A 57,671-nucleotide genomic window follows, 5' to 3' on the forward strand; every position below is an offset into this window, starting at 1 on the left:
ATATCGTCATCCGTATCTTGAAGAACGTGATGTTAAACGCGTGGGTTATATCGTTATTTCAACCGATCGTGGTTTGTGTGGCGGTTTAAATACCAACGAGTTTAAAGCTGTATCTAAAGACGTGAAGAACTGGCAGGAAAAAGATGTTGAAGTATCTTTTGCTGCATTAGGTTCAAAAGCGTGTGCGTTCTTCAGCCGATTCGGTGGTGAAGTGTTGGCGGCAGAGTCTGGTATTGGTGATACACCCAGTGTGAGTGATGTAATTGGCCTGGTACGTGTCATGTTAGATGCTTATGACGAAGGTAAAATTGATCGCTTGTATCTGGTGTTTAACAACTTTGTTAATACCATGTCTCAAGTGCCTAAAATTGAGCAATTATTGCCTCTGCCAAAATCAGATGATGAAAATTTAAAACACCGTTGGGATTACATTTTCGAACCCGATCCAAAACCCATTTTGGATGCTCTAATGGTTCGTTATGTTGAATCTCAGGTTTATCAGGGTGTAGTTGAAAATGCAGCGTCAGAACAAGCTGCACGTATGGTTGCAATGAAAGCCGCTACCGATAATGCGGGCAACCTGATTGATGAACTGCAACTGATTTATAACAAAGCGCGTCAGGCAGCGATTACGCAAGAAATCAGCGAAATCGTTAGCGGTGCCGCTGCGGTGTAGGCAAAGGTTTATAAATTAAGAGGAAAGAACATGAGTCAAGGTAAGGTCGTCCAAATCATTGGCGCCGTTGTGGATATTGAATTTCCACAAGACAAGGTTCCGAGAGTTTATGACGCACTGCGCGTTACAGAAGGCGAACTACAAGGCTTAACCCTTGAAGTTCAGCAGCAATTAGGCGGTGGTGTTGTACGTTCTATCGCACTAGGTACCACAGACGGTTTACGTCGTGGTGTTGCTGTAGACAACACTGGTGAACCCATCACTGTTCCGGTAGGTAAGGCGACTCTGGGTCGTATTATGGACGTGTTGGGTAACCCAATCGATGAAGCGGGTCCAATAGGTGAAGAAGAGCGTATGTCTATTCACCGTGAAGCGCCTTCATATGAAGATCAATCCAGCTCGGTAGAATTGCTGGAAACCGGCATCAAGGTAATCGACTTAGTTTGTCCATTCGCTAAGGGTGGTAAAGTGGGTCTGTTCGGTGGTGCGGGTGTAGGTAAAACCGTAAACATGATGGAACTTATCCGTAACATCGCCATCGAGCACAGTGGTTACTCTGTATTCGCGGGTGTGGGTGAGCGTACTCGTGAAGGTAACGATTTCTATCACGAAATGAACGATTCTAACGTACTGGATAAAGTATCGTTGGTATACGGTCAGATGAACGAGCCACCGGGTAACCGTTTGCGTGTTGCATTAACCGGTTTGACCATGGCGGAAAAATTCCGTGATGAAGGCCGTGACGTTCTGTTCTTTGTAGATAACATCTATCGTTATACCTTAGCAGGTACTGAAGTATCGGCTCTGTTAGGCCGTATGCCATCTGCGGTAGGTTATCAGCCAACTCTGGCTGAAGAAATGGGTGTATTACAAGAGCGTATTACCTCAACAAAGACTGGTTCAATCACATCTATACAAGCGGTATACGTACCTGCGGATGACTTGACTGACCCATCTCCGGCAACCACTTTTGCTCACTTAGACTCAACAGTTACTTTGAGCCGTGATATTGCATCTTTAGGTATTTACCCAGCGGTAGATCCTTTAGCATCTACTTCGCGCCAGCTTGATCCGTTAGTTATTGGTCAGGAACATTATGAAGTCGCACGTGGTGTACAAACGATATTACAACGCTATAAAGAGCTTAAAGATATCATCGCTATCCTGGGTATGGACGAATTATCTGATGAAGATAAATTGGCCGTAACCCGTGCTCGTAAAATTCAGCGTTTCTTGTCACAGCCTTTCTTCGTAGCAGAAGTATTCACCGGTTCTCCTGGTAAATATGTTTCTCTGAAAGACACCATCAGTGGTTTTAAAGGTATCTTAGACGGCGAATACGACGATCTTCCAGAACAAGCCTTCTATATGGTTGGTTCAATTGAAGAAGCCGTAGAAAAAGCCAAAGGTATGTAATCAAACCTTCTGGGGGTTTTTATGGCAGGAATGACAGTACAGCTAGACGTAGTAAGTGCCGAGCAGAAAGTATTTTCTGGGCGCGTAGAAACGATTCAAATCACCGGAAGTGAAGGTGAGCTGGGTATTCACCCAGGTCACGCACCTCTGCTTACTACACTAAAACCGGGAATGGTGCGTTTGGTTAAACAGCACGGCCACGAAGAGTTGATTTATATCGCTGGTGGTGTGCTGGAAGTCCAGCCTGGTAATGTTACTGTACTGGCTGATGTAGCAGTTCGTGCAGAAGAACTGGACGAACAGGCTGCGATCGAAGCCAAGCAACGTGCAGAAGAACATATTGCCAATCCTGGTACTGATTTTGACTATGCTGAAGCAGCAGCTGAACTGGCTGCCGCAGTTGCGCAATTACGTTTGATTAAAAACATGCGTAAGTAAGGTTTAGTTAGATAATTAAAAAACCCGGTTTTTACCGGGTTTTTTATTGCCAAAATAAAATAACTTTCATTTAATCAGCCTTGTTTGATTTTTACTCCGCAAAAAATTTCTGCTTTAAATTAATGACATAGATTAAAAAAATAACTATTTTTATCTATGACGTCGTGTATATAAATCTTTCCGTGACACTATTTAAAAAGTGAAAAACCAATGTTAAACGCATTAACTGTTAAAACCAGACTGGCTGTTATGGCCATCCTGCCTGCTGCTATTTTTATATTGATGTCAGTTATTGTTATTTCCATGCTGACCACCCAGAACCACGGCATACAAAGCCTCTATTCGGATAGGGTGATCCCGCTTAAACAAATTAAATATGTATCAGATAATTATGCGGTCAATATTGTAGATTTGTTGCATAAGTATCGTGCTGGAATGTTAAGTCAATCAGAGGTGTTAAATCGTATTGAGAAAGCGCAGAACAGCGCAGACAAGGAGTGGAACGCTTACCTGTCTACTAAACTAACCCAGCATGAAACTCAGCTTATTCAAAAAGTGAAGCTATATCTGGACCCGGTAGAAAAACTGATAGCAAAATATAAAAAAATGATCAGTGAAGGCACATTGCTTACCTATCCTTCAGGTGAGTTTAACAGGGAAATGTATGGTGCGTTTGATTTACTCAGTGAAAGCTATAACAGCTTGATTGAGTTGCAACAAAGCGAAGCTAAGTTATTCCGTGATCAGTCACGCGATCATTTTGAAGTTACCCAGACAGTTTTGATATCTGCAACCGTTATTGTGCTAATACTGATGTTGGCTATTGCTTATATTATTTACCAGTCAATCCATCGTCCACTGATAAAACTTCAGGGCACAATTGTTGAAATTGAACAAAGTACTAATTTGACTCTGCGTGTTGATGTGGAGGGTAACGATGAATTTTCTACAACCGCTTCTGCATTCAACAGTATGTTGGAGCGTATCCACAAGCTGGTTACTGACGTGTCTCAGGCAACCGTTACTCTGGCATCTGCTGCAGAAGAAATGAACGCTATCAGCACTCAGGTAGCCAGCACGGCTACCGAGCAAGAGCACCAAAATACCATGATCGCTACTGCAATAACTGAAATGAGCGCAGCTATACAGGAGGTAGCAAATAATGCACTGCAAACATCGCAACGGGCGTCTGAAGCAGATAAACAAGCAGAACTGGGACAAACAAAAGTTAAACAGAATATTCAGTCAATCAGTGATTTATCTTCTGTCGTTAACGAAAGCAGTGATGTTATTCAGCAACTAAATAATCAGGCAAATGAAATTAATCAGGTAGTACAATTAATTCAGAGTGTCGCTGAACAAACTAATTTACTTGCACTAAATGCGGCTATTGAAGCAGCACGAGCCGGTGATTCTGGTCGAGGTTTTGCGGTTGTAGCAGATGAAGTAAGACAGCTCGCTCACAATACCCAAAAAGCCACCGAATCAATAAGTGATATGATTGGAAAACTGCAAGTATCAGCCAAACAGTCAGTAGATTCTATGAGCCGCGCTCAGGAGCGTGCTACTGAAAGTGTTGGTCACGCCGAGGATTCGTCAACTGTATTAGCAGATATTATTCGGGCTATGTCTGAAATAGCTGATATGAATGCACAGGTTTCTACTGCAACGGAAGAGCAGACGATGGTGGCCAACGAGATCAGTGAGAATGTTAATGAATTTAGTATTAGTATTGGTAGTGTGACTGAAAGCTCTCAACAGAATGCTCAGGCCAGCAGTGAACTAGCTAACTTAGCAGAGAAACTGCAGCAACAGGTTAGATCATTTGTAATCTGATTATGGTCTAAAAAAACAAGCTTAGTTATTTCTTATTTTTGGGGCTGATAGTTCAGGCAAGGTTTACGGGGCACGCTAATTTTGGCGTTCGCCATTTATTCAAGTAAGTGATCTAAGGTTGTCATGTCCTAAAATACGTTGATATTCAGAGCCCGGTTAATCCGGAATTTTTTATGCCTTAAATTTATCACTGCTGGTTAAATCGAAAACATAGAAACTAAAAAATATTATGTTATAGTCATTTATTGCTTAATATTTGTACATTAACTATTGATTTTGCTGCAGGATATACATCATGTTTCTAAGGGATCTGGGACTCAAAAGTACTTGTCTTGGTTTAATGCTGGTATTAACCACAGCATGTGTTTCTACCGGTGGTGACAGTTCTTCGTCTACATCTTCTAAAACCAATTCAACAAAAATATATAAGGCACAACCTGGATTAAGCGCCCGGGAGCGTTTTGTTAAAGCTTTAGAACATTTGGAAAATGGTGAAGAAGGGCAGGCAAAAGCCGAAATTAATGCATATCTACTTGCAGTACCTAAAAGTACTCGTGCACGTATTTTACTTGATCAGATTGAACAGGACATATCGAATTATTTCCCGAAAGAATCCTTTGACGTAAAGCTTACCTCAGGTGAAAGTTTATCTACGCTCGCTAAAAAATACCTTGGTTCACCATTAAAGTTTTACGCACTCGCCAAATATAACGATATTGATAATGCCAGCAAAGTCAATATTGGCCAGACAATACGTATTCCAAAAACATCGCAGGCAATAGAAGTTAAAGATGGCATTAGTAGTGTCAAAGTCCGCAAACCAAAACCATTTACTGATGTTGTTAAGCAAACCGAAAAAGTTAACAAAGATAAACCTATAGCTAACACGACAGAATCAGATCTAAACACTGCGGAAATTAACTCGGAACTATTAAACCCTGCTGATGAAATCGCTAATGAATTAAGCGAAGAAGATGTGATCGATAAAATTAATCAGGCGTTGGATAGTCGTAATTTTGATGTTGCTTATGACTTGTTAAATCAGCTTAAGGAATTTGGTTCGTTAACATTGATTACCCGGCCACTAGCGGTGCAAACTCTGGAAGGAAAAGCTGATAAAGACAAAGAAACGAATCCGGTTACAGCGGCGAATTTGTTAACTGAGGCAGGTGAGTTAAATAGTGTGGATAACAAATCACTGGCTGCATTTAAGGATTATCGGACGGCACATAATCTTGATGCTGACAACCTTCAAGCGACAGAACAATATGCGATGCTACAAAAGCAGTTAGCTGATAAATACCACAGGGAAGCGTCATCGGCATTCCGTCGTCAGGAATTAGATGATGCTATCGAAAAGTGGAACATTGTTTTGGATGTTGACCCCAATCACCCCAGCGCCAAGCTTTATCGTGAACAGGCACTGGAATTGAAAGCACGCCTGGAAAAAATTAAAAATTAGGCTCAGTGATTTCGGCGGATTTTTAGTAAATTGGACTGAATTTTTTCTGCACGTTTCAGTTGTTGCTGGGCTTTGTAATGTGTGGGGTCTAAATTTATAGCTTGTTTAAAAAAGACAATTGCCTGAGCAATGTTGGATTTAAATAATAATAGACCTTGTTTATATGCATGCTCTGCTTTATCTGATTTTATGCGATTTATTTTGGCTATATTCTGCTTTTTACTCAGTGAAGTCTCAATTAAGAGGCTTTTTTGCAACAGAGTCAGGGCGTTGTCTGTTTGGCCGTTAGCTGCAGCCTGATTTGCCAGTTCTGTAAGTGCAATATAGCTGTTGTCCTGCGCTAACTGACTATCAGGAACTCTTTTGATGTAATCACTTGAAAGTGTCAGCAGTTCTGAGAAGTTCTTTTGTTTAATTGCATTTTTCGCCTTGGTTGCATATTTATTTTGTGCAATAGACTTATTGGCTTTGTTTTGTACCTGATTAAAATATTCTTTTATCGCTTTTGTTTTTTGCCTGGCTGCTGTTAATGACTGTTGCCACTGAATTTGTCTTAGTGCATCCAAAGCCAGATGATTCGAGGGTTCCAATGCCAGTAATTTTAAATAATGAGTTTTATATTTTTCACTAGGGTTAGCCGGTAATCTGGATTTTAAATAGGCCGATTTTTGTTTTATTTTATTGTGCAGGTTTTGCATATTCTGCTGATATTCTGGATTATTGTTATCGAGATGAGTCAGTATCTTCCATTGCAGCCAGGCATCATAAAACCTGCCCTGCTTTTCCAAATCATCAGCCAGAGAAACCCTGTTTAGTTCAGATGTCTGATTGTCTAGTCTGTTACTACTACAAGCCGCAAGAGCAAATACTAATAACAGTAAGCTTAATAAACGCATCATTTTAAATTTTGGTACTCGTAGTGCTTGAGGTTTCGGCTAAACCGTTCTAATGAATCTCCACCATAGATCATGGTGCGATTTAACAAATAGGGAGAGGCAAAATTTGCGTTACCCCCTTTTTTAACGGTAAAGGCCAATTGATAGTGATTTGCCTGTAGCAACTCTATTAACTGTGGACTGGTATTGCCATAGGGGTATGCAAAGAAGCTGGAACGACGACCGATTCGTTTCTCAAAAATATCGTCAGTTTCCACAACTTCACTATGTAGACGTCGTTGATAATGTTGACCTGTTTCACCTTTTGGATCCGGCTGCAGGCTGTCATGTGTTTTTGAATGAGACTGGATATTGACCAAAGGATCTAGCTTGAGCTTTCTAATTTCATCCCAGTCCAGAGCCAGACCTGCTCCGACAAACTCCGGGTAAACAAACAGAGTTGAACTAAATTGGTGTTTTTTAAGAATAGGATAAGCTACATCCAGATAGCTGCGGTACCCATCATCAACAGTAATAACTACGCTTTTTTCTGGTAGTTCTCTTTGCCCTTGCAAAAATTCAAATAGTTGCTGCAAATTAATAACCTGATAGTCATTATCAGCCAAAAAATTCATCTGTTGACTGAATTCTTTCGCCGATACAACCATTTTGCTGATGTCGTTGTGATCTTGAGTAAACTGGTGATAACAGAGGATGGTGATAAGCTGGTAACCATTGCTGAACACGGCCGATGGATAAAAATTTTTTTGTGGAACGGCAATAACACTACCCGATGTTATATCTATGTCCGGATTATACCGTTTAAGCACGGATGCCCATTGTGCGTTGCCCATGTAATCCTGCGCGATGCTCTGCCAACTGGAATGACTACCGGCTTTAACAAAAATAAAATCGTCGTCGCTTTTTACAAACGTTGCACGATTACTGCTGCAGGCTGTTAGTACTAATAAAGCGAAATAACTAGCTACTCTTTTCACCTGACTCCGACTCTTTTTTTGTTATCACTTTGGATTGTTTAGCCTGTTTGGTTACGGCTGTTTTAATTTTTGCCGAACTGGATGCAATGATGGTGGCATCGTTATCTGACTCAGGCGTTGGTTTTACCGGTTTTTTAGATGCTGTCTTAGCGTTTTTATTTTCCGGTGTTTGTTTATTGTCATCGATATTTTTTGTCTCGGTAGGTGATTTTACCAAGCTACTGGCTAACACAGTTTCATCACCCGACAGGCTTTCATCCAACCCGATGGGGTTAGTTGTAATCTCTTCATTCATTGAATCTTCGCTGGAACGGGTATCATCATTGGAGTGCTGACTATCGGGATGTAATACCAGCTGAATTTTGCTTGCCATCATATTAAAGCGGTCAAATAGTTCGCCTATTTCATCATTGCGGGTCAATGATACACGGCTATCGTAATCGCCATCAGCAAAAGCGGATATATTCTGACCCAGAATCTTTAACGGTTTCGCCAGCAATCCACCAAATATAAATAACACTACAGCAACTGAACTGACTGTAATTAATGCGAGCAAAAACATTAACCAGCCGGTAACGCTTTTTACCTCGTCCAGGCTGTCTTGTGACAAGCCCAGTATGATTTGTCCGACGTTGGTGCTCTGAAATAAAATGGGTGCTGATATATTAAATACTGCGCTACCATTTTCGAGCATTAGACTACTGGTGTGGATATTATCTTTGTCACTAATGATTTCTTCTTCTTCAGGTGGCTGATAAGGTTTACCCACCAACCTGGTGTCGCTAGCCCCTCTTACAATACCTTTCCTATCAGTAACAATAAGATAACTAAAGGTATCGCGACTACTTGCTTCACTGATAAAGGTCTCCAGTGTAATCCAGTCTTCGCTTAACAGGGGAATAGCGGTTTCTGTGGCAATAAACTTGGCAAAAGATGAACCGGAATCGACGGCCTGCTGAGTCATGGTTTTGGACTGGATATTAAAAATAACACTTACCGTAATTAACATCAGCACCGATACAATGGCAGCCATGTAAATTGCCCAGCGGATTTTTAATGGCACATATTTTTGTTTGCGTTGTTCCGCTTCCTGTTCACGTAACGAACTTAGTTCTTTGGCGAGGGCTGAGGCAAGTTCTCCGCCTGTTTGGAAACGTTTATTGGGTTTTTTATTCAATAGTTTCAGAATTATCTGGCGCAAACCCGCTGGAATGTTGGGACAAAAATCCTGAATTGGCGCAGGTTGCTTTTGGGTGATCTGTGTCATCAAAGTGCCAATATTTGATGCATCAAAAGCTTTTTTTCCTGTCAGCATCTCATACATGATTGCGCCAACCGAGAATAAGTCAGAACGGCCATCCGCTTCTTCTCCTAAAGCTTGTTCTGGTGACATGTAGCGAGGTGTGCCAAGTACTGAGCCAACCTGGGTTTTTTGCGCTTCTTCAGCTTCGCTTATTCGGGCAATGCCAAAGTCGGCCACTTTTATGGTTTCGCCATCGGGTAAAACGATAATGTTGTCGGGTTTTATATCGCGATGAACAATACCCATTTTATGTGCGTAATCGAGGGATTTGGCCAGTTGAATGCCAATGATCAGGGTTTCTGTAACACTCAGTTTGTGTTTTTCATTTAACGTTTCGCCTAAATCTTTTCCCTCAAGTAATTCCATCATGATGTAGGGCGATTTTTCTATTTTGCCCACATCGAATACAGTCACAATATTAGAATGCGACAACGCGCCTGCAGCTTTGGCTTCGCGCATAAAACGTGATAGATATTCTTCGTCTACACAATGATCATCTTTGAGTATTTTAAATGCGACCGAACGGTCTATTTCAGGATCGTAAGCGCGGTAAACGCTGGCCATCGCTCCTTCACCAATCAACTCTTTGATTTCGTAACGGCCAATGGTTTGATTGAGAATATCAGCCACGCACAGACTCCTTTCTATCGTAACGGCAAATAAAAATTTGCACTTTTGGCTAAAAAATAATCAAATTGAGTCTACCTACAAAAACTGTTTCACGCAAAAACAATTGTTGCCTTAAAAAGAACAATTAAGCTGAATAAGATTGTTGGCGTAATATTCAGTAGGTTTTTGTTAAAACCTAAAATCAGGGAAGCTCAGTATGCTAAACAGCAAGTGGCGTTCGGCAGCACAAACGGATATAGGTACTGTCAGGAAAATTAATGAAGACGCATTGCTAGATGCTTCTTCGGTAGGAATGTGGTGTGTAGCTGATGGCATGGGCGGACATCAAAAAGGTGATGTTGCCAGTCAGATGATTATTGAACATTTGCAACGTTTGGCTAATTCCCAGGAATATCCTTTGGATATTGAGTTGATTAAGCAGCAATTAATCCTGGTAAACAGAAATTTGCAGGAACTGGCAAATGAATTACCTGAATCGACAGTGATAGGCAGTACGGTCGTAGTGTTGCTGTTTGAACATCAGAAAGTTCATTGCATCTGGGCAGGTGATTCTCGTATATATCGTCTGCGTGATAAACAGTTAACCCGTTTAACCCGTGACCATAGTCAGGTAGAGGAATTAGTTGAAGCAGGGTTGCTAAGTGCGGCTGAGGCAGAAACCCATCCCGCAGCCAATGTGATTACCAGAGCTGTAGGTGCACATGAAGAGCTTAATTTGGATGTGGTGACCGCCCCATTGTTACCTGGAGATAGTTTTTTACTGTGTAGCGATGGCTTAAATAAAGTTATGTCTGATAGTGAAATCACCCAGTTTTTAATTAGCAATAGTTTGGATACTTTACCCTCATTACTGATTCAAACGGCGATCGCTCGAAGAGCCAGAGATAATGTGTCTGTTGTTATTGTTGATTACCAGTCTCAAAAATCAGAGGGTGGTAAAAATAATCCTGACTTTTCAATGGATGATACGTTACCGCTAATGCGTTAGCTAAGTTGAATACAATGTACTTCTGCATCCGCTGTTTCCGGATGGTCACCAATAATGATATTGCTGGGAAATCCTTTTACTTTTATGTAATAGGCTTGTTGATCTGACACGGTATTTTTTAACGCACAGGCCACATATTCATCGCCGTTAATTTCCAACTCAATACCATTCATGGGATATTCGTTTACGGTTTTATCCGGAAGTTGTCCACGTTGTCCCACAGCCTGAAACAGGATTTCACCCTGTCCTTTAGGAATACCGAACATCGCACCCTGCCAGTTTGCCGATTGCTGTTCTGGTCCTAATTCGAACCATTGTCCAATGGCGGACTGGGCAATCATATTAACATGTACACCTGTTTCCAGTTGATTTTTAGTATTTGAATATGCCCCCGCTACTACTTTTGCAGCCCAGCCAGGACCGGATGTTAAAACCGTAAAATTATGACAAAGCGGTGGTAATGAAATGGATTGCTGATCCTGTGCGTTAAATACAAATACTGGCAACGCCGGTTTATTGATACTTAAGTTCAGGCTAATCAGTGATAATGCGTAACGAACAGAAGGCTGGGCGAATTGCTCGGGTGTTCCGCCTATTAGCCAAATATCAGGTTCTGCACATAAATGTTCGGCAAGCTCAGTCCAGGCGCATTTTTCCAGATCATCAATAAAAGGAGCACCACTTACTAGCAGTCCAACAGATTGCAAATCACGCAGTGTTTGTTGTAATACAGGATCTTCCTGCTCTGATAACCAGCTTATCCATATTTTTTTAGCAGACATGTGTTTTCCTTTTTAAGTTAGCCTGTTTTAGTAAGTAAATGTTCAATGGTGACAGAAACCTGTAAAAATTGGCCTACAGCAATGTGAGCGTCACCTCTAATCGGGATGACATCTGTGTAGTCAAATCCTCTCGCCAACGAAATATACCTGTCATCTACCCAGCAATTATTAGTTGGATCAATATCACACCATATATTGTCATTTAAATTAACCGATACCCAGGCATGAGAGGCTGGTTGGGTCACAGTACCATCTGATAAGGTTTCGCCTGTATACAGATATCCACTCACGTAATGCGCCTCAACGTTATAGGTACGTAATATCGCGAGCATGACTCTGGCAAAGTCCTGACAAACACCTAATCGAATCTCGAATAGGGTAGTTAAAGAGGTATGTATGTCGGTTGCATGCAGGCAATATTTAAATTCCTGATGAATCCGGCTGCACAGGCGTTCGACTTTGACCTTCACAGGTAGCTCTGCTTGCATAATATCGGCTGCAAACTGTTGGCATAGTTGTTTTATTAGGAGAGTTTCTTTGGCGGGTAATTGGCTTTTCCAATTCTGTTTAGGCGTCGATTTAAAAGAATATTCGCCATAACTTATTGATGTTGCACGTGAAACACTGGTTATTTGCAGCGCGGCTGTTTTGCGTTTTACCGATATTTTTGTGAGATGGTTACCAAAACGGTCTTGTGATGTTGAACAGCTGGCGCTGGGAGGCTGACAGATCAACTTGTGATAATGGCATTGTTGACCGTTGATCTCATATGGGGTTAAACAGGCAACCAGGATTAACCCATCCACATCCTGTTCAAAATCATAGCGAGTGTTGTGTGTTATCTGGTAGTTGCCCACTTGAGCACCCGGTTACCATTAATTTTACCTGCCATCGATATATTCTCCTGTGGGATAAATTAAATCAGGGGTTAGCTCCGAATACCTACTTCCCTAAATACCGTTTTGGCAAACTTTTTGTAGCCAGGCGTACACTTATGCACAACGAACACAATTTGACCATTTTTATCAACAAGATGCAGAACGCCAATGACACCGTGATTGATGGTTTTTGCTATGTCCGGCCATGAATATCGCGATACTTTGTTATGTAGCTGAAGACTGAAACCGTTGTCGTCATGTTCGAGTTTGGCGGGAATATATTTAATTACAGGTAAAAGTACCCAGCACAAATATCCAGCTAAGCCGGCCATAAAAATTATTGGGCAGGCATTGAGCAGGTTTTCAGTTAGCCATATTCTATATGCGCAATAAACCAGCAGAACCGTAAGGCCCGGAACAAAGACGGTTGTTAGCAAATAAAATATAATCTGTAACCAATATGGATTGTAAACCACGATGTTGCCTTCTTTTGCTAGCTCATTACTGTAACTTTCATCTGCGATGGAACAGAGTGAATACCCGCTGGGGAATTGGCATTGCTGCCATTGTGGCCAATCATGCATGTATGATAGACCACATTTTTTCCTTCAACCTTGACCTTCGTGCTGAATTTTGTTGCTTTAGCCGGGCCTTTAATCATATTTGATACCACTCCACCGACGGAACCCGCCTCATCTCCGGATGTCATGCTTACCTGAGTATCTTTGGTAATAACTGCCTGATTCAATATTTTAACTTTTTTACTGCAGGTTCCAGGGTTGGCTTGAGTAAAGCTCGCCATATTGGGGTATGGAATTGGAATGGGCGGCGCCGGTGGCGCAGGTGTTTTACACACATCCGGCATTGCGATACTCATTCCACCACCTTTGGTTGTTATCGGAAACATGACTTTGTCCTATCCAAGATTTATTTTTTCGCCATCTATACGAACTTCCTTATCGGCTTTTTCAATTAGCCTTTGGCCTTTAATATGATATGTACCATCAACCACAGTTCGCATACGACCCGCCTTTATTTGATGTAGATTATCAACCTGACGGTATACATTCGCGGCCTTCTCTATAATTCGTCCGACCGTACTATTAATTTTTCCGAGCAGTAATTTGGTTTTTTCAATGGTAACCCCCAACCGCAGACCCTGATAACTGGTATCCAGTATCTTGATATTCCCCTTTGCAGCCGACAGGTCAAACTGCTGGCTATTCATAGTTATTTCTCCAGCTGCATCAAGATGAATTCCGCCCTGTTCAGAACGGAGTTTCAGATCACCCTGAGCGACCGTTAATATAGTATTTTGTGTACCTGCTTCCTGGCGCAAATGGAAAGATGTTGTTGTTGGAGTTGTGGATGGAAACAAGCCGATAATATAGCCGGACTGGTCATTTTCTCCGGCTACAAGAACTTTATCACCGGATTGAGGTAATGGTTGATTACCCATAGCAAAACTTGTCCATATATCAATGGCGTTATTTTTATGCGGAATTGATACCCGTATCCGACTTGCATCAACCACCTCAGTCACATTGCCAACTCTGACAAAATTCTGCAGGTGATTCAGATTTTCCGGAGCGATTGATGTCAACATAATATCTGCCTTAGTTAGAGTGAATTTGGTGATCGCCAGGTTTCTGCCGCGGCTAAATCTTTGTTTGTTTTTCTGGCATCCTGTAAGTTGGTACCACGCCATTTTGTTCCCTGTTCCTCAACCCGATGTAAATTTATTCCTTTCATATCGGCACCGCTGAAATCGGTATTTAACAAACGGCTTCTGGAGAAATCTGCATATTGACCAACGACGTCACAATATTTGGCGCCTGCACACTCTGCGTCAGTTACCATCGCTTCATTAAGGATAGCATTGCTAAAATTGCATACCGCTAATTGGCTGCCAATAAAACAGGCTGTGGTAAAGTTGCCGTTGTTTAATGCTGCACCAGTCATATTGGCGAGCATAAAGTTGGTCGCTGTTGCACTGACCTGAGTCAGAGTGGCTGATTTGAGGTTCGCGTTAGAAAAATCGCTTCGGTCTAATACGCTGTTATCTAATTGGGCATGTTCCAATGTGCAATCCGAAAAATTACTGTCACTAAAATCACAATTTTGCAAATTATGATGACTTAAATTCATGCCGGCAAAGCTGCATCTTTTATACATCCCGCCAGATAGGTGGATTTGTTCAAGCGCTGCAGAAGAGAAATCGATTGCCTGGCAATGTGCGTGCTGAAAGCTGGTCAGGGTAATTGATGCTGATTCCAGTATAGTGCCGTGCAAAAGTGCACCATTAAACTCGAGGTTGATTAACTTGCTGGTGCTCATATCCGCATCATTCAGTACAGCGGAAGAAAAATCGCTGTCTTGCAGTGTTGTTGATTCAAAACTGGCGTTGGACAGGTCTGTTTTGACAAAAAGACAGTGGGTTAAAACGCCTTCAGAGAAGTCAGCGCTGCTCATATCCAGACTAGAGAAGTTGGTTTTATCTGCTTTAATATTGCACAGCCTGCTTTTTGTGAATGTACTTCCATTAACTACCGTGCGTAGAAATGAGCAATTGTTGAACTCTGCATTGTTACAGTTGGCATCCGTAAGAATAGTGTCGGTTAGATTACTATCTGAAAAATCAGTCGACTGGCAATTACAGTTGGTTAAATCAACGCCGGTCAAGTTGGTCGCGGATAAATCTGCATTTGCCAAATTGGCTCCACGCAAGCGGGTTGACCTCAGATCCAGTCCGGACAAGTCTGAGCCAGACAGATTTGCTCCCGACAGATCGGCATCTAACAGGTCTGCGTGAGTTAAGTTGGCGTCTTTAAGGTCTGCGTTAATCAGTGTAATAGAACGCAATTTCACTTGTTCGAGATCCACTGCCGCCAATAACGTATTATTTAAATTGGCGCCGGCTAAATTTACCCGGTTGAGTGATGAACCAGTTAAATCTGCACCACTTAAGTTTGAGCCTTGCAGATTTGAATCGCTAAAATCAGTGCCCGTAAACCGGCAACCGGTCAGATCCATATTGGCCAGTACCATGCCTCGCATGGCCTTGCCAGAAAAGTCTCCAGTCAATCTGCCAGCGCTGGTTAAATTCATTTCGCTAGTGTCGATATCGACCAAACTGGCGTCGCTGAAATCCGGGTTGTCTGGTGAGACAGAGAGCAGTTTAGTACTGATCAATTTGGCACCGTTAAAACGACAGTCATGCAAATGACAATGCTCAAAGGAATTACCTTGTATTAAGGCTTGAGCAAAACTGGCCTGAGTAAAAGTACTGCGCTGAATAACGCTATTCAGTATATTGGTGTCCTGTAAATTTGCCTTAGTAAAGATTGAATCATTGATTGATCCATTGCTGATTGTTGAGGCACTAAAACAGGCGTTGGAAAAATCCATAAACTCAAAAATAACGTTAGTCAGGTTTGCTCGGCTAAAATTGGCAGAATGTGCACTACAAAGGCTTTCAGTCGACTGATTGATTTGCGGGTTTTCTTTAAGTTGTGCTAATAACCCTTTATTTTCGAGTAGTTTGCGGTTGGATAATAACGCGCCACTAAAATTGGTGTCGCTACAAACAGTATTGTCTAACTGGCAATTAAATATTGAGCTTTCAGCAAAATTGCATCCGCTTAAATTAGCACCACTAAAGTTTACATCAACAAACATTAGTTGAGATAAATCCAGTCCTGCCAGGTTGACGCCAACCAGTTCCAAATTGCATAAAATGTTGTATTGAGGCCGTTTACCACTTTGCAACAGCTTAATGATGGATTCAGTGGTTGCATTCATGTTATTTCACCATGCCCAAGGCGATTTTAGTTTGTTTAATATTGGCGTGGTTAAAGTCAACATTGTCAATATTGGCCTGATAAAACTCCGCACCATATAAATTTGAACGACTTAAGTCTGTTCTTGTTAGTTTGCTTTTTGTGAAGTTGGCCTGAAACAGATTTACGCCTGATAACTTAGTTTCCGTTGCGGTAGACTTGGCAAACTCTGCCAATTTCAAATCACAGTCATTAAATATCGTGCGGGTTAAATCGGTACTGGACAAGTCGGCGGATTGCAGGGGGATTTGTTCGAATATCGCGTCAGTTAAATCGGCGCCATCAAAAATAATAGCGATAGCACTGCCTTTGACGAAGTATGCATTGCTAAAGTTACTTCCTTCCGCCGCCCGGATACCATTCAAACCGCAGTCAAACATGCTTAAACCTTTAGCATCGACATTTTCCATCAGGGCATTGGATAGTTCGCTTTGTTCAAATTTAGCCAGACTAAGGTGGCAATTACTGAAGTTTACTTCGCGTAAATTACAGTGATTAAATGTACTTTCATACAAATTGGAACCTGCGAAACTCGCTGATTTGGCATCAATCTGAATAAACCTGGCCTGAGATAAATCGCTGTCGTCAAATATAGATTCCTGCAGCAGAGTTTTATTGAAATTCGCGCCAGGCAAGTTTGTGGCAGTAAAATCTGCCTGATTTAGTTCGGCTTCGCTTAAATCGACGTTCATCAGGCTTGCTTGCTGGAATTGGGCTGCCACAGCGGAAATTTTAGTAAAATTAGCCTGTTCAGCACTTACTCCAGTTAGTATTGCACCATCGAAAATGGCGCCGACTGCCTGCACATCATTCATTATGCAATCGCTTAAATCCGCATCACTAAAGTCGGATCCGCTGAGATTAGCACCGGTAAGAATTGCATTACTTAAATCAGCATGGCGAAAGTCACGATTTGACAGGTCCTGGTTGGACAGATCCAGCCCTGTTAATTCAGTACCTTTAACATTTGGCTGGGTGACTAAAGATGGTTCTGTGTCGGCTTTTAGATTTACACCTTGTGATGACGCCGAGTGAAATTCCGGCAAATCATATCCCTGATCTTTTAGAAAAGTCAGCATGTCCTGTTTGCTGGATTCAATGAGCTTCGCCCCATCGTCCGGATTGATATGCTGAGCCTGGAAGATTTGCTTGTTCAATTTATCCACATCCGCATCAGGATTAAACAATTCAAGCAGATTATCTGCCAGTCCAAGTTCCTTTAATTGCTGTTTAAGGTGCTCAAAATGTTGCTTGAGTTCAGTGTCGGTGCTTGCTTCAAAGGTTTCTGTTTCAGTAGTTTGAATAACCTCCAGAGGTAAATCTTCACCTTGTGGATCTTCAAATTCTTCGATAGCAAACTCAGCATTTGTGGCATTTTGGTGCTGTTCGAATTCTTGTTGGTAATAGTCGCTGCTACAGCGTTCCCCATCCATGTTCTCAACAAACAAACAGGCATGCTGCAACTCTTCAAATTCATCACTTTGTACACCAACCACACCACGCCAGATCAGATTAATTTGTTGCTTTTCCATATCAACATGTAGGGTGTCGAGGTGCAATGTCACTTCATGGAAAAACCTTTGCTCAGGTGAATATTGGCCTTTGACAAATAAACGAGGCCTTATTGCCGGTAACTTTGAGTTAAAATGCGGGACTTCAGGACGTAAATGTTCAAAATACAGTGATTCGTCACCTGTCAGATAATCAACTTGTTGATCCTGAGGGGCATTGTTGAAATAACGCCAATTGAAGTCATTGGGGAAATAAGGGAAATTTTGTTTAAGCCATTTATCATTGTAAGTGCCACTAAGTGGTGTTTTGTCACCCCAACCATCTTTAAGAGGCCCAAATCCTGCCGGCAACGATTTTTGTGAAGGCGAGGAAAGGTAGGCATCACAATGTTCAATATTGGGGAGGGGGTGCAGGTTTTCCGTTCCTACATCGATTTTATCCAAGCCTTTACCTACAGGGTTCTGTGCGTATTTAAGCCCGCCATATGCATTTTCATACGTGAGTGGGATGGCGGCACAAGGTTGTGCACCAAAAGGTTCAGGTTTTGACGCTCGTCCCCATTGCCAGAATCGGTCGTTAAAAATGGCGAGTGATTTTTTCCAGCTACCAACAGCAAAGGTGACTTTGCAACCGGCTTTGCCGCATTCCGGATAAGCAACCCCGGTTAAGGTTAAGTCTGCTTTAGGTTTAAAAATAACCAGGTCATTGGCGTATTTTAAACTGGCAGTGGGTTTGTCATCGACAAAGGTGTCACCGGTTATGGTTGCATCATCCGAATTCTGGGCATAAACGGCTTTGTTATCCGGCACTAAATCAAAACAACCTTTCACCACCAGAGTTACACTGTGGTTTGGTGGTTGTAACATGCCTGGTATCCATGCCAGTTTTAGGTTTGTCTGGTTAAAGGGTTCCAAATTATTGACCTCAGAGAGAGATTTATTGCCCAAGAAGTAATCAAAACAGTGACGTTGTCCAAAATCGATTCTGCTATCAGGTACTGGTGGTATTTTTATCTTTCATGACGCCGGTAACAGTCAGATTTTTACTGAACTTGGCTTCATCTGCTGTAACTTGCATTTTTCCCCGTGCCTCCAGCTCTATTTTCGATTCATTAACGAATGTCAGGTCACCTTTGCTATATAGGCTGGCATTAGAAGATTTATCAAACTGCAGTATTGCGCCGGCATTCGGTGGAGGCGGAGCTAAGGGAGTTGCCTTCATTTTGCTTTTATCAACGGTTGGTGGAATTTTGTCGTCCATTTTTATTTTGGGATTGGCAGCGATATAAATGCTTTGCTGGGAGCGTATATCCATCCGTTTTTGCGCATTTAAATTGACATACTCAGGATACACTTTACTGACTTTGGCATCTTTCAAGTCGCCCTGATTGGGCGAAAATGAGTTTTTATTTTTAGGTAACTGTCCTGTGGCGAGAGTTTTGCCATTGATAAACACACCTTCACCATTGATAACAATTGAGCTGCCATCACAACTTAATACGATGCTGTCGTTATCCATTGCAATAAAGGATTCCGTACCAGCAGATTTTTTCAGTTCATCTTCTTCATGTTTTATTTTTCTTATTGCATAAGCAATCGAGCCCGCTACTGTGGCTGCTGAAGAAATAGCTGATGCAGTAAGAAGTGATTTATTGATATCGGAATTATTCCAGGTTTTTATTTCGTTAGGCACGCCCGTAATCGTCGTGCCGGCTGCGCCAATTCCGGCTAATATTGTGGCGCCACCTATAGCCTTGTCTATCGCTTTCACTTTACCGTCAAAGTCAGACGCGCGGATTAAGACGTTTTTGGCTTGTTGCACCAAAGCACCGCTGACATTTTTATATTCTTTGGTGCTACCCGAGCTGAATTTTAATCCATAGTTAATACTGACATCTGTACCAAGCGTTAATTTTGTTGAAAGACCCAGTCCATAGGTTAAGTCGTAAGTGGCATTAATATTGGTGGAGCCCGCTAGTTTAATACCCGCGCTGTAGCCACGACTGTAGCTGCCGCTGGAACTTAAATCCTGTTTGAATGAAATACCGCTTGTTTTACTGAAAAAGTCATCGGACGTGCTTTGGGTAATTTTGCCATCGGTAGACATAAAGATACCGCCAGACGCATCGGCATAACTGTAATCTGTTTCCATGGTCTGATCGGTATCCGGCGCTCCCATTCTAAAATAACTATTGTGGTGGTCACTGTTGTAGTCCGTAACACTCATGCTGTACATTTTTTCCCCTGGCCCCACACCACCGCCACCAGCGGCATCATCTCTATCCTCAACACCAATAGCTGAGTGATGTTGCTGTTGAATAAGTTCATTACTGGGGGCCGTATTGAGTGGGCTGGCGGTTTGAAATGCTGCAACTTTGGTGTGTTGCTGTTCAGTACCAGAATTTCCAGAGGTCCCGGGGCTTGATTGACCGTCATCCATAATGCAGGTTATCCCTGCTGCGGTTTTAATAATGTTGCGAGCACTGTTTTTGGCGGTGACTACGCTCTTATTGAGCGGATTGGGTACTACGCCGGTAATGATGGGGCGGTCAGGGTCGCCATCAATACAGGTCCAGATCACTTCTGTACCTTTTAGTAGTGGGAAATGCATGCCGGTGCCTTGTCCGCCATAGGTTTCGGCTTTGCGTACCCAGCGACTGGCTTTGCCTTTACCTTTACCGCTGATATCAAAAGGCATCACCAGTTTATAGCGTCCCTGATCATCGATTTGTGCGCGATTAGAGTCCTGTTCACCGTCAACAATGGCATTGAGAATGCCATATAGTTTTGGTTTCTGTGCGATTTGCTGTGGCCGGAATTCCAGTGTTGCCGGAATCGCTTCAAAATCATTGCTGTAAGCAATCGCGTCACTCTGATTATTGCTGGCGGAAACACCGGGTAACGCCTGTCCCCCGCGATGATGGATATGGGTGATCAGGTATTCCTGATTAAAGTCATTACGAAAATGATCGAGCATTTCGAAAAGTTTGCCGGCTGAGAACATAATGGCATCAGCCTGACCTATACAGGTTCGTTGGCCACACAAGTGTGCTTCGGCTCTTACCTGAGCCAAGGTGTCGCCTTCCTGTGGATTTTTAAAATGATCGCCGTATTCATATAGTCGGCCCAGACCATTTTCATTAATAGAGGCATTCCCTTGCAGAGGAAGATGTGGCTGACGGTAGTTAAAGTCTTTAAGTACAACTTCACAGGCGGTTTGGGTTTGTTTTAGCGAAAATTTATGAATGGCTTCGTCTGCAAAACTCGCCATGCCGGAAGCTGGGACATAGGGTATTTTGTTTTCGGTTAGGACTGGATCAAGCTGATTTTTTTTATCACAAAAAATCATTTTGTCCCGACCTTCAAGATGGTCGAAGTAGTAATAAATACCTTCGTGTTCCATCAGACGTGAAATGAAGTTCAAATCGCTTTCTTTGTATTGCACCAAATATTCTTTTATTGGGTAGCTGTTAGCGAGGCGAAACTCGAGGTCATCTGCGAGCATATTAGTGGAGTAATCGGTGTCTAATATCTCATTCTTAATAATGTCAGGTACTGTAAGCTCTTGATAAATCTGATTTTGGCGACTCAGGTGCATCATGTAGATGCGGGGTACTAATAAAGCATGGTAATAATATTGGTCGAACTGAGCTTCTTCGCCCTGTTCGATGGAAAAAATAACACCATGAATCTCTCTGGTGTTGGTATCTCGTGTCAGGGTCAAAGTGGCATTTTGACCCACGAGTTTCTGTAAATCTAAATCCGGTTCAGCACTTAATAAGCTAATGTTGAATTCGAAAGGTTGGGAAATGGCTTCCACTCCACTAAAGCCAACCACTTTAAATAAGTTGTCAGCAATGGAATCAAATGCGTTTGAGTTAAATTCCGCATTTACACGTTGAGCTTCAGCCATAACCAATATCCTCTGTCATCCATGATGAGAAAACACAAATGCAAGTGTCTTTTCGCACCAGTAACCTTGCCTAATGTATCCGGGCAATTTTGTCTTTTGCTGGTTATTTAACTATTCCAGCTGTCTGTGCCTGAAGTACCCGCGACTTCATGTGTCCAGTTAATCTCTTTATAAGAGAAAGACACTTCTTCCATATGGGTAAAGCTGTTGTTGTTAGGATCAAGGCAGTTAGGCATTTGGGTACGAATACCTGTGATGGTCGCTTCTTTGGCCTCAATAGTGAAATAGTGCTCCTGTTCACCGCTTGGCGCGGTGCGGAACCATTTTAGCACTACACTGTTAAGTTGCTCTCCGGTAGAAAGCGCCTGATAAAGCATGGGTGAACTTTTGTCGAAAATTTTAGTGATGGTGAAACCATCGTGAACGCGTTGGCCTGAAGGCTGACCGCTTTGTGGATCTTTAGGTACGATAATGTCACCACTAAATGCCTGAACCATGATTTCATCTTCATGGGAGGATTTAGATAATGTACCAATACTGTCGGCACTGCATGCACCTGCAGAAATATCGCCCTGTGTGGCACCTTCAATTGTCATATAGGCTGGAACTGGCATGTGTGTTCTCCATTAAATAGTTAAACAAGTAACGTCGAACTAAGCATTTCAAGATACAGGCCAACTGAATAAAATTTATACATTTTTTGTAGTTTATTGATTTGTATAAATATTATTCAGTCAGGTGCTTTCAGATGATGTAATAAAGGTGTGCAAAAAAATGCGCATAGTATAAAAAGTGTACAGATTGTTGCATGGTTTCAATAAAACACAAGATTAACTACTGAGACTATTTTGTGCAGAAAGAGTCGGTTGATTAGCTGATGTAATAGCATAACGCTGCATTTTATCGATTAATGCCCTGCGGGATATGCCAAGACTGCGGGCGGTTTTTGTTTGATTGCCACCATTTTCTTCCAGCCGTCGCCGAATTACTGATGATTCATAGCGGCCGACAACTGATTTTAGATTAGTGCTTTCCCCCAGAGCTAAAGACGTTGTATCGAAGCGATTTTGGGCTTGCAAAATTTCTGCCGGTAAGTGTTCCGGCAAAATAGTGGCATCGTTTTCACACATCAAAACGGTGCGTTCCAGAATGTTTTTTAGCTCGCGTACATTACCCGGATAATGGTAATGGTTGAGTAATTGCAGTGCAGCAGGAGACATTAATGAAATCTTTTTGTCGTATTGTTGTGAATACTGATTGAGAAAGTAGTTAATCAGTGCTGGCAGATCATCTCGTCTTAAGCGCAACGGCGGTAGTTCAATCGGAAATACATTTAAGCGGTAAAACAAATCTTCACGAAATGTACCTTTGTCTATTAACTCGGGCAGGCTGTGATGTGTGGCTGCAATGATGCGTATATCTACTTTAACGCTGCTTAATGCACCTAACGGACGTACTTCTCTTTCCTGAATCACCCGCAATAGTTTTGCCTGTAAATCCATCGGCATATCGCCAATTTCATCCAAAAACAGTGTGCCGCCGTTGGCATATTCAATTAAGCCTTTTTTATCGCGATCAGCCCCGCTAAACGCCCCTTTTTTATAGCCAAATAATTCGCCTTCCAACAAATTGGCCGGTAAGGCGGTACAGTTTTGTGCGACAAACTGCGCACTTTTACGTGCTCCGTTGTAATGAATCGCTTTGGCAATCAGTTCTTTGCCGGTGCCTGTTTCACCATTCAATAATACAGTGGCACTGGTATTTACAACTTTGGACATTAAATCAAATACCGTTTTCATTGATTTACACGTACCAATAATTTCACCAAATTGCGGCGCTTTAATTTGTTTACGCAGTGTCTGGTTTTCTTCGCTTAATTCACGGTTAGTTTTATCCAATAAAGCGATTAAACGATGATTATGTTCAATCAGTTGCATATTGTTGAGGGTAACCGCCGCTTGTGCTGCAAATGCCGAAACCAGGGTTTCCAGTTTGGTTGGAAAGGGTTTGTAATGTTTGCCATTTTTACTGACGTGATTGGTTAATTGCAGCACGCCTATGGTTTCTTCCAGATGGTTACGAAATGGCACTGCCAATAGCGAACTGGTCTTATACTGGTTGATTTTGTCGTAATCGTAATACGGAGTTAAATCAAAACCACTGAACTGGTAAATATCGGCAATATTCATCACTTTTCCGGTGAAAGCGCAATAACAAGTGATGTCCTGCATATTGCGTTTGCCTTGTTTAAACAGTTCTATTGCTTTGATCCCCTGTATTTCACTTGCGATATGGGTGTTTTGACTAATCGGCTGATGCAAATAGCGTTTGGTTTTATCCAGAATAAAAATACGCCCGACCTCGGCTGAGGTTAGCCTGCGTGCTACATCGACAATACTGTGTAATAACGCATGACTATCCCGCTCGGTATTGAGCAAGGTCGTCAGGCGCAGCAGTTCTTCCATTATCTGCGTTGAGGAATGCTGTTCCGATAGCATAATTGAGTCCGTTTTTAACTAAATTGATAGGTAAATAATCCATCTTTACCTATATCGATATTCAGTTTTTGAGGTTGGGAGTCGTCGTGCATCATTTGCAATATATGCGTGGATATTTCGGGCAATAAGGTGCGGTTAATAATGTGATCAATATTACGTGCACCCGTTTCCACTTCCTTGCAGCGTTCAGCAATTTGGGCGACCACTGCATCGCTGTATTCGAGTACAATATCCTGACTGGCTTGCAAGCGTTTAACCACCTTATTGAGTTTAAGAACTACAATATCTTTAAGAATATCGCCGACTAATGGATAAAAGGGCACAATTTGCATACGTGCGAGTAATGCCGGTTTAAAGTGATTACTCAAAATAGGACGAATGGCGCTGGTGATAACATCAACAGGCGGACGTTCATCACCTGCGCCCATCTGGGTTATGACATCTGTGGCCAGATTACTGGTCAGAATCACGATAGTATTTCTGAAATCCACTAAACGGCCTTCGCTATCAGATAACATGCCTTTATCAAATACCTGATAGAACAGATTCATCACTTCCAAATCGGCCTTTTCAACTTCATCGAGTAATACAACGGAATAAGGACGTTGTCTGACAGCTTCGGTTAACATGCCTCCTTCACCATAACCCACATAACCAGGAGGTGAGCCAATCAGGCGCGATACGCTGTGTTTTTCCTGAAATTCAGACATATTAATGGTCGTCATAAAGCGCTCGCCACCAAATAACTCATCAGCAATGGCCAGCGCCATTTCGGTTTTGCCTACCCCACTTGGGCCCACAAACAAGAATACCCCTAATGGTGTATCGGGGTTTTGTAATCCTGCTTTGGCAGAGCGAACCCCTTCATCCAGTGAGGTGATGGCGTGGTTCTGACCTTTGACTCTGGTACCCATATTGGTGGCGAATTCAAGAATGCGTTTTGATTCGTCACGTACCATGTTGCCCAGTGGCACACCTGTCCAGTCCGATATAACCTGCGCCACTGTTTCCGGGCTGGTTTCGTAATGTACCAGTTTGGTTCCGGCCTGCAGTGTTTCCAGTTCTTGAACGCAGTCATCAAGTTGTTGTTGTAATTGCGATGAATCCTGCTGTTCCGCTTTAGCCTGTTTTACCTGATCGCGTAACTCGAGTACTTTTAACGCCAGTTGTTGTTCCTGTTGCCATTTTTCCAGCGTGATTTGCAGCTGTTGCTCAATGCCGTTAATCACTTCATCCAGCTCGTTTATCTGTCCGTCGTCTGTGATAACGGCACTGGCAATATCGCGTGTGATGGCATCTTTCTGACGATTAAACATGGCGATTTGTTGTTGCATATCTTCGATTGCCGCCGGTTTGGATGACAAGCTGAGTTTTACCCTGGCGCTGGCGGTGTCGAGAACATCAACGGCTTTATCCGGTAACTGGCGACCGGTGATATAACGTTCTGCCATAAAGGCAGCAGATTCTATGGCATCATCACGTACATAAACACCGTGTGCTTTTTCGTAAATATCTTTCAGTCCACGTAAGATGGTAATGGCCTGTTCGGCGGAAGGCTCATCCAGTTTTATATTCTGGAAACGTCGCGCCAGCGCAGGATCTTTATCTATGTATTTTTTATATTCAGAAAAGGTGGTGGCAGCGATGGTTCGCATTTCACCACGTGCCAGTGCCGGTTTTAAAATATTGGCAGCATCGCCGGTGCCTGCTGCACCGCCAGCGCCAATTAAGGTATGTACCTCATCGATAAATAAGATAATCGGTTTAGGGGAAGATTTTACTTCATCCATGACTTGTTTAAGGCGATTTTCGAATTCACCTTTTACGCTGGCGCCGGCCTGTAGTAATTGTAAATCGAGTGCAACCAGTTCCACTTCCTTTAAAAAGTCCGGTACATCACCATTGGCAATTTTAAGTGCCAGACCTTCAACCACCGCACTTTTACCTACCCCTGCTTCACCAACAACAATGGGATTGTTTTTACGTCTGCGACCCAGAATATCAATCATCTGGCGTATTTCATTGTCGCGACAAAAAATGGGATCAATTTCGTTATTTCTGGCAGCTTCTGTCAGGTTGTGAGCAAAACGTGCAAGTGCAGAATCTGCATTGTCAGTGGGAGAGCCTCCATTGCCTGCCGGTGCTGAAGAACTGTGTAACTGGCTGCTGGTTTCACTTGATCCGGCAACAATATCGTTAAAATGTAATCTGAGTTCGTCAGCGGATATTTTATCCAGTAAATCCATATACTGACCAAAACCATAGCGTCGACTATTTGCTAACAAGGTTGTGATCAGCATGCCTGATCGTATATTAGCGAATCCAAATTCGATCGAACCTAATAACCAGGCCTCCTGAATCCATTCCACTAGTAATGGAGAAAATACCGGTTTGCCCGGATTTCCACCTTTAATCTCTTCCACTGCACGATTAATTTCGCGCTGTATGTGCGACAAATTAATGCCGAAATAATTAAGTATCTGCTGGAAATCTTTACTGGGATCTTCAAGTAGTACCAGCAGCATATGATCAATGGTCACTTCATAATGCCCGCGGGAAACGCAGACACCTGCCGCCGCCTCCAGCGAACGCTCCGTATAACTGCTGAGTTTTTTTATAAGAGGTTTGAGATCGACGTTTAACATAAAGCTTCCTTTTTGCTTAAATCGTAGTGTGGCCAAGGATGACGGATTTGGTTTGGTGATTATGTTTACCCAGCCAGCTGGACCATCCCAGTCGACAGGGGGAGTTGTTCTTCAATGTTAAATCTGGTGTGTCCTGCTCGCGGAGTTTTAAGCCAATATCAAATGCCAGCGGGTCGCGCAGTAAATAGCGGATTAGCGCGATTAATTGCTCATATTCACCGTTGCCCGGTAAAAACTGATTAAATCGCGCAAAACTGAGTGGGCCGATCCATAACCTGAACTTACCGGACAGATTTTCAACCTGGGCACCTATGGTAATATCTTCACCCAGAGTACTCTGCTGTTTTCCTAAACAAACTTGCTGTTTTTCGGATATGTTTACTTTACGTGGTATAAATTCCTGCACTTCAACCGGTATGCGGCCAAAGTAATGTGAAATAATACGACTGACCATGGCACCTGAGCGGTTTTGAGTTGCCAGCAACCCCATATTGGCTAGAAGTCGGTTTAATCTTGTAAGTGGCGGTGAATCAAGCTGTGTGACGTTTTTCAGGCCAATCAAAGCAAATAACCAGTTAGACACCGGATCGGTTAAACCACTTTTGATGTGCTCAAACAGTAAATATTTAGCCTGAATACGGTAGTGCAGCGAAATAATGCGATGATGAAAGACATCGAGAAAATCGCGTCGGTTACTCTCGTTATCTGCATGCTGAATAATCGCTTCGGTGTAAAAAGCCGGTAGTGGTGATGTTGCGCCATACAAGCCTAAAAAGTTGATATCCATGCGATAGATAACATCACCATGCTGGCGTGAAATCGCTTTTAATTGTTTTATATCTGCACTGGCAAAGCCCAGACTGGCATAAGGTCTGAAACGAATTGATTCGTTGTTACAAGGGCCATAACGCCCAACAGACATTGTGTCCTGTTGCGCATTTGCCTGTTCAAGCAGTTTTACTGCCTGATAAAAGCTAAATCGCTGCGGATGCTGCAGCAAATAGCTGATTACAGGATATTTTGCAGGCCCATCTTGAGCGGCCATGTGTAAGTCTCTCCTTTTTCTTCACCGACGACTGTTAACTGATGGAATGAATTAATACTGGTATACAAACTAAAAAATTTATCCAGCACACTGGCGAACAGGTACATATCTCCCTCTGAGGTGAAATGACTTTCTTTGATTAATATGTGAATACTGAGACCACGAATGGGGTGTCCCTTGATCAATCTGTCTTCGGTCGTTACATCAATATTGCTGATACCTTGTAGCTTAAGTTGTAACTGACGTTCTGCCTGACGGTCTGACATGGCTTTAAAATCATAGGCAGCAATTAAATTTCGTAACATTTGAATGTTGGTCAGACTGCTGTAATTGAGCGACATGTTAGAAATAAGTTGCCATTGCAAGTCTTCATCAAGTGGTGGATAGACGGTCGCGCTGGTCGAGGTGATATTGCTGAAGGTAACAAATTCCGGCGAACTGGCGGTGGGTATTTTGATATCTCCAACTTTAAGCTTTTCCGGTAAATGGCGGTTGGTGCAGGTTAGTTCTACCGATACAATTTCCCTGTTTAATTGATCATGGCGTGTTTTTTGCCCACCAAAAGCAATATAGGTTTCTACTCTGCGATCACTTGCACCGCTTTTTAAACGTTTGTGGTAATGGCCGATACTATCTACCTGGCTTTCTTCATGTTCAAACGTGTGCACGGGTGTATATACCCGTGACTGGGCAACACCCTGTACCTTACTTTCAACTTTATCGATTGAATACACATCAAAGTGAGTGGAATTGCGTCCATTGGGACGGATCCGGTATTCCATGCTGGTATGGTCAATTCGAATGGGATCGGCGTCTCGCTTGAATACATTGATTACTGGTGTGGTATGTAAACGAAAATTGTTTTTACTGATGCGAACGTGCTCATCAATAAAGCGTTCAAATACAAATTGCAGACTGAAGCTATTGCCGTTGCCAGCTTGTTTTAACGTGCCAAGCTTGCCGATATCCAGATACAAGAACTTGTCCTGTAAAATAAAATAGTCCTGCAATAGTCGATAACCAGGAAATACCTGCTCTGAATAATCCATTAGTGATTCATTCAAGGCAAAACCCACGGGAGTAACAGCAGTTGTGCCTATATTGATACCATCATTCAGAGGATTATCGCCTGAGGCGGATACTATTAATTTGCTCAAATAGCGTCGGATCCACAAATAAAGGGTTTGGGTTATCACGGGGTCGCCATGTAAAAACAGGCGAATATTATCCAGATTTATTTGGGCTAAAGAGGTGCCTGAGTGAAGTTGAAAATCGAGTGTCAGATAGGAGTTTTTGGCGTCGTGTTTGATACTTGCCTGGGTAATCTCGAGCGGGCTGATGTCCACATCGTAACAAGTACGAAAACGGCAGCTTGTGCCTTCAACGGGTATGCTATCCAACTCTGTTCCCTGCTTGATTTGTCGTGATTCGGTTAAGGCGTTAGCGACAGGTTTAAATTCAACAATCGACATACTGGGAATGGGACGTAAATAATGAGGCCACATCATTTCTATCATGCTGTGGGTCAGTTCAGGCAACTGATCATTCAGCTTTTGGCTTAAGCGTGAGGTTAAAAAAGAAAAACCTTCCAGCAGACGCTCCACATCCGGATCACTGCCACGTTCGGCTAGAAAGGGGGCCAGTTGAGGGTTGGCCTCGCTAAACTCCTTACCCAGATCGCGTAAATAAGACAGTTCTTCCTGAAAGTACTTATTAAAACTCACATCAATTCCTTATTTTCACCGAACCACTGTCTCCAACCACAGTCTCAAAGGCGATGGGCAGGGTCTCGTCTTCCAGTTGAAGCTCGGCTTTAATTTGAAAAAATAGTTCCAGTGGATGGTTGGGATCGGCAATATGAGTGACGGATACTCTTTTTAGCCGCGGCTCATACTGGCGGATTGCATCCCTGATCACGTTGCGTATGACTTTAATTGCATTGGGAAAGTCACGGATAATGTCATTAAAATCTGGCATGCCATAGTCATCCAGCGTCATTACACTCCCCTGACGAACATTAAACATATTCGACAAGTGTCTGGTAATAGAATCCGATACTTTGCCAGGGTCTACATTCAGACTGCGACTATCCTGTGGTTGGGGATCGTCTATGCGCTCAAGCAGACTTTTTTCGAAAATCATCGTGTTGGTGCCTTTTATTCATATCAAAACAGTTGTTGGGGCTTAAACCAGTCCATGTTTTGCCCCAACAAAAGGCAGGAGTTATGATTTATCGAGTTTGCCAACCAGTGACAGATCGAAACTGGCACCCATATATTTAAAGTGAGGGCGTACTGACATTGAGACCCTGTACCAACCGGGATCACCATCCACGTCAGACACTTCAATACTGGCAGCACGTAGCGGTCGGCGTCCGCGAACCTCAGCGGAAGGATTATCCTGATCGGATACAAACTGTTTGATCCAGGTATTCAGTTCGCGATTCAAATCGCTTTTTTCTTTCCAGCTACCAATTTGTTCGCGCTGTAATACTTTGATGTAGTGTGCGAGACGACAAGTGACAAACAGATACGGTAACTGCCCACCCAGTTTGTAGTTGGTCTCTGCGGCCTTCCCTTCTGCACTGTTTCCAAAGAATTTGGGTTTCTGGCAGGAGTTGGCGGAGAAGAAAGAGGCATTATCTGTACCTTTACGCATGGTCAGGGAAATAAAGCCTTGTTCTGCAAGCTCATATTCACGTCTGTCAGATACCAATACCTCTGTGGGGATTTTAGTTTCAATATCTCCCATGGATTCAAAGGTATGAAGTGGTAAATCATCCACAGAGCCACCGCTTTGCGGACCAATAATGTTCGGACACCAGCGGTACTTGGCAAAGCTGTCTGCCAGCCGTGTGGCAAATGCAAAAGAGGTATTGCCCCAAAGATAATCGTTGTGGCTGTCCTTAACGTTTTCTTCATAGTTGAAGGCTTTGACCGGGCTGCTGTTTTCACCATAAGGTAATCGCAGTAAGAAACGCGGACAGGTCAGGCCGACATAACGGGAGTCTTCGCTTTCACGGAAACCACGCCATTTTGCATATTGTGGACCTTCAAACAGGCTATCTAAGTCCTTAAGACCGGGTAAATCCTGATAATCATCAATACCAAAAAATTCTGCACCTGCAGCGGCAATGAAAGGGGCATGCGCCATTGCAGCAACACTGGCTGTGTATTGCAGTAGTTTGACGTCCTGAGCACCCGGACCAAAATCATAGTTGGCGATCATGGCTCCAATCGGGTTACCACCGAACTGACCATATTCGGCAATATAACAGTGCTGATAGAGACCTGATTTAACCACTTCGGGACTGTCTTCGAAATCCTCCAGCAACTCGTCTTTGCTGACACTAAGCAATTCAAGTTTAATGTTTTCACGGAAGTTGGTTTTATCCACAACATATTTAAGTCCGCGCCAGGCCGATTCCAGTTTTTGCACGTCTTTGTGGTGCAGTATCTGATCTACCTGAACACTGAGCTTTTCGTCTATGCTGGCAATCATTTGATCGACAATCGCCTTGTTTACTTTTTCGCCCTGATTGCGTGGTGATAACATTTCGGAGATCAGGGCTTCTACACCACGTTTGGCAACCGAATAACCTTCATCGGAAGGTTTCATTCTGGTTTCCGTCATGATTTGACTTAGCAATCCGGACTCAACTTCGGTTGCTTCTGTTCCTTCTACGCTTTGTTCTAATTCAGACATGGTTATCTCCAAAATATCATCAAGCGGCGCCCATCCTGCTTAGGCATCCGTGTCTGTGTTATTAAGTTTGAGTTCGGCCAGCAGTTTGTTACGGGCTTCTTCATCAGTGAGGGCTTCTTCAAGCTTTTTGCGAAAGGCGGGCACATTGCCAAGTGGGCCCTTTAAAGCGGTGAGGGCTTCACGCATTTCAAGCATTTGGTTCAGTTCGGGAACCTGACGCACAACGTTTTCCGGCTCAAAATCCTTAAGGTTTTTAAACTTAAGGTTTAACGCCATTTCGGCATCGTCTTCACCGGTAAGTTTGTTATCAACCAGTACATCCAGTGAAAGGTTTTGCCCTTCCATTACTTTGTTGAAATTGTCTTTATCAACACTAATCGGTGTGCGTTCTTCCACCGGCGTGTCGTCATTCCTGAGGGTATAATCACCCATCATCAGGAGTTTGAGAGGTAATTCAACTTCTTCCTGCGCGTCGCCAGTCGCTGGTGAATACTTAATATTGACTCTCTCTTTCGGGGCAACGGATCCTTCTTTCGCCATTTCTTTATCCTTTATGGTTAAAAAACAAACAACACTTTACACCTCTTTGACTGCAGGTCAATTATTGACCAGTTTTGGATCTCAGCCGTTTTGCATTAAGGCGGTACTGATATCCAACCGGTAAATTACCGACTCAAGTTCTTCAATGCGCGCCTGCCGTTCCGGCGTCATTTTATTTTTAAAATTCTTGTGCAAATAACAGGCTTTCAGACTACGTGCCACACCTACCGAGGCAGCGCTTTCCCATTCTGTCAGATGATTAGTTTGCAATTGCTGCCACAGGTACTCCAATTGTGGCGCAGCTAAATGACTTTGCTCACATTTTTCCAAAAATTGTGCGGTTGTGAGTTGCCACATAAAACGGTCTCGTTCGTCTCTGGCTTGTTGTTTCGCCGACTCAAACAGTTGCAATCCCTCTGCAATTTTTCCTTTTGCAGCTAACGGCATGGCCTGTTGCAAGGTTGTATCCCAGGGATTGGTTGTTTGTTGATTGCTCGTATTGGAATTTGCGCCGCCGGACTGGTTGTCCTGCAGCCAAAGTTTGGTCATATCATTGACAAAAGGCGTACCTGTATTAAATTTGAGTTCAGTGATTTGCGGGAAACGGTTAACAAACATCAGTGTGTTTTGCAGTACCGCTTGTTGCGCTTCTGTATGACCTAACCCCTCTAGTGCGGTTGCAGCATATCTGTGAGCATCAAGCCAGAACATGCTGTCGCAAAATGCATTTTCTGCCGCATTTAACAGGTCATTAAATGCACCATTTTCCAAAAGATTTTGCAGCAGTTTTTGTCTTTCCTGTTCAATTTCAGGGAGTTGTGTCATGCCTTTATCGTTAGGCGGTAACCGTTCTATCTGCAACCAGATAGCGGTTCTGAGTAAGCTATAGGCATTTGCATCAGCCGGATTCTGCTGGCGTTTAAACTGCGCCACTTTGCGTGATACATCGATAATGGATTTTACGGCGAGTTTGATATCTTTATCGTCGGCAATTTCCACCGGTGCTGTTGCTGCTGCAATTGAAGGTGCTGCCGGTGTGGCAGGTTTTGTCGCTGCTTGTTCATTTTTTGCTGCCGTTTGCTGCTCACTAACGGGGGCTTGTTGCTGTGCTTTTTTATCGGCTTGTGCTTTAAGATGATCATGCCAGTTACGCACTGCACGTTTAAATGCACCAATAGACGGGCCGTTATCCTGCATCTTTTCATCACAGCAGGTCTGAATCCGGTTAATACTGTTCAGGCAACTGGCAAGTGTATCCAGCTCACTGGCTTTGGGATCCTGCGCGGTAATCAGGGGCTCAGTTTTTTCTGCTAACCAGCTAATGGCATTGGCGCGGGCTTTGACCCGTCTGACGGGCGGAAACATATTCTCATAAAAGGTTTCGAGCATATCTGCCACTATGTTAAGCCCGCCCTCTAAACCTTTTAATCCTTGTTTTTGATATAAGGCATGGCACAGATAACATGCGGCTACAATATCTTTACTGCGGTTGATAATAATGGTGGAAGATAAATCAACAACAGTTTGCCAGTTAATAGGTTCAGCTGACGATACTGCTTCGAGTTTTCCCAGTTCATTAAGCATGCTTTCGTAATCGTCATCGTATTTTGCTTCTTCACCGGCGGGGAATTGTTCCGAGATTGGCGTTTTTCCGGCATTACGTAATTGTTCATCCATTACAGCCATTCTCCATTTAACATTGCGTGATAATCACCGATGACAGGCATTCCCTGAAAGCTAATAAAGGTAGGGGAAATGGTTTCTGTTCCTGCTGTCCACCAGTGAGTCGGGTGAGTTAATTTATTTTGAATCACTTCTTGCGCAGCTAAGGCATAACCGGCATCCAGCAGCGCTTTGCTGGCAATACCATTATGCTGCCAACCGATACGATGCTCTTTGGCAGGCAGCAATTTTGCGTTTTCGATTTGCGGAGATGGTACTTGTTGCAGCTGCTGGTCAAACTGTTCAAGTGTGGTGTCGGGTGAAAGCGTACTGAGCGCCAAATCTTCGAGTTGTTCAAACCAGTTATCCGCACTCGTGGCGAAATGCAATAACTGTGTTTCTGGGGCGAATTCCATACCCAGCATCAAAGGAAAGTGGCGGCCAACACTATCCACACTGGGTAGCATCACACCACAAAAGGCATTATCACTGACAATGTCAGGACTAATACAAAATCGCCAGATTGGGCTGACCAAATATTGGTTTAACCATTGCTCGGCAAGCGAAATACGACTGCTATCCATGGCCGACTGCAGCCAGCTATCCCACTTGTTAATTAACGGGTGTGGTAATCGTCGGGAGATAAAATCTCCTTTGTCTGGTAGTTTTCCATAGAATCCGCAGCTCATGGTGATTTCCTTATAACGACTCCGGGCAACCCATCAATCGTAAATCCTGACTGATAAAAGGGTTGTAGACTGAGTCTGCGCGAACTTCATAACCGGCTTTTAATCCTCCCAGTTCAAAGGTTACCCGGAATCGGTCGCGGTTAGATGAGCTGTGTTTTTCACCTTTATCCATTAGCCGGAACCAGGCCCAGGGCCCATCCGTGCTGATATTGGTCGCTGCCTGACTGCTGAGGTTACGTACCGACAAACGTGCACGTTCGAATCCTCCTGTGGGTGGCCATACAATGCGGGTCAGACGCGCAGGACCATGTTGGTAAGTAATGCGTTGATCGCCCAGTTCAATCAGACTCTGACTGGCTTTGGCGTCCAGTTGAATTGGCATTACCTGAAATGACAGGCTGGGTGAGGTGGCATTGCCCATAAAGTAGGTTTGGCGAATGCGCTGGGCTCTTTCAAAATAAGCGATAATTTGTGGATTAATTTCCAGTGTTGCGCCAGCGTTATTAACCAGGGACCAGGGGTTGGTGCTGGTATCGATAAAGCTGGATAAATAGGTTTTGAAAAAGTCATCCAGCAACCCGGCGGGTCCAAAGAACCGGCTGAAATCACTCAGATTAATGTCATTTGCACTACTTGGATTTATCGGGTAACGACTACCAATCGCCTGATGACAGAAACTTAATACCGACGATTGCCATACCTGATTAAAGCGTTCACGGGAATTGCGTACCAGCACCATGTTACTCTCACGCACCAGACTGTATAACCAATGCCTGAGCGGTTCTGGCTGGCGGTTCGCTTCAAGCTGAATTCGGCGCATGACGCCTTGCAGGCTGGAGTTGGCATCGGCGGTGGTTAAACCCAGACCGCCAGAATTAATGGTGGCATCCACTGCGCTTAAGGCTAAAAATAGTTCATTCAGATTAGATAAAGTTGCGGTAATCGGTGCGGGTGTCTGATCGCGTTGTTTAATGATTTCATGTAAACGTGCGAAATGGCGATCCACCACTGCAGCGGGATCTTTGTTCTGGCTAATATTGGCCACATCACCGGCTTTTTCCAGTAAGGCATTGACCTGCTGTTTTATTCTGCTGATACGGTCTGATTCGTCAACGACATCAATAAAATCAGCACTGGAACTGGCCAGTACTGTCTGTTCACCAATATGCACCAGTAAACTCTTAATTGGCGAGGTGTCGGCAGATAAGTCTTTAACTTTCTGCGCACCATCAGCAAAAGAATCAAACTGGGCAATATCCAGATCGTTTAGATAGTGATCCCACTCGCGCACATAATCGGCAAAGTATAGTTTGGTCACATCCTGATATAGCTCTTCAATTTGTTTATCGTTAAGCGCTTCTCTTTCACTTTCACGTAATACCCAGGTTTCTTTGGCTGCCTGCTCTGCTGCGCTTTCGCCATTTTTGAGCAGCACATCGTGATAGCCCTGTAAAGTAAATAACCCCGGTAAACCTTTGCTTAGCGGAGCGCCACTTTTAAAACGAAAATAACGGGCTGCATCAGCACCAATATTATCGATAATGCGCCATTCTCCGAGTTTACGTGCCATCGGGGAGCGCTTAATCTGGCCATACACTCGTTCTGCCAAACTTTGACGCGCAAGGGTTAAACGTACGTTCTCTACCAGGCGACCCTGCAATGGCATAGGTTTTATGTCATCGGTTTCCAGCAATGCCTGAAGATGACCAACAATTTGTTCCCGAATCACTTTATTGGATGCGCCGGGTAATTGGTTAGCCCAGTCGGTGGTTACCCAGATACTGACTTCATCTGCATCGTAACGACCGGGGTGGCCCAGCATCAGATAGACTTTTAAAGCGGCGTATAAAAATTGCCCCTTGCTAATTTGATTATTATCTACCAGTTGTTTTTCGAGACGTTCAATGACTCTTGGCATTAACACATTGTTGAGTGCTCGTTTATAAGCATCAATGGCAACCGGGCCAATTTTATCGCCCTGATACAAGCCCATGCCCATCAAAAACGGAATGCTTTTATCCTGATCGGCATAGCCACCCTGAATATTCCGTAACATGTTCAAATAGGGCAGGATTTCGGTGATTTCGCCACGGCTATCTACCAAATTTTGCGACACGTTCTCGTAGCTGGCGACTTGTTGCTCGACGTCCGCGATATAGTCCAGATTGTTCTGGTAGCTGCTGTACCAGCCTATTATCATCAATATAAAAAAGATACCGGCAAGGCTATAACCAATGCGTTCAACCCACGCCCTGTGTTTTGCCCAGAAGCCGGTACTGATGCCTAACTCAGCCTCGGTAAAAATTACCTGCTTAAGCAAACGGGTCAGGAAATAACTGCGGCCCGGGCCACTGAATGCAGGTTTTGCCTGAGCCTGCAATCCAAAAGCGCGGGATACGGAACCGATTAAACGGTCTATAGGGGTACCTTCCTGTGTGCCACTGGAAAAATAAACCCCACGCAGCAGGTTTTTTTGTTCGTACTGGGATGGCGCAAAAACCTCGTTTAAAAAGCGGCTGATGGCTGGTTTTAAACCGGCAAATTGCTCAGGAAACCCCTGAATTCTGGCGCGTTTGTTGTAATCAAATTCTGCTTGTATGCGGGGTAATAGCTTTTTATCAAGCTGACTGACCAGCTGAGAAAATTGCTGTTCGAATTGTTGTGTGAGCTGTTCTGCACTTTCAGATTGCGACAACTCGAAAGTCATGCCCCATATCTGCTCACGCTGGCGTTGATCCATGTCGTCAAAAAATTCCATAAAGCCATCGAGCAAATCGGCTTTAGTAAAAATCAGGTAAACCGGCACCTGTACTTTAAGGGTTTCATTAATTTCCTGCAGGCGCTTACGCACGGCTCTGGCATGCATTTGTAGCCCTTGTTCGCTCTGACCAATAATGTCGGTGAGACTAAATGCCAGTAATACGCCGTTTAACGGCTTACGTCCGCGATGCTTTTTGAGCAATTGTAAAAAACCACCCCAGGCTTGTTTATCCACGCTTTCATCGCTGTCCTGTGTGGTATAGCGGCCTGCGGTGTCGAGTAATACCGCTTCATTGGTAAACCACCAGTCACAGTTACGTGTTCCGCCCACTCCTTTAACCGGATCGGAGCCAAATCCTTCCTGTAAAGGAAAATTAAGTCCTGAATTTTTTAAAGCCGTGGTTTTGCCGGCGCCGGGTGGACCAATGATGACGTACCATGGTAATTGGTACAGATATTTAAAACCGCCGCTGCCGCCCAAACGCGATTTTTTAAGGGTTTGTAAGGCTTGTTTAAAGCGCTGTTGCAACTGCTCAACTTCACCCTGACTCGCTTCCTGCTGCAGGTTGTCTTGTGCATTGCCGGTTAGCGTGTTGATGATTGCCTGATTGGTCTTTTTTTGTTTGAGTGATTTATAAAGATTCCAGCCTATCCAGATAGCGATAACCAGCGCGATAAAAATGATGCGTGTTGTTTCATCGCCAAGCGGCATCCAGTTGCCAAAAGCCAGTAACTGCCCGATGTACCAGATAAACAAACATAAAAACAACATGCCAATAACTGACAGTACCCAGCGACTGGTAAGAAATTGAAAAATCTTTTTAAACACGCCCATATCCCTAATCTGTTGAGTGCCGGTTTAATATGATCGGATAAACAATTCGATACGCCGGTTTTGTTGCCTGCCCTGCGCCGTTTCGTTACTGGCGACTGGCTCGGTATCTGCTTTGCCTTGTGCTACCAGCTTGCTGTTATCAACACCTGCAGCAACCAGTTCACGCACGATGGCTTTGGCTCTTTCATCTGATAAATGCCAGTTAGACGGAAAGCGCAATGTACGAATTTTTTGGCTGTCGGTATGGCCGGAAACCACAATCGGGCCCGGTAACTCGGTTAACACATCGGCCAGGCGGTCAAATAATGGCCGGTATGATGCAGCCATATCCGCACTGCCAGACGGGAAAAGACCATTGTTGTGCACGGTGATTTTGATGCCATAAGCTTGCTGAACGATGGACAACTGGCCGTTACTGATCGCATTGGCCATGGTGCCGTTTAGCGTTTTAAACAGACTATCAAGATTAATGCTGGATAAACCCGGATCAACCAGCGGCTGATCAAGAGTCTGGCGTGACTGGATCATTTGTGGCACTTCACGACCCAATTTGCCTATATCGTTAAACACCGCATCTGAGTCATCATTTAATGCAAAAAAGAACGCCACATAAATCAGGGTTAGCAGACCGCCTATTACCGCAACCACCACCCACCAGGGAAATAATTTGGCTACTGTTGGACGGCCGTCTGCTGCAGGCTGCCAGTGTTCAGACAGTTCAGATCCCGGCTCTTGCTGAAAAGGTTTTAAGGTGTGATAAACGCCCTGAGTAATCTGATCGAGTGCAGCCCGTCCATTGTCCTGTACCGCAAACTTGCCCTGAAATCCAAGGCTAAGGCAGTGATACATGAGTTCCAGGATTGGCACATTCTGTGCCGGTGCATCAGATTTACGCGCCAGAATCTGGAAAAAACGTTCACCGCCTGTGGTGTCATTATGCAAGGTACTTAACAGTCCACTATGACTCCATATACTATGGTGTCCCCACGGAGTGTTAAGCACAATTTCATCCAGATAAGCACACAAAATATAGCGGGCTTCGTAGGCGACATCCGGAGCAATGCCTTGATTGATCACATTTTTTTCAAATTGCTGCATTAAGCCACAAATATGTTTATGTAATCCGCCAACATCCTGATGCTGAGGGGTATTACGTAATTGTCTTGCCAGTGAAAAAATCACCGTGGCAGCATTAATTAACGGGTTGTGGCTGGCAACACCTGCGGTTTGAATCGTGTGGGAAGTATTATCCATTTGGCCGGATAAACTGGCCGGTGCAGACTGAGGTGTAACCTGTTGATCTGGTGATGGTGCCTGAGCAGGCTGACTGGTTTCAGTTGAGCGCCGTCTGCCGGGTGATGGCATAATTACCGTACGATCGAGATCATCATTACTCATATTATTGCCTCACCGCCCAAAAGCTCATGTCCAGTCCCGGATATTGCCCAGCAACATGAAAAGCCAGACTGCCGGATTTTTGAATATCCTCCCAGGCTGCACTTGTAGTGTTGATTTGAAAATAGGTGGTGCCTGCATGAAAGGGGATTTGTCTGGGCGCTGCTGGCATTGGACTAATTGCCACGCCGGGCAGCGATTTATTGATTAATTGTGCAATTTTTTCCACTGCGCCAATTTTAAGGTGACCCGGAAAAGCCTGGCGTAGCGTGTCATCTGGCACATCGGCTTTAATTGCCAGCACAAACATGGCTTTACGCAGCATTTCCTGATTGCCCACAGAACAGGTACGTATTCCGTATTGGTTTGGCTGACTTAAATCTATTTGGGTTGCAGCTGTTTCCAGCACCGCGCTCAGGCTTTCGCGTAAACAACTCATCACCTGTAAAAAACTTTGCTGCAAATTGTTGTGCTGATAATCATCAAATTGCGGCGGGCGGCGTTCTTTGCGGGTAAAGGTTGAGAGTTCGCCGCTAATTTGCAATAGCTGTTGATAAAAGTGCAACGGATGTAAATCAGGTAATACACTTAGCTGATGTATTAGTGGTTCAAAGCGGTTAATCGCCTGTAACAATAAAAAGTCTGATATTTCGGTGCTGGTGCGCCCCGCGCCCGATACTCTGCCAGCCAGACTCTCTGCACGTTGATGCAACATGCCTTCCAGTTCAGTCATATAACCATGCAGAATGGGTTGCTGATTAGTACTTAAACTGGGAGGAATAAAGTCTTCATTTAAGATAATGTTTTTATCAGCACCCACCTGTACTACTTCGGCCACCGCAAGAGTATGGAAGGCGTCCAGCTCTTCGTTATCTGCTGCCAGTTTAAACCGGGGGCTGCCGACTGTGATCTCAACCTGCTCGCTGTCACTGGTTGCATTATCTGATATGGCTAATGAACAGGACTGATAACGTATGTGGCTGTCTTCTGCGACATCACTGAATTCCTGTGTTTTTGAGCGGGAAATGGGTAAACATAAAAACAGTTTTTTATCCTGCATATCGTCAGTAATATCCAGCTCAAGTTGCTGATTATCCAAACTAAATGCCACACCATCAGGCAAAACGCCGGTTGCAGATCGCAGCGAAAACTTGCCCGTTTTCAACAAGTCATGGTCAATTTCCAGCTGGCTAAATCCCCAGCGATAAATTTGCAGTCCCTGTAAACTGGTTTTGACCAGATGTTGAGTATGTCGGTCCTGTTGCTGAAAGTGCTGAGGCCGCAGGAATAAACCTTCCGACCATACTACTCTGTCATTCACTGCCATAAGGTTCTTCCATGTTCATTACGGGTTATTCGCTACTGAGGGTGATTTGCGTACCCTTTAGCTGAATTTGAATATCGGTACTGGAATCAGGTTCAATCAATACTGTACGTTTCCAGGAGGCGTTATTGATATCACGGAAGGCAGCCATCACCGCCAGATACTGAGTTTGCTCATTAAGCTCACGACTGAGCTCGCTGGATTGGCCGGGTACCAGTTCCAGATCGAAATGGCTGATATAATCCTGAGCCAGAATAGCGGCACCATTGCCATAAAGGCTGAAAAAGTCAGCATTATTGAAGTTGTTAACCGCTTTTAGCTCAAAAATACGTACCAGAACGGGTGACGGCCTGCCGTCAATGTCCGGATTAATATCATTGGCTACCTGTATATTCAGGTCGACATGTGTCATCACTGAAAATACATCTTTAACTGCGTTGGTTGCCCCGCAAGCGCATAGCAATAGCATTAACATCCCTGCTGCCAGCTGCCTGAAGGCCTTTAAATACAGGCCTTGTAACATAAATTGCCCTTACCTTGTTAAGCCTCAATGCTGCTAAGGCGGATGGGTGTTTTTTGTGCAGGTTAAATATTGAACACCTAGCTAAAGTGATATTCAACCTTTTTTAAGTTTTGTGATTTTTTTGATTCTGGATTTGTTGTTCGTATGCTTTACCAAAATCACGACCAAACAAACTTTGGAAATCATCTTGTGATTCCTGCTTTAATCTGTTGTAAAGGCTGACAAATGCATCCCAGTGTTGGGACTTCTGTCCCCCGAGAATTTTTTTCACGCCTGATACTTGTTCTGTGCCGGTAATATTTTGAGGATCGAATCGATTCATCAGGCTCTGAAGTGCTGATTGCATACCGGCTAAAACCGCTACCTGATGAGCTTTTATATCCTCAAACGCTTCACTGAAAGCTTCCTCGGCAGGCATGTAACCAGCCCCTTTTTTACTGATTAAAGCCACCATGGCTTCATCAATATTTAGCGAAAACTTAAGTGGATTATTTTCAGTTGGTTTAATCATGGTTTGCGACAATCGAAACTCACTTTTAATGTCGCCACGTGTGGCCAGAATACCCATTAAACCCAGAGTTGTAGTGCGAAATAGGGTGCCGAGTTCCTGCATCAATTCCTGCGGGTTGGATTGCAGGTTTAAATTGGCATCCAGTCCGGCGCCTTTTAAAAAAGCCTGTAGCAGATCACTGTTGTTGGCAACGGGTGTTGTGCTCGATTGAGCAGGAGCTGGCGTAGCCGTTACATTGGACTGAGCCTGAATGGCTGCCGCCTCTGCACCAGTATCAGACAGAGGTTGTGGCGGTTGTGCTGTTTGAGGTTCCGACTCCTGATTTGGTAGTGGAGTGGGGGCGACTGGTGGTTGCGTTATGCCGGGGCCGTTATCCGCATTTTGGGTGTTGTCAGGGGATTCCATACTCCAGTCTTCGGGAATAGACATACCTACGCTGGGAGCATCGTAGTGTGCCTGAGTAAAATCGGGTACGTCAGGTACATTTTGGGTTTCCGGCTCAGAAGCGCCTGATGCAGGTGAATCCAGCATGGCTTTCCAGTCATCTGCTGCAACGTTGTTGGGCGGAGGTGATGTGTAAGCCGGAGTTGGGTCCGGAACGACTGGTGTGACCGGAGGCTGGGGATTAACCGGGGTTTCAGGTTGGGGTATAGCGGGGGCAAGCGTGCCAATTAACACATCAATTTGATAATCACTTAGGCTAAAACTATCCCCATCCTTTAAGGTGACACTATTACCACGACCAATGGCCTCTTTGCTGCCATTGATAAAAACGCCATTGGTACTGGTATCGGTTAACACATACTGATTATTTACCCGTTCCACATAACAGTGATTTTTAGACAATACGCGATCAGGATCCGACAAACACCACTGATTGGTGATATCGCGACCAATGGTAATTTTACCATTATCCAGTGTCTGACTTTTAGGCTGAGAAGAACTGGCATTTTGATAACTGGTAATCTGAAGCGTTAACACTGCTGCACCCATCTCCCTGATAGTGAAATGTGCTACAGCAATTGAGACCGGAGTCGTAAATTAGCACTGAAACTTCTAACAACCATGGCTGAAAGTGCCATTAATGTGTGTTGCTTGAATATTGTTCAAGAATAACTAACCCATCTGATTTTACAAGAGAAAGTTGGTTATATTATCTACACCGCACTATCTGAACTGTCACTATTTGTTTTCTGGAGACAAAGCGCTTGAAGATAACAATTTACTTTGTCTTACTTGCAACAGCTTCGATAGCGGAGTTGGAGATAAACCCTCAAATAAATCCAGGGCAAATGCACAACATTCCAGTGTGGATAAACTGTTTTGCCATTTGGCTTTGCGTTGATAAATGCCGGGGTTGTCAATCTGTAATTGATAGCAGGTTAAGGAATGTAACCAGGGGTTAAGTTGCCAAATTTTGAAGGCTTTTTTCCAGGTACCATCAAGCAGGATTAAACAGGCAGGCGTGGATTTTGCCGGGTGACTGGCTGACAGTTGCAAACTGTTTTGTGAGGGATATAACACTGCCCAGTCTTGCGGAGATTGTGAGACCCGTTGCCGAATATCGTTAAAGTCCGCGGCTGACTCGCCGCAGATAATCTCGCAATGTTTTAATCCCAGTTTTAATAAACGCGCGGTATTTTTTGCATGCGCACTTTCTGATGGATGTTGAAGCACAATCACTTTTACTTTATTTTCATCCAGCTGGACTGCATGGCACAGGCATACCGATTGCGGATACAGGCATTGGCTACAATAAAGGCGTTTAGACATAGTTATGAATCAGGCACTGCAAAAAATATGGAAAACCGTGGCTATGGTACCTAAAGGCAAGGTGGCGAGCTATGGACAAATTGCCGATTTAGCCGGATTGCCGGGCCGGGCTCGTATGGTGGGTAAATCGTTGGGGCAGGTACCTGATGGCCAAACGCTGCCTTGGTACCGTATTTTACGTTCAAATGGTCAAATTGCCTTTCCGGCAGGCTCAGAGAGTGCAGAGCGACAAAAAGGTCTGTTACAGGAGGAAGGTGTGGTGGTGCTAAATAACAGAGTCAGACTCAAAGACTTTCAATGGCAACCTTCGCTGGATGAAATCCTGTTTAAACTCGAATACTAAAAATTAAAAGGAATACGATGAAATCCCTACTTACTTTATTTAGCGCAATAATGCTAATCGTTACGTCTTCGGCGTATGCAGATAAAAGCGATGTAACACAACAGCTTACCGACACAGTAAACTGGTTTCTGGCCGGTGCCAGCATTAATGATGCGCAGATCCACGACAAATTCTGGGCTGATGAACTTGTCTATACCAGCTCGAATGGTACCCGTTTTGATAAAGCCACTTTAATGCAGGGCGTAAGTGAATCGGGTCCTGTGAACAAAGCTGAGCCTCACGCGGTTTATACTGCTGAAGATATTAACGTTTGGCATCACAAGGATATGGCAATAGTTACTTTTACCTTAGTTGGGACTGATAATAAGGCTGATAAAACAGAGGTAAAACGTTACCTAAACAGTGGTACTTTTGTATGGCGTGACCAGCGCTGGCAGGCAGTAAACTGGCAGGCAACTGTAAAACAAAACAAGTAATTGGAATTACTTAACCGCTGCTATTTTCTGTATGCACCAGGTTAAACAAATCCTGATTAGCCTCAATCCAGTCAAGAAACTTTTGTAATTTTGCTGGTTTATTGTATCCCTTGCGATAGACCACATAGATAGGCAAAGTTGGGCTTACAATACCCGGCAGAACTAGCTGTAGCGTTTGATTGGAAATTTTTTGCTTCACAATAAACCAGGGCAACTGGGCGATGCCTGCACCTGCTTCAACCATATGTAATACAGACTCAAAGTCTTCACACTGAAATGCCGGATCAAGCAACACCTGTTCTGTGCCAGATCGATAACAAAGAGTCCATGTCTGTTGCCCCGATTCAAAAAACTGAACACTTTTATGTTGACGTAATTCTTGCAAATTAGTGATGGGAGCATGTGATTGCAGGTAGCTGGGTGAGGCAACAAGTACCCGATTAGACAAACCTATTTGACGCTGGATAAGATTTTGGTCCAGATTACGTCCAATTCTAAATGCCATATCCAGATTTTGTTGGAACAGGTTTTCAAAATCATAGGACAGTTTCAACGTTAGTGATATTTCAGGCCATTGTTGCTTAAATGTGGGAAGTAAAAACTGGCTGATATAACGTCCAAGTGCTGGTGATGCCGCAAGCGCTAAGCGGCCAGACACGCCATGGTGCAGGGTTTGTATATCGTGACGTAAGTGATTTGCATCTTCCAGTAGTACAACGGCACGTTGATAAAGAAGCTGTCCGGCTTCGGTTAACCTTACGACCCGGGAAGAACGTTCCAGAACACTAATATCAATTAATTTTTCCAGTTTCCGGATTTCTTTGCTGAGTTTGGATTTTGTGATGCCCAAACTGTCACTGGCCTGAGTAAAGTTAAGTTTGTCTGCGGTGCAGACAAAATACTGCAATAAATGCAGCGGAATAATGTCACTCATAGAATGTTATCAATACGCTAATCTTATTTTTGCTCAGTATAAATGAATTACCAATATTGTTTCAAAAATAGAAACGATGGGTTTCAATGTTTCTCATTGTTTCATTTACATGATTATCGGAAACTTTATCTGAGCTTTTTATTGAAACCTTTACTTGCGAGGAATGACATATGATTAAAGCCTATGCAGCGCATAGTGCAGGCGGCCAATTGGAGGCCTTTGAATATGATCCTGGTCCATTGGGCGATCAGGATGTAGAAATTAACGTTGAATCCTGTGGCATCTGTCACAGTGACTTAAGTATGCTCAATAATGACTGGGGCATGACTCAGTATCCTTTTGTTCCGGGGCATGAAGTTATTGGTACTGTTGCAGCTGTGGGTAGCAAGGTGACGTCGTTAACAAAGGGTCAGCGCGTAGGGTTGGGCTGGCATTCGGGGTATTGTGGTACTTGTTCATCTTGTATGTCTGGCGATCACAACTTATGCGCCAGTGCCGAAATGACCATAGGCGGCCGCTTTGGTGGTTTTGCCGATAAAGTGCGTGCCCAGGCCAGCGCTGTGGTGCCATTACCCGAAGGTGTTGATCCCGATAGTGCCGGGCCCTTGCTGTGTGCAGGTATTACCGTATTTAATCCTCTTGAACAGTTTGCCATTAAACCAACGTCAAAAGTTGGGGTGATTGGGATTGGCGGTTTAGGTCATCTTGCATTGCAGTTTTTAAATGCATGGGGTTGTGAAGTGACAGCATTTACCCGCGATGCCAGTCAAAAAGATGATCTGATCAAACTTGGAGCGCACAACGTTTTAAATAGTAGCAATGCTGATGAACTGGAAGCCGCCGCTGGTAAGTTCGATTACATCCTGTCTACCGTTAATGTCAAACTAGACTGGAACGCTTACGTTGCCACGTTAGCGCCTAAAGGACGTTTACACTTCGTAGGTGCTACCGTTGAACCGCTCGACCTGAATGTTTTCCCTTTATTAATGGGGCAGCGTTCTGTCTCGGCTTCGCCGGTGGGCAGCCCTGCAACTATTGGCAAAATGCTCAACTTTGCTGCATTGCATCACATCAAACCTGTCACGGAATATTTCAGTTTTAGTGATGTAAATAAGGCAATGGATAAATTAAAAAATGGCAAACCTCATTATCGGGTTGTATTAAAGCATTCACTTTAATTAATCATTCGTGGCTTTAGCCGGTAATACTATGTTGTTTTTAGTTTAACTATGGGCTCTAAGCAGAATCCGTTAAATTAGAGACAAATAGTTTAATGCGACCAGCCCCAGCGTAATGGTAATGGGGCTGAGTAAGGTGGATAAGGTAATAATTTCAGCGGCTAAGTTTCCCTGCCCTGTCATCTGTTTACTCATTACATAAGCAGAGGCGGCGGTAGGGGTTCCCATCATCAAAAACAGCACGCCAAGTGCGTTGCCTTTAATGCCAACCATAATTGCTACAAAACATATAGTTGCAGGTAAAACCAACAACTTTAAAGCGGTAGCGGTGAACGCGAGCTTATGATTGGCACGCAAGCTCTGCCAGTTTAAGCTCGCACCAATACACACCAGTGCCAGTGGTAGAGTGAGCTGGGCCAAATAGCTCAAAGACGTGTGCATAATATCTGGCACAGGAACCTTAGATTCTGACCAAACCAGCCCCAAAACAATCGCAATAATTAGTGGGTTTTTAAGCAGGCTTTTAAATATATTTTTACAGGAGTTACTTAACAACAGCACCGCGAGTATGTTGTAGCTGATGGTTAACACCGCCACATAAATCGCTGCGATTGCCAGTATGCTTTCATCATAGGCATTTAGGCATAGCGCAATACCGATAATGCCCATATTGCCGCGAAACGCACATTGGGTGAAAACCCCACACTGGTCCTTTGCAATAAATAAAGGTGAAAACCCGCGCACTATCACCACGCTAAGTACCGTTGCTACCAGCGCAAATATTATTAAAGGTAAAACCTGAGAATCAGACGTGGGATGTGTTGCGACGCTTAAAAACAGCAGGCAAGGCAGGGCAACCCCGAACACCAGTTTATTACCTGTTTCAACAAAGGCTGAATCAAGTATTCCGGATTTTCTAAAGGCTATACCAGCCAATAATATGATTAATAGTGGAGCGGTAACCGTTAGCGCGGCAGAGAAATGATGCAATATATCCAATGTGTTGTCCTACTGTGTTCGCATAATAAAGTTTGTACACAAAGGCAAGTTTGGAATAATAAAGACTGTACACTAATTCGGTTTATTCATTATCTCCATGTTCTGGATCTTTAAAATTCCGCATATTATAAACAGTGTTAGCTTGGAGACGAGCCTGCTCATTCACACTGAGAAAGTCAATTCGACCATTTGGTAGCTTTCTTACTTTGAGCACACCTCCCATTGATACATCGGGCCCAACATGAAACTTTCCAGCCTTCATTTGATGATACATATAGTGAAAACGTCGTTCGAATTCTGCTCTAGTTTCTGGTGTATCCATTCGCTCAAAATTCATACCTACCTCCGATATTATTCAATAGAAATCAATGATACAGGCTGTAAGTCCAATTCAAATACCCAAATTAAGTTGAACCCACTTGGTAACCTAAGTGTATTTGCCTCAATCGACAGAAGACATCCCTCATGAATTGGAGCTCCCTCATATACTTCTTTTGTTCGTCCAGACTTCCACCAACTACGTTTAAAATCAGAAGCAGTTGCTCCAGTGATCGACATGAAATGATTGGTTGGTATAGCTGGTGTGAAGCTACCAAAATATACAGGTAGAGGCTCAACATTAGCACATGTATCAATAAAGCTCGTCTTATTTAGTGAAGGTTTATCTGTCGATAAAAATCGTCCTGAAGCAAAGGAATGGTTCTCTGTATTATCAGACAGATAAGCAGTTAACCTGACCAACCTTAGCTGACCTTTAAACCAAACTCTTTCACAATAGTCTAAATAAATACTATTTCCACACAGGGGTTCTGGTTCTTGAGATTGAATCCACCTCGGAGCAGGAGACCTGAAATTTTTTGTTCTCAATTTATCTAAACAAGTGGGGTTATACTTTCTGAAAATAGTTTCGATTTGTTGATATTGTGATTCAATCGCAACTTCAGACAATGCAACTTGAAAAGCGTAGCGCACCTTATCAGCCCAACGTTCAGGACTCATAGAATTCCCACAATAGCCTTCAGCCAACAGCTGTTCCAATTCTAAATTTACGTCAATAGTCAACGGAGAGTATATATCTTTAATCAAAGACTCAGCTCTCTTCACAACAGTAGGGCTTATTAAATTGAGCTCTTCTAGCCTTGACCAATAAGGTTTCAGGCATTCCGCCCACTCAGGTAACACGACTTTACTTTCTTTTTTTGCAGTAAGTTTATTTCCTAAGCGAGAACGTAGAATACATAATGCTTCTTCAGCAGATTCTGACTCTGCTAGCACTTCATGCCTCGCGATACGTATTAAAACTGAATACCTTCCAACATGCGTACAGTTTCGCCTTAAATAACTAAAATCAAGTTCTTGAGCCAATGTTTCCCAGATTTTTTGCCTTGAAGACATTTGTTCAAGAGCTCCACATATGATATCTGGATGAACACCACAATCCATTGAAAAAGCTTTGGCCCCAAATAAATGAATAAAGTTAGGGTAGCTTCTTGATAACCAAAGCAGCATCTCTGATGCCTTTTCTCGTCGGAGCCATGTCGGATGTTCAATTACATGAAGCAGCAAAGTAGCTAAAGAATATGAGATCTCATTATCCCCGTCTTCGTCCATAAACTCGTAACTGTCAGCGTCTTGATCTACGTCACCAACCATGAGACGGGTATGTTCTATAGCAACGTTAAGAAGCCTAACCTGCTCATCATTAGAAGAGTAACCCCCTAACCAATTTATTAACCCTTCTGCGATACGCCAACTTTGGGTATATCGCTCATTCAAAATCAATGGGGAGTACAATTGAATTACTTCGGAAGCTGATTCAGTAGTCTCCAAGAGTAGAGACTGTCCTCTTGTTACTTCTGGAACTTGGCCTTCCCAAATTGGCCAGCCACCACTTTGAATAGCAGCTATGCCAGAAATAATCTCATTGTGCCCTTCAGAGTTGCTACGACGTCGTAGGTATTTTTCAGCCTTAGATAAAGCTTTAGTTGCTTCAGCAATTGCTCCCCTAGAACCAAATGTCCCTGGCATATAGAGGGAGTCTAGAGCTTCTTCTCTAGACTCACTTTCCACAGTAAAAGTGCTTTCTTCTAAAACGTGACTATCTACCTTGTTAACTTTTGATTGAGCTAAATACTCAGAATACTTAGATTCAAAAGTACCTTTGACCCCTTCGGGTATGAATAAAGCAATTGACTCAATAAATTCTGAGCAGTTGGTTTCGTCATCAAACTCAGATTCACAAATTATATCTAACCTATCCATGATCATTTTGAGAGAGTTCTCATCATCAGAAACCTTTTCGATCAAAAGTCCGTAGGCTTTTGCAAATCCACTAATATAACGAGAGTCACCAAAGTGAAAGCTTTCCAATAATGCCCAGCAAAGCTGCCAATCAGCACGTGAAATTAAGGGGGTGACAATAGATAGAATTGAATCTTGTTCGTCCAATGCTGTACCTGGAAAACGGGTTCCCTTTAACTCTGATATGCGATCTATACGATCTCTGGTGACCTCCTGATACATTTGCTCTGACGTTCCGTAAGTTTGTTTAATGAAATAGCTTACAGCACTGTTAATACGCCCCCCCGAACTTAAAACACTAATAAAGTCGCGTTTAGCGTATCTAACGAAGCGTTGAAAAGTCATTTCCCCACCCGCAGCATCGAGTATTCCCGCAATTTGGCTCAGACTTCCTCGTTCTATTTCAGATGGATTATTTATAGACTCAAGAGCAGCAACACTTAAGCCAATTTGATCTTCTTTGTACCAACTTGGTCCCATTGAGAATGACAAAACAAGTTGATACGTTTTAGTTGCCTCTTCTAGGGCATCCAATCGGACAAATAACGGGACTAAACTTAGTAGTTCAGGAACAAGCTCATACCTGTTTTTTAAGTTAGAAGTTATATACTCTCTCCAGCGTTCAACCAAATGAAATGATTGATCTTCAACCTCTTCTTCCATTGGTTTACTAGTAACAACACTTAGAACTTGACTTAAGATTCCCCTAAAACCTTCAGAATAAATACCACACTGATTATCGAACTGCTCACCAATAAAACTTAGCAAGGTCTCAAGTTTGTTGGGGAACACATCCACAATCATGGTTGTGATTAACTGATATATATGGGGGAATATCCCTTCTGGTATGCCATAAGCGTCTTCCCATTGCATTCTTTGAGCGAGGCTAAGCTTGAGTTGAACCAAAATTTCTTTTTCAAGAACTTCCCAGACGGCCTCTAGTCCATCGGTATCTTGAGCTTCCTTGAAGCGCCTGGCCGAACCGTCACACCATGCAATAATTCTGATTAGTGAAACAATTCCTTCAAGCCATAGACTTGAAGAAAATTTAATTATATTTGGGGAAGGAAAGTCTGAATCAAAAAATGCTTTGAGTCTCCACTGTGCTACCCCAGCATTTAATTTAGCCTCATCAATAGAGACATTGTCATCTGCGATAAATACTACTGGAGATGGTTCTTCAGGAACGTCCTCAATTAAGGCCAAGATGATTTCTTTATTTGCTCCGATAGAAATAAAGCGATCAACTATCATGGGATGTACTTTCATTTGTTCATCCCAAGCTTCCGAAACCAAAACATGTATGTCGGAAACGGCTTGTCCCATTACTGCCTGATCATGACTTACACTGTATTTATCACAAAGATCTATATAAAGTGGAACTGAAAACACGAATAGCTCAGCTAATTCTTTTAACGGTCCCGAATAATGTTTTTGAACCTGAGCAATGGACATATACTTACCAATCAGACACATCGAACTGACATGAAAGTAAGTCAACATTTCATTACGAATAAGTTTACTTGATTCCTCATCTTTTGAGTTTCGGTCAATAACTTTCATCCAATAGAACTGGAACTTAGTCAGTATCGGCCAATAGGCATCATCGCCAGCTCGTATTTTTAGGTGGTAAAGCTGTATTTGAAGGTCATAAATATCCAAGAACTCTCTATAAGATAAGCCTTTCTCCTTAGATACCTGTTCAAATGTCTCTGATAAATATGTCTGAACTATGTCTAGTAAACTAATAGCTTCTTCGTTGCTATTAGAATCTATAAGGCTTAAAGCTATATTAAGTGCTTGCTCCAGAGGTATAATTAATCGACCGTATCGACTTACATGTTGTAGAACATCTTGTTCCTTTCCTATTGAGATCAATGCACTTGCAGTTAAATCAGCAGACTGAGCAAACAATGTGTTGTATCGAAACGTAATTCTCTGGGATAGCAAAAGGATACGTGTTGTTTCAACCAAACTACCTTGCTCAGTTGCCGCTTTCAATACACCGTGGAGATCTCCCAGTAAAATGTCAGGTTCAACACCTTGATAAACACATTCATCTACCCATTCTTGATTGCATAAAGTAATTAAACTTGCTTTTTCAATACCTTCAGCTTTAAGGCCGTGATAAATCAGGTTTAACAAACCGTATTTTTCACTTCTCTTCTGGATACAATACTCCGCTAGTCGGAGCTGCACATCTTGTTCACGTAACTGTGTTTTTTCAATTAAAAAGTCAGAAAAGGAGGAGTGGTAGATCGTTGTTTCATCAGGAACCAAAAGTAAGTGCTGTATCCTACCAAGAGTACTTACTAATATTCCTTGCTCATTTGAATTTAATATTTCTACAAAATGCTTTGTGCTTATTCCCCAACGCAGTCGAACAGCAATAGCTAATAGATTTACAGCATCATTGTCACTCTTGAGTTGTGACCATATCAAATCATAATATCTTCGGATACGCCCTTCGATTAATGGCATTTCTTCGAGCTCATCGTCACTTATCCCTGAGTTTACTAAGTCAATTAAATAACGAAGATACAGTGGATGCCCTTGAGCTCTTTCACAAATTAAACTTACAGTTCTTGCATTAACTCGTTCATATATAATGGAGTCATAACAAAATGTTTTGACTGAGATGTCACTAAGGGTTGGCATGGAAATGCATGAGTCGTGATTTAGTCTTGCTCCTAATCGACTCTCAAATGAATCATAATTAGGAGCTGAAAAAATGATAACTAATCCCGATGGTAACTCCAATGGTAATAACCCAATTAACCTACTCAGTGCTGTTGGATCTTGCCTCTCAACTTCATCAAGTCCATCAATGAACAATAAACCGACCTTCCCTAAAGAAATGTACTTCTCGCTCAAGCGCGATAAAAGTTGCTCTGTTTTGTTTATTAACTCAGGATAATCTGCAGTTTCATTACGCCCTGGTGTTTGAGTGGCAAACATAGATACTCGCATGTTTAACCAATTAAAGAATTCCTGCGGCTGAGCTAATTGAATAGCGTTTCTAGCCCCCTTCTTTGGAGTAAAGCTGTAGGTATCAAAGTACTCTAATTTTTGATTTACTGGAGAATAAGTTTCACAGAATGTTGATTTTCCAATCCCATGAGCGCCCTTAATAAAAAGATAACTACATGTTTTATCAATGACGAACTGATCGAATTGCCGGCTAAACTTTTCTCTCGAAGCAAGGTTTTGGTTTTCTGAGGCTAGTTCATTAGCGCCGACAGATACTCCATTGTCACTTAGAAAGCTTCGTAACTGAGCAATAGAAATAACTCCTATACTTTTTTCTATAGAAAGCCGGATAATCCCCACACAAGCATCATTACAAACTACAGCGGCTCCAGACAATCCTTCATAGTTACTCAATGATGAAGGTTCATCTATATTAATTTCTATATCTGAGCCTAACCTAGGGTTATCGAAGGTTTGAACGATGGTTCCTTCTAACCGGTGCCCCATAGTCAGTTTACTAACAGGCCATCCATATGCGTAAAAATTACTTCCACCTAAAGGTAACTTATCGCTTAGATTAATCGGACTAATATTGCACTCTGTCCCTAAGATCAATAATGCAATGTCTAGGCATTCATCGTGAGCAAAGACGTGTGCTTTGAATTCAGACAACTTAGCATCGTTGTCAAATTTAACAGTTACTACCGAAGTACTATCAATGGCTTCTTCTACGCAGTGACGCGCGGTCAGTACAACTTTCGGTGTAATTAGTGCTCCTGTACCAGATTCACCACCATATTCAATTCTACAAGTTGCCAATTTCATTTCAGTATCTAACATTCATATTCCTTAGTGATCTCTATCCAGTCGATAGCATTCTCTTCCACAATGAAAGTTGCACCTGATGTTGTTTGAAAATCTTTGATTTCTCTAGACTCGGGGGTTGAATAATTGAAATAGAGAGTTCTCGTAAACTTTGCTTCTCTATTAACAATTTCTCGGAGTAGTTCGATATCTGGGTGGCTATGTTTACTTCCATTTGAAGAAATGAAATATATAGGAGAATCTACTAGGCTAAGCAGATCTGGACTCGTATTATGATTACTCCCGTGATGGGATATCTTTATGGCATCAAACACCATTGATTCACCCTGTGACTTCATTTTTTGGAGTTCTTCTAAAACATCCTCAGCCCATGCATCAGCTAGCATTAATACTCGTGTTCCATTAAGTTCTATAAGAGTTGCAATGGAGCTGCCATTAGCTATTGAATTATCAGGAGTGTATATATCTTCCAGCCTTTTCTGACTCCGCGCTGATACGAAACTTTGTTTATTAATCTGAGTATCATTTCGGTGTTCAAAATTAAATTCAAATGCATCGTCTATAACTTGATTAGAGTTAACAGAGCCATTGAAACCATAACGCCTCAAGTCTTTTTTCCATGTCTTAAGTAAATTGGCTAATCGAAGCTTTGAAGGTGACAGCACTTTAACAAATCCATTTGAGAAGGTTTTTTGTTGAACAGAATCAACACAAACGCTTTTTGTCCCGTCTCCCTCATTCCAGATGTACTGTCCGGCATGTATCAACGATGCTAGTGTACTTCCCTGTTTCGCACTGATTTCATCAACCGATGTAATATCCTGCGCTTGCCTTTTGGGGTGGCCGCGTCTTTTGATTGCATTTAAAACCTCAAGGTTTGAGGGTGAAATATCAGCCTCGCTCTCTGATGTTAGAGCTCGTAAACTGTTATGCCAAATACCTTTTAGGGGGATAATACTATTTACTTGTGCACCTCCATTTAGCATCAGGAAGCGAATTATTCCGCCAATATGATCTGAGTCAATATGAGTTACTATAACTAGCTCCAAATGCTCCTCGTTGTTCGCCATGGACTCGAGATCTGGTCGAACATAAGAACTAAAGGTTTTAGCATACCCACCATCTACAAGGATATTCACCTCATCAGAACATAGTAAAAAAGCGTCCCCATTCTCGGCTGGGTACATTTTTATTTTCATTTGGTACCTACCAGAGTCAGGTTACTGTCTAGAATTGGATTGTTGAACTTTGAAATTTACGGGACAGTTAGGCAAAATTTTCTTCGAATCATAAGTCGTTCTCACTGAAGATTCTTTAAGGTAATCATCAAATCTGTGAAGATTACCAAATGCTGATTTACTAAGGGACTAAAAAGCAGCATGAGGCAAGACATCGCTTCTATATTTTTTATGAAAATTTTCATCTTTAAACTTATCTTACCACCTAAGATAGTAATTTTTTCCTACTTTTCGAAAGCAGCTGTAAGGTGTTTATTCCTAATGGAAATCATACGTGTCAGTTCTAACTGACAAAGTGTTGCCCTATTAGACATTATTTCCTAATACTAAACCTTATTGTTGGCGCCGGAACCGATTGCCCACTTCGCTGGCAACGTCTGACCACCTCTGCCGGAAATCGCTGCTCAGGCAGCTGTTAATTCTGCCCATAAAAAAGGCCAAACCAAATATTCAATTTGATCTGACCCCCTTTGATTCATACACCTGATGGATAATGATTCGGTCAATATTTAGATTTAGTAACTGCATCGCACTACCTTGTTATAATTTTTGTCCTGTCGCTGGATAGAAAACAGCCCACTGTATACTCAAGCTTACTGCTGGGAAGCAAGCTGTCCCCAGAAGCCTAAGTTATCAGCCTTTACGAAGTTAAGCCAGAGCGCCAAGTACCAATAAAATAGCCCAACCATCTAAGGGCGTTGGGGTTGGATTCAATACGTGAAGTCCGATCACCCAGCACTGGTAACAACCCTCAACAGCATTCCAAGGCGAAAAAAAGCCCCACCATCTAAGGGCGGGGCTTGGGATTCAAATTGAAATCGCTGATCAACCTAATGAATCTAAAAGTTCATCATATTCAGATAGTACAGATTTAAAATCATTAGGATTTACAATTTTATCCAGTTTATCTTTGGTGAAAGGGATATCCTCTTCTCGAATTCCCTCTGCTAATAAGCTTAAAATAGCGCACCTATCTCGATAATCTCTGGAATCAGAATAACAATCTAATAGGTGCTCAATAGAGTAAGTTGGATCAAGTCTATATAACGCATAGTGAATTCTTAAAACAATTCCACTCTGAAGATTTCTATCTTTTAACTTATTAACTAAAAGCCCAAAAACTCTTTCATTATGAGAATTTAGTTCAGCTAGACTAATTACACATGAATAAACTACATAATAGCTTGGATCATCTAATAATTCGCAAATCTTTTCTAAATTATCAAGTAAATCAAATTCAGCAAGAAATTCTATGCAATCAGAACGAATAAGTTCATCGTTATCTGATAACCCTCTTTCAAAAATGTTTTTAATTTCTTCGCTATATTCAAAGAAAGCCAATTTAGAAAATGATCTTTGTCTAATTTCACTATCGTCAGAAAAAACACCCTTTTTAAGATTCTCAAAAGAATTTTGGCTTTCATCATCTATTGATTCTATGTCATCCATGAATATTTCGTTAATTTGATTCATAACTATTTACTCCTTTTCTTTCGGTTCTTTCGGTTTCTTTGGAGGTTGCTTTTTATTCTTCCTGTTTTTATTTTTGTTTTTCTGTTCTCTACTTTTTAGTTCTTTTTCATAACGTTTCCGATCTTTACCTTTAGAGTTATTATAAAGATCTTGGATTTCATCATCACTATATCCAGCTAATCCCGTATCTTTAGTTCTTTGCTTGCCTCCTTTGGAGTATTGATTGTTATCTTCTTTGTCTTCTTCAGTCAATTTATTATATGCAAGCACCAATGTTCCACCAACTGCTGTTCCAATAATTGCTGAAGCATATCCAGCGGCTTTTACTGGATTAACATCGGTTGGTTCAGGAGTCCCATAGTCTGCACCTGCTGCTGCTAACACTAAAGTCAGGGCTGCAAATTCATTTTCTTTCCCATCTGGGTCTACATATTTATACGGATTGTTATTTGCGTAAACATATCGATTAAAACTGTATATATCACGAATACCGATTGGATCATTCGAATAGAACCGCCCGATAACTGGATCATAGTATCGTGCCTGCATATAAATTAGTACGAACTACGATCCAAAGAAATGGATTAATTAATCCTCTCTCAAAATGTTGGCATACGCTTTCCAATCTATAGCTGCAACAGTACCTAAGGTTTGAAGCTTTGCTAATAAATTAAACAAAAAATACATTAGATTATTGTTTGATTGGTGCTTATCAAGTCCGCTACTTTCACTAACAAAAGTCCCACCTTCAAGAGAACATCCTATGTCTAACAAGCTATTTGCTGTGGATGGTAAGTTATTGTCGAATGACTTACTTTTTATACCTTCAACCCAATCGCATTTCGCAGCCAATATACCGCAAATAATAGTGTGTGGCGTTTTAGGTGGTAAAGTTCCTGATGCAGTTGCTATCGGTACGCTAGTTCTAATGAGATTTCGAACTGAGCTTGCTTTATTTCCAGCGTATTCCAAATATTCTTTGCTAATAGTCGGTTTACATTCAAATACGGCATACACTGCCTCGGCTGGAATATATTTGTGGCTTTGTTGAATTAATAACATCGGAGTGTACTGCGGATCGAAAATTACAATATCTATTTGATCACTTTTGTTTCCCTTGCTATCGATTACAATTGCTTTATCCACCCCATATCGCTTTGGCAGGTAATCACGTAGAACATCTATCCAACTACCTTCATGGATATCACCTTTTGTCGGGGCATGTTCCACACCACGTGAGGCCCGGTATAAATCAAGCTGAAGATCTTTTTGCACATCCTCAAAAACCCCTTTCAACCAAATATCATTGCTCATTTACAGCCCCCCGGAATGGAGGCGTAGGTTGAATTGACAATGCAACTTCAATAGCCCTTTCTTTAGTAACTGGCTTATTTGGAAATGCATCTAGAATGATCGAGGGGACAAGCCGCTGAGTAATATCTGAAAATGAAAAACCATATGTTTTTTCGCTTGTTTTTCCAGTT

At 42.8% G+C, this 57,671-nt stretch carries 45 protein-coding genes (2 of these 45 cut by a window edge); 9 read left to right on the plus strand and 36 right to left on the minus strand.

Features of this window, described 5'->3' with window-relative positions; all coding sequences use genetic code 11:
* The 5 genes from atpG to H8B19_RS12295 all read left to right on the plus strand — a co-directional run.
* On the plus strand, nucleotides 1-676 hold the 3' portion of the coding sequence (gene atpG, locus H8B19_RS12275; protein ID WP_186507185.1) for a F0F1 ATP synthase subunit gamma. 185 nt of this gene lie to the left of the window's left edge; only the last 676 of its 861 coding nucleotides appear in the window; the start codon falls outside the window, past its left edge; the stop codon is at nucleotides 674-676.
* Between the two features lie 30 nt (nucleotides 677-706).
* Nucleotides 707-2,092, plus strand: a complete 1,386-nt coding sequence (atpD, locus tag H8B19_RS12280; protein WP_186507186.1) for a F0F1 ATP synthase subunit beta — start codon at nucleotides 707-709, stop codon at nucleotides 2,090-2,092.
* 21 nt (nucleotides 2,093-2,113) lie between these two features.
* Nucleotides 2,114-2,530 carry a F0F1 ATP synthase subunit epsilon gene (locus H8B19_RS12285; protein WP_186507187.1) on the plus strand — a complete coding sequence of 139 codons (417 nt, stop codon included), beginning with the start codon at nucleotides 2,114-2,116 and terminating at the stop codon, nucleotides 2,528-2,530.
* Between the two features lie 210 nt (nucleotides 2,531-2,740).
* Complete coding sequence (locus tag H8B19_RS12290) at nucleotides 2,741-4,366, plus strand: methyl-accepting chemotaxis protein (RefSeq protein WP_186507188.1); 1,626 nt, start codon at nucleotides 2,741-2,743, stop codon at nucleotides 4,364-4,366.
* A 295-nt stretch (nucleotides 4,367-4,661) separates the two neighbouring features.
* Nucleotides 4,662-5,828, plus strand: coding sequence for a LysM peptidoglycan-binding domain-containing protein (locus tag H8B19_RS12295; protein WP_186507189.1), 1,167 nt, complete (start codon nucleotides 4,662-4,664; stop codon nucleotides 5,826-5,828).
* A gap of 2 nt (nucleotides 5,829-5,830) precedes the next feature.
* Here the strand turns inward: H8B19_RS12295 and H8B19_RS12300 are convergent, their stop codons facing one another.
* From H8B19_RS12300 to H8B19_RS12310, 3 genes are read right to left on the minus strand one after another with little or no spacing between them, the layout of a single operon-like run.
* The gene (locus H8B19_RS12300; RefSeq protein WP_186507190.1) at nucleotides 5,831-6,727 is read right to left on the minus strand and encodes a tetratricopeptide repeat protein; all 897 of its coding nucleotides are present in this window, start codon (nucleotides 6,725-6,727) and stop codon (nucleotides 5,831-5,833) included.
* Nucleotides 6,724-7,701, minus strand: a complete 978-nt coding sequence (locus H8B19_RS19250) for a polysaccharide deacetylase family protein (RefSeq protein WP_186507191.1) — start codon at nucleotides 7,699-7,701, stop codon at nucleotides 6,724-6,726. Before H8B19_RS19250 ends, H8B19_RS12300 begins: the two co-directional genes overlap by 4 nt.
* Complete coding sequence (locus tag H8B19_RS12310) at nucleotides 7,685-9,634, minus strand: protein kinase domain-containing protein (protein ID WP_186507192.1); 1,950 nt, start codon at nucleotides 9,632-9,634, stop codon at nucleotides 7,685-7,687. Before H8B19_RS12310 ends, H8B19_RS19250 begins: the two co-directional genes overlap by 17 nt.
* Nucleotides 9,635-9,830: 196 nt before the next feature.
* Between H8B19_RS12310 and H8B19_RS12315 the strand changes: the two genes are divergently transcribed.
* Nucleotides 9,831-10,622: a PP2C family protein-serine/threonine phosphatase gene (locus H8B19_RS12315; RefSeq protein ID WP_186507193.1), complete on the plus strand. Its 792-nt coding sequence runs from the start codon at nucleotides 9,831-9,833 to the stop codon at nucleotides 10,620-10,622.
* Here H8B19_RS12315 and H8B19_RS12320 read toward each other — a convergent pair.
* From H8B19_RS12320 to H8B19_RS12435, 24 genes are all read right to left on the minus strand, one after another.
* Entirely contained in the window at nucleotides 10,619-11,404 is a 786-nt protein-coding gene (locus tag H8B19_RS12320) for a hypothetical protein (protein WP_186507194.1), read from the minus strand. The genes H8B19_RS12315 and H8B19_RS12320 overlap by 4 nt on opposite strands.
* 17 nt (nucleotides 11,405-11,421) lie before the next feature.
* Entirely contained in the window at nucleotides 11,422-12,261 is an 840-nt protein-coding gene (locus H8B19_RS12325; RefSeq protein WP_186507195.1) for a transglutaminase N-terminal domain-containing protein, read from the minus strand.
* Nucleotides 12,262-12,332: 71 nt separating this feature from the next.
* Complete coding sequence (locus H8B19_RS12330; protein WP_186507196.1) at nucleotides 12,333-12,866, minus strand: hypothetical protein; 534 nt, start codon at nucleotides 12,864-12,866, stop codon at nucleotides 12,333-12,335.
* Complete coding sequence (locus H8B19_RS12335; protein WP_186507197.1) at nucleotides 12,776-13,189, minus strand: PAAR-like domain-containing protein; 414 nt, start codon at nucleotides 13,187-13,189, stop codon at nucleotides 12,776-12,778. The genes H8B19_RS12330 and H8B19_RS12335 overlap by 91 nt, the downstream gene beginning before the upstream one ends.
* Nucleotides 13,190-13,198: 9 nt before the next feature.
* Nucleotides 13,199-13,888 (minus strand): DUF3540 domain-containing protein, encoded by a 690-nt coding sequence (locus tag H8B19_RS12340; RefSeq protein ID WP_186507198.1) that lies wholly within the window; start codon nucleotides 13,886-13,888, stop codon nucleotides 13,199-13,201.
* Nucleotides 13,889-13,902: 14 nt separating this feature from the next.
* A complete protein-coding gene (locus H8B19_RS12345) occupies nucleotides 13,903-16,083 on the minus strand; it encodes a pentapeptide repeat-containing protein (RefSeq protein ID WP_186507199.1) in 2,181 nt (726 codons plus the stop codon).
* 1 nt (nucleotide 16,084) lies between these two features.
* Nucleotides 16,085-18,499 (minus strand): DUF2169 family type VI secretion system accessory protein, encoded by a 2,415-nt coding sequence (locus H8B19_RS12350; protein ID WP_186507200.1) that lies wholly within the window; start codon nucleotides 18,497-18,499, stop codon nucleotides 16,085-16,087.
* A gap of 124 nt (nucleotides 18,500-18,623) precedes the next feature.
* The gene (locus H8B19_RS12355) at nucleotides 18,624-21,545 is read right to left on the minus strand and encodes a type VI secretion system Vgr family protein (RefSeq protein WP_186507201.1); all 2,922 of its coding nucleotides are present in this window, start codon (nucleotides 21,543-21,545) and stop codon (nucleotides 18,624-18,626) included.
* Nucleotides 21,546-21,652: 107 nt separating this feature from the next.
* On the minus strand, nucleotides 21,653-22,159 hold the full coding sequence (locus H8B19_RS12360; protein WP_186507202.1) for an Hcp family type VI secretion system effector: 507 nt from the start codon (nucleotides 22,157-22,159) through the stop codon (nucleotides 21,653-21,655).
* A 216-nt stretch (nucleotides 22,160-22,375) separates the two neighbouring features.
* Complete coding sequence (locus H8B19_RS12365) at nucleotides 22,376-24,043, minus strand: sigma-54-dependent Fis family transcriptional regulator (protein ID WP_186507203.1); 1,668 nt, start codon at nucleotides 24,041-24,043, stop codon at nucleotides 22,376-22,378.
* Between the two features lie 14 nt (nucleotides 24,044-24,057).
* Nucleotides 24,058-26,688, minus strand: coding sequence for a type VI secretion system ATPase TssH (gene tssH, locus H8B19_RS12370; RefSeq protein WP_186507204.1), 2,631 nt, complete (start codon nucleotides 26,686-26,688; stop codon nucleotides 24,058-24,060).
* Nucleotides 26,689-26,704: 16 nt separating this feature from the next.
* Nucleotides 26,705-27,733 (minus strand): type VI secretion system baseplate subunit TssG, encoded by a 1,029-nt coding sequence (gene tssG / locus H8B19_RS12375; RefSeq protein ID WP_186507205.1) that lies wholly within the window; start codon nucleotides 27,731-27,733, stop codon nucleotides 26,705-26,707.
* Nucleotides 27,697-29,457 (minus strand): type VI secretion system baseplate subunit TssF, encoded by a 1,761-nt coding sequence (gene tssF / locus H8B19_RS12380; RefSeq protein WP_186507206.1) that lies wholly within the window; start codon nucleotides 29,455-29,457, stop codon nucleotides 27,697-27,699. Before tssF ends, tssG begins: the two co-directional genes overlap by 37 nt.
* Before the next feature lies 1 nt (nucleotide 29,458).
* Nucleotides 29,459-29,875 carry a type VI secretion system baseplate subunit TssE gene (tssE, locus tag H8B19_RS12385; RefSeq protein WP_186507207.1) on the minus strand — a complete coding sequence of 139 codons (417 nt, stop codon included), beginning with the start codon at nucleotides 29,873-29,875 and terminating at the stop codon, nucleotides 29,459-29,461.
* 81 nt (nucleotides 29,876-29,956) lie between these two features.
* Entirely contained in the window at nucleotides 29,957-31,438 is a 1,482-nt protein-coding gene (gene tssC, locus H8B19_RS12390) for a type VI secretion system contractile sheath large subunit (RefSeq protein WP_186507208.1), read from the minus strand.
* Between the two features lie 39 nt (nucleotides 31,439-31,477).
* Nucleotides 31,478-31,978 (minus strand): type VI secretion system contractile sheath small subunit, encoded by a 501-nt coding sequence (tssB, locus tag H8B19_RS12395; RefSeq protein WP_186507209.1) that lies wholly within the window; start codon nucleotides 31,976-31,978, stop codon nucleotides 31,478-31,480.
* 81 nt (nucleotides 31,979-32,059) lie between these two features.
* The gene (gene tssA / locus H8B19_RS12400) at nucleotides 32,060-33,655 is read right to left on the minus strand and encodes a type VI secretion system protein TssA (protein ID WP_186507210.1); all 1,596 of its coding nucleotides are present in this window, start codon (nucleotides 33,653-33,655) and stop codon (nucleotides 32,060-32,062) included.
* Nucleotides 33,655-34,329: a type VI secretion system-associated protein TagF gene (gene tagF / locus H8B19_RS12405; RefSeq protein WP_186507211.1), complete on the minus strand. Its 675-nt coding sequence runs from the start codon at nucleotides 34,327-34,329 to the stop codon at nucleotides 33,655-33,657. The genes tssA and tagF overlap by 1 nt, the downstream gene beginning before the upstream one ends.
* Before the next feature lie 10 nt (nucleotides 34,330-34,339).
* Nucleotides 34,340-37,918, minus strand: coding sequence for a type VI secretion system membrane subunit TssM (gene tssM, locus H8B19_RS12410; protein WP_186507212.1), 3,579 nt, complete (start codon nucleotides 37,916-37,918; stop codon nucleotides 34,340-34,342).
* A gap of 30 nt (nucleotides 37,919-37,948) precedes the next feature.
* On the minus strand, nucleotides 37,949-39,322 hold the full coding sequence (gene icmH / locus H8B19_RS12415) for a type IVB secretion system protein IcmH/DotU (protein WP_186507213.1): 1,374 nt from the start codon (nucleotides 39,320-39,322) through the stop codon (nucleotides 37,949-37,951).
* A gap of 1 nt (nucleotide 39,323) precedes the next feature.
* A complete protein-coding gene (gene tssK, locus H8B19_RS12420; protein WP_186507214.1) occupies nucleotides 39,324-40,646 on the minus strand; it encodes a type VI secretion system baseplate subunit TssK in 1,323 nt (440 codons plus the stop codon).
* A gap of 25 nt (nucleotides 40,647-40,671) precedes the next feature.
* A complete protein-coding gene (tssJ, locus tag H8B19_RS12425) occupies nucleotides 40,672-41,166 on the minus strand; it encodes a type VI secretion system lipoprotein TssJ (protein ID WP_186507215.1) in 495 nt (164 codons plus the stop codon).
* A 103-nt stretch (nucleotides 41,167-41,269) separates the two neighbouring features.
* A complete protein-coding gene (gene tagH / locus H8B19_RS12430; RefSeq protein ID WP_186507216.1) occupies nucleotides 41,270-42,658 on the minus strand; it encodes a type VI secretion system-associated FHA domain protein TagH in 1,389 nt (462 codons plus the stop codon).
* Nucleotides 42,659-42,859: 201 nt separating this feature from the next.
* Nucleotides 42,860-43,450 (minus strand): tRNA-uridine aminocarboxypropyltransferase, encoded by a 591-nt coding sequence (locus tag H8B19_RS12435; RefSeq protein ID WP_186507217.1) that lies wholly within the window; start codon nucleotides 43,448-43,450, stop codon nucleotides 42,860-42,862.
* Nucleotides 43,451-43,454: 4 nt separating this feature from the next.
* On the opposite strand from H8B19_RS12435, the gene H8B19_RS12440 reads away from it, so the two are divergent.
* Both H8B19_RS12440 and H8B19_RS12445 read left to right on the plus strand, forming a co-directional pair.
* Entirely contained in the window at nucleotides 43,455-43,793 is a 339-nt protein-coding gene (locus tag H8B19_RS12440; protein ID WP_186507218.1) for an MGMT family protein, read from the plus strand.
* Between the two features lie 17 nt (nucleotides 43,794-43,810).
* A complete protein-coding gene (locus H8B19_RS12445) occupies nucleotides 43,811-44,269 on the plus strand; it encodes a nuclear transport factor 2 family protein (protein ID WP_186507219.1) in 459 nt (152 codons plus the stop codon).
* Nucleotides 44,270-44,279: 10 nt separating this feature from the next.
* Here the strand turns inward: H8B19_RS12445 and H8B19_RS12450 are convergent, their stop codons facing one another.
* The gene (locus H8B19_RS12450) at nucleotides 44,280-45,203 is read right to left on the minus strand and encodes a LysR family transcriptional regulator (RefSeq protein WP_186507220.1); all 924 of its coding nucleotides are present in this window, start codon (nucleotides 45,201-45,203) and stop codon (nucleotides 44,280-44,282) included.
* A 170-nt stretch (nucleotides 45,204-45,373) separates the two neighbouring features.
* On the opposite strand from H8B19_RS12450, the gene ahr reads away from it, so the two are divergent.
* On the plus strand, nucleotides 45,374-46,381 hold the full coding sequence (ahr, locus tag H8B19_RS12455) for an NADPH-dependent aldehyde reductase Ahr (RefSeq protein WP_186507221.1): 1,008 nt from the start codon (nucleotides 45,374-45,376) through the stop codon (nucleotides 46,379-46,381).
* A gap of 72 nt (nucleotides 46,382-46,453) precedes the next feature.
* Here the strand turns inward: ahr and H8B19_RS12460 are convergent, their stop codons facing one another.
* The 8 genes from H8B19_RS12460 to H8B19_RS12495 form a co-directional block, all read right to left on the minus strand.
* A complete protein-coding gene (locus tag H8B19_RS12460; RefSeq protein ID WP_186507222.1) occupies nucleotides 46,454-47,380 on the minus strand; it encodes an AEC family transporter in 927 nt (308 codons plus the stop codon).
* An 82-nt stretch (nucleotides 47,381-47,462) separates the two neighbouring features.
* Nucleotides 47,463-47,717, minus strand: a complete 255-nt coding sequence (avs1c, locus tag H8B19_RS12465; RefSeq protein WP_186507223.1) for an AVAST type 1 anti-phage system protein Avs1c — start codon at nucleotides 47,715-47,717, stop codon at nucleotides 47,463-47,465.
* A 14-nt stretch (nucleotides 47,718-47,731) separates the two neighbouring features.
* The gene (gene avs1b, locus H8B19_RS12470) at nucleotides 47,732-53,491 is read right to left on the minus strand and encodes an AVAST type 1 anti-phage system protease Avs1b (RefSeq protein WP_186507224.1); all 5,760 of its coding nucleotides are present in this window, start codon (nucleotides 53,489-53,491) and stop codon (nucleotides 47,732-47,734) included.
* The gene (gene avs1a, locus H8B19_RS12475; protein WP_186507225.1) at nucleotides 53,485-54,675 is read right to left on the minus strand and encodes an AVAST type 1 anti-phage system MBL fold metallo-hydrolase Avs1a; all 1,191 of its coding nucleotides are present in this window, start codon (nucleotides 54,673-54,675) and stop codon (nucleotides 53,485-53,487) included. Before avs1a ends, avs1b begins: the two co-directional genes overlap by 7 nt.
* 864 nt (nucleotides 54,676-55,539) lie before the next feature.
* The gene (locus H8B19_RS12480; RefSeq protein ID WP_186507226.1) at nucleotides 55,540-56,187 is read right to left on the minus strand and encodes a HEAT repeat domain-containing protein; all 648 of its coding nucleotides are present in this window, start codon (nucleotides 56,185-56,187) and stop codon (nucleotides 55,540-55,542) included.
* 6 nt (nucleotides 56,188-56,193) lie between these two features.
* Nucleotides 56,194-56,736 carry an RHS repeat-associated core domain-containing protein gene (locus tag H8B19_RS19025; protein ID WP_241737596.1) on the minus strand — a complete coding sequence of 181 codons (543 nt, stop codon included), beginning with the start codon at nucleotides 56,734-56,736 and terminating at the stop codon, nucleotides 56,194-56,196.
* A gap of 39 nt (nucleotides 56,737-56,775) precedes the next feature.
* A complete protein-coding gene (locus tag H8B19_RS12490; RefSeq protein WP_186507227.1) occupies nucleotides 56,776-57,501 on the minus strand; it encodes a DUF6602 domain-containing protein in 726 nt (241 codons plus the stop codon).
* Nucleotides 57,491-57,671 carry the 3' end of an AAA family ATPase gene (locus H8B19_RS12495; protein WP_186507244.1) on the minus strand. 758 nt of this gene lie beyond the right edge of the window, so 181 of the gene's 939 nt are visible here — the last part of the coding sequence; its start codon lies beyond the right edge, outside the window; it ends in the stop codon at nucleotides 57,491-57,493. The genes H8B19_RS12490 and H8B19_RS12495 overlap by 11 nt, the downstream gene beginning before the upstream one ends.

The organism is Neptunicella marina (assembly GCF_014270035.1).
GTDB classification, from domain to species: domain Bacteria; phylum Pseudomonadota; class Gammaproteobacteria; order Enterobacterales; family Alteromonadaceae; genus Neptunicella; species Neptunicella marina.

Bases quoted from the DNA above. Each gene is read 5' to 3' on its own strand.
- atpD (WP_186507186.1), top strand. From the start codon at position 707: ATGAGTCAAGGTAAGGTCGTCCAAATCATTGGCGCCGTTGTGGATATT.
- H8B19_RS12285 (WP_186507187.1), top strand. From the start codon at position 2,114: ATGGCAGGAATGACAGTACAGCTAGACGTAGTAAGTGCCGAGCAGAAA.
- H8B19_RS12290 (WP_186507188.1), top strand. From the start codon at position 2,741: ATGTTAAACGCATTAACTGTTAAAACCAGACTGGCTGTTATGGCCATC.
- H8B19_RS12295 (WP_186507189.1), top strand. From the start codon at position 4,662: ATGTTTCTAAGGGATCTGGGACTCAAAAGTACTTGTCTTGGTTTAATG.
- H8B19_RS12300 (WP_186507190.1), bottom strand. From the start codon at position 6,727: ATGATGCGTTTATTAAGCTTACTGTTATTAGTATTTGCTCTTGCGGCT.
- H8B19_RS12315 (WP_186507193.1), top strand. From the start codon at position 9,831: ATGCTAAACAGCAAGTGGCGTTCGGCAGCACAAACGGATATAGGTACT.
- H8B19_RS12320 (WP_186507194.1), bottom strand. From the start codon at position 11,404: ATGTCTGCTAAAAAAATATGGATAAGCTGGTTATCAGAGCAGGAAGAT.
- H8B19_RS12330 (WP_186507196.1), bottom strand. From the start codon at position 12,866: ATGCATGATTGGCCACAATGGCAGCAATGCCAATTCCCCAGCGGGTAT.
- H8B19_RS12335 (WP_186507197.1), bottom strand. From the start codon at position 13,189: ATGTTTCCGATAACAACCAAAGGTGGTGGAATGAGTATCGCAATGCCG.
- H8B19_RS12340 (WP_186507198.1), bottom strand. From the start codon at position 13,888: ATGTTGACATCAATCGCTCCGGAAAATCTGAATCACCTGCAGAATTTT.
- H8B19_RS12345 (WP_186507199.1), bottom strand. From the start codon at position 16,083: ATGAATGCAACCACTGAATCCATCATTAAGCTGTTGCAAAGTGGTAAA.
- H8B19_RS12350 (WP_186507200.1), bottom strand. From the start codon at position 18,499: ATGTTACAACCACCAAACCACAGTGTAACTCTGGTGGTGAAAGGTTGT.
- H8B19_RS12355 (WP_186507201.1), bottom strand. From the start codon at position 21,545: ATGGCTGAAGCTCAACGTGTAAATGCGGAATTTAACTCAAACGCATTT.
- H8B19_RS12360 (WP_186507202.1), bottom strand. From the start codon at position 22,159: ATGCCAGTTCCAGCCTATATGACAATTGAAGGTGCCACACAGGGCGAT.
- H8B19_RS12365 (WP_186507203.1), bottom strand. From the start codon at position 24,043: ATGCTATCGGAACAGCATTCCTCAACGCAGATAATGGAAGAACTGCTG.
- tssH (WP_186507204.1), bottom strand. From the start codon at position 26,688: ATGTTAAACGTCGATCTCAAACCTCTTATAAAAAAACTCAGCAGTTAT.
- tssG (WP_186507205.1), bottom strand. From the start codon at position 27,733: ATGGCCGCTCAAGATGGGCCTGCAAAATATCCTGTAATCAGCTATTTG.
- tssE (WP_186507207.1), bottom strand. From the start codon at position 29,875: ATGATTTTCGAAAAAAGTCTGCTTGAGCGCATAGACGATCCCCAACCA.
- tssC (WP_186507208.1), bottom strand. From the start codon at position 31,438: ATGTCTGAATTAGAACAAAGCGTAGAAGGAACAGAAGCAACCGAAGTT.
- tssB (WP_186507209.1), bottom strand. From the start codon at position 31,978: ATGGCGAAAGAAGGATCCGTTGCCCCGAAAGAGAGAGTCAATATTAAG.
- tssA (WP_186507210.1), bottom strand. From the start codon at position 33,655: ATGGATGAACAATTACGTAATGCCGGAAAAACGCCAATCTCGGAACAA.
- tagF (WP_186507211.1), bottom strand. From the start codon at position 34,329: ATGAGCTGCGGATTCTATGGAAAACTACCAGACAAAGGAGATTTTATC.
- icmH (WP_186507213.1), bottom strand. From the start codon at position 39,322: ATGAGTAATGATGATCTCGATCGTACGGTAATTATGCCATCACCCGGC.
- tssK (WP_186507214.1), bottom strand. From the start codon at position 40,646: ATGGCAGTGAATGACAGAGTAGTATGGTCGGAAGGTTTATTCCTGCGG.
- tssJ (WP_186507215.1), bottom strand. From the start codon at position 41,166: ATGTTACAAGGCCTGTATTTAAAGGCCTTCAGGCAGCTGGCAGCAGGG.
- H8B19_RS12435 (WP_186507217.1), bottom strand. From the start codon at position 43,450: ATGTCTAAACGCCTTTATTGTAGCCAATGCCTGTATCCGCAATCGGTA.
- H8B19_RS12440 (WP_186507218.1), top strand. From the start codon at position 43,455: ATGAATCAGGCACTGCAAAAAATATGGAAAACCGTGGCTATGGTACCT.
- H8B19_RS12445 (WP_186507219.1), top strand. From the start codon at position 43,811: ATGAAATCCCTACTTACTTTATTTAGCGCAATAATGCTAATCGTTACG.
- H8B19_RS12450 (WP_186507220.1), bottom strand. From the start codon at position 45,203: ATGAGTGACATTATTCCGCTGCATTTATTGCAGTATTTTGTCTGCACC.
- ahr (WP_186507221.1), top strand. From the start codon at position 45,374: ATGATTAAAGCCTATGCAGCGCATAGTGCAGGCGGCCAATTGGAGGCC.
- avs1c (WP_186507223.1), bottom strand. From the start codon at position 47,717: ATGAATTTTGAGCGAATGGATACACCAGAAACTAGAGCAGAATTCGAA.
- avs1b (WP_186507224.1), bottom strand. From the start codon at position 53,491: ATGTTAGATACTGAAATGAAATTGGCAACTTGTAGAATTGAATATGGT.
- avs1a (WP_186507225.1), bottom strand. From the start codon at position 54,675: ATGAAAATAAAAATGTACCCAGCCGAGAATGGGGACGCTTTTTTACTA.
- H8B19_RS12480 (WP_186507226.1), bottom strand. From the start codon at position 56,187: ATGAATCAAATTAACGAAATATTCATGGATGACATAGAATCAATAGAT.
- H8B19_RS19025 (WP_241737596.1), bottom strand. From the start codon at position 56,736: ATGCAGGCACGATACTATGATCCAGTTATCGGGCGGTTCTATTCGAAT.
- H8B19_RS12490 (WP_186507227.1), bottom strand. From the start codon at position 57,501: ATGAGCAATGATATTTGGTTGAAAGGGGTTTTTGAGGATGTGCAAAAA.